Consider the following 57,011-nt stretch of genomic DNA (forward strand, 5'->3'; position numbering starts at 1 on the left):
TTGAAGGATTGCGGGTTGATCACGTGTACCAGAACCTGCGCCATGACCCCGCCGAGCGCAATGCCGGCAACGCCGCCGACCAGCCCGAGCAGCGCGCCTTCGCTTGCCAGCATCGCGACGATCTGGTGCTTTGACACGCCGATATGGCGGAGCATCCCGAACTCTCGGGTGCGGGCGATCGTCTGTGCGGACATGGTCGCGGCTACGCCTGCAAGACCTACCAGGATCGCCACGCCCTCGAGCAGATACGTCACCGCGAAACTCCGATCGAAGAGTTCTAGCGCATAACGGCGGAGCGTAGCCGGCCGGGCAATCGATACGAGGTTGGCGAGCGCGCGGGGCGTTCGGGTGATCAGCGCACGTGCGACGCGGTTCGGGTCCGCGCCCGATGCAAGCGTGATCGCAGCCTCCGTTCGGGTGAGATCGCCCGTCACGCGCGCATAGTCGGTATCGCGGATGACGATCGCGCCCTGCTGACGCGCATAGTCACGCCAGATCCCGGCGACGGCGTAGCGACCGGCGAGCGGGAGCATGACCGGCGTTCCAACCGTCCAGCCGTATAGCCGGGCGGCGGGCTCGGAGATCCATACAGGCGTGGTGCCCGCCGGAAAATCATCAGTCGTGTCGAGCAGCTTCAGGCTCGGATCTACTCCCTTTGCGACCGGACGGGCGATCAGCGTCACTGGCGGACGATCGGGCTTGATCGTGAGCGGGATCTGCCGGCTGAATGCAACGCTCGCAACGCCGGGTGTCGCGCGCAATGTGGCCTGCGCGGCAGGGTCGAACCCTGTGCCGCCGTCGACTCGCAGATACAGGTCGTCCGACAGGATTTGGCCGAGCCAGTCATCGACGGCGCCGCGAAAACTGGTCACCATCACTGCCATTGCGATCATCAGCGCGGTGCTGGCGACGATCCCGCACAACGCGGTCGCCGCCTGACCAGGGGCACCGTGGAGATGGCGGACCGCAAGATCGGTCGCGATACCGCGGCCCGGTCGTCGCGCCAGCGGCGCGAGAAGCGTCCGCGCAAACCACGGCATGCCGGCGATGCCGCCCGAGAGGATGAGCGCCATGCTCGCATAGCCGAACAGCGGCAGGCGACCGATCGGGGGAAGCAGCGCCGCACCGCCACCGAACACGATGAGGATGGCGGCAGCACGCCACGGGACGGGCGTCCGGGGATCGATGACATCGCCAGTATTACGGAGCGCAGCCGCGGGTGCCGCACGGGCGGCGATGCGGGCAGGGAGGACGCTACCCGCGACCGCCGCGAGCAATCCGAGCATGAAGAAACCGATCGCGGCGAGCGGGGCGAAACGCATCCGGACGCTGCCGTCGGCGAAATACCCTGCCCCGAAGTCGCCGCCAAACCTCGTCAACGCGCCATAGGCCAGCGCATAGCCGAGGATCAGCCCGAGCGCGGCACCGATCACGCCGATCATCAGCCCTTCGAGCGCGACCGCGGCGATGATCCCACTTTTCGGCAATCCCAATGTCCGAATTAGCGCGAACGCCCGCAGCCGGCGGGCGACCGACAGCGACTGCGCGGAGAAAACCAGAAAGCCACCGGTCAGCAACGCCACGAGCGCGAGCATGTCGAGGTTGACGCGGTATGCGCGCGACAGAGCATCACTGCGTGTCGCATCGCTGGTGGCGGTACCGATTGAAGCGTCACGGGGCAGGATAGCGGTGAGCGCCGCCGCCGGCACATCGTCTTGCTGCTTGACGTCGATCCGGTCGAGTCGACCGAGCCGGCCGAAACGCCACTGCGCGGTCGCGATGTCGATCACACCGATCATCTCATCCTCGGCGATGCCCGGTAGCGCACCGGCAACCACCAGCGGCACGGTGCGACCGTTTGCCGTGACGGTCAGCATGCTGCCAGGACTGGTGCGCAGCGCCAGCATGGCGGCCGACGAGAGGAACAGTGCTTGGCCGTCGAAGGCAGCGTCGGTCCGGCGGTCGATTCCCACTGGCGTCATCCCGACCAGTGACGGCGTGACCTGCGCCGCACGGAGGACATCGAGCCCCAACAGCGTAACGCGGGTCTTGGCGATCGTGGCACGCAGGACAACCACGGGGCTGGCGTCGGCAACGCCGGGAGCATTTGCGACCTTGGCGTAGAATGCTTCATCGAAGCCGAGTGGACTCGTCGCTGTCACGCGGAGGTCGGCACTGCCGTTGACCGTGCGCAGCGCGCCTTCGAAAGACGACAGCGCCGAGCCGTTGACGAGGTGGACGGCAAAGCCGAGCCCGACCCCGATCGCGATTGCCACGGCGGTAAGCGCGAGGCGGGCAGGGTGCGCACGCCACTCACCAGCGATGAGCCAGCGCAGCGCCAGACGGGCAGCGAGTATCACTCGACGCCCCGGCGTTCGGTCAAGCCGGTCGCGGTCAGCGTCAGGACGACATCGGCGATCGCCGCTGCAGCTTCGGAATGCGTGACGATGATCGCTGCTACGCCGTCTTCGCGGACGGCGTCGGAAAACAGCGCCAAGATCCTGGCGGCTGTGTCCGGATCGAGATTGCCCGTCGGTTCGTCGGCGAGGATAATCGCCGGGCGATGGACCAGGGCGCGGGCGATCGCGACGCGCTGCAATTCGCCGCCCGAGAGATCGCGTGCGTAGCCGTCGCCGCGCTCACCAAGGCCAACGCGGTCGAGCATAATATCGGCACGCGCACCGATCGCGCTACGATCGGCGGACACCAGCGCAAGCGGCAACGCCACGTTCTGGCGCAGCGTCAAATAGGGCAAAACGTGGAAGGCCTGGAACACGAAGCCGATCCGGGTCGCGCGCAAGCGCGTCAGCGCGGGCTCATCGAGCGATCCGAGATCAATGTCCTCGACGGCGACATGCCCGGCGTCGGCACCGTCGAGCCCGGCGAAGATATTGAGAAGTGTTGATTTGCCGACACCGCTTTCGCCTACGATTGCGATAAGCTGGCCGGATCGCGCGACAAGGTCGAGGTCACGGAACAGTTCACGGCCGCCGGGTACCGACTTTGCGAGGCCGGTGACGCGGAGAAGAACATCGTCGATCATGGGTCGTTCATGCCACGCGTGCGGCAGCCGGGACAGCGCAGATGAATTGCGGTAGATTGCTTTGTCGGCGTTATGCGCGGTTGATGATCAGGCAATCCAGATACCAATGTCTATTTTACATAATGTATATTATCGATCTTAATTTACCTGCGAATTTTTTTGGTCTTTCCCCTGAGTGCACATCGATACGGATAACGGAATGAACCTCGCATTCCCGATCACCCCTGCGCTATGGGGACCAGCGACAGGCTAATGACGTGCAGGTGTTTCCGATGATCGAGCGGTTGGTGTCCATCATGGCGCGGTTGCGCGATCCGGTCGACGGCTGTGCGTGGGATAGCGTGCAGACCTGGGCAACGATCGCACCCTACACGATCGAGGAAGCGTATGAGGTCGCGGACGCGATCGCGCGCAACGATCCCACAGATCTCAAGGACGAACTGGGCGACCTACTTCTGCAGGTCGTGTTTCACAGCCGGATTGCCGAGGAATCTGGCGCCTTCACGCTCGAAGACGTCGTCGCGGCGATCAGCGATAAGATGGAGCGTCGTCATCCGCATATCTTTGGCAATGCAGCGTCATCGCCGGGATGGGAAACGATCAAGGCCAGCGAGCGCGCGACAAAATGCGATCGAAGCGCGCTCGCCGGCGTTGCGATCGGCCTGCCCGCCTTGTCGCGCGCCGAGAAACTGCAGAAGCGCGGAGCGCGCGTCGGGTTCGACTGGCCCGACGCAGAGGGCCCTATCGCGAAGATCTTCGAGGAAATTGAAGAGGTTCGTGAGGCGAGTTCAGCTACGGTGGCAGAAGAGATCGGCGATCTCCTGTTTGCCGTCACGAACTGGGCACGGCATCTCGGTGTCGATCCGGAGGCCGCGTTACGCGACGGAAATGCAAAATTCGAGGCCAGGTTCCGGGCGATCGAGGTCAGCGGCGGCGAGGCGTTCGCCGCCATGACGCTCGATCAGAAGGAGGGCCTATGGCAGGAGGTCAAGCGTCGCGGCGGGTGAAGCGATCATAATCGGTTTCGGACAACCGCACATCGTAGGTCGTCTCGAGTTCGTCGTCTTCGCTGTCGAGCACCTCGCCATGCGCATGCAGCCATGCGGCCCCCGCCCCGTCCGTCGCATCGAGCGTGATCCGGTAGCGTCGATGCGCGCCGGTCAGCTTGGCGGCGACCTGAGCGATCAGCATGCCCACCCCTTCCCCGCTCAGCGCCGAGATCGCGACGACGTCGTCGCGATTGGCGGCCTGCGCGGCGATCTCGTCATGCGTCTCGGCATCGAGCAGGTCGAGCTTGTTCCAGACCTCGAACCGCGGCGTGTTCTCGTCGACGCCGATCTCGGACAATACCGATTCTACGTCGGCCCTCTGTGCCTCCGTATCGGGATGCGCAATGTCGCGAATATGGACGAGCAGATCGGCGGATACCACCTCCTCAAGCGTCGCCTTGAACGCAGCGACCAGCTGGGTCGGCAGGTCCGAAACGAAGCCCACCGTGTCCGACAGGATCGCCTTGTCGATACCAGGCAGTTGAATCTGCCGAAGAGTCGGGTCGAGCGTGGCGAACAGCAGATCCTCCGCCATGACGTCGGCACCAGTCAAGCGATTGAATAACGTGGATTTACCCGCGTTCGTATAGCCGACCAGCGCGATCACCGGCCACGGCGCACGCTGCCGCCGCTCGCGGTGCAGACCACGGGTACGGCTGACCTGCTCCAGTTCGCGCTTCAACCGTGCCATCCGATCGCGGATCAGGCGGCGATCCGCCTCGATCTGCGTTTCGCCCGGGCCGCCGAGAAAGCCGAAGCCACCGCGCTGGCGTTCGAGGTGAGTCCAGCTGCGTACGAGTCGGCCAGCTTGATAATCGAGATGCGCGAGCTCGACCTGCAGCCGACCCTCCGCGGTCGCAGCCCGCTCGCCAAAGATTTCGAGAATCAGGCCGGTGCGGTCGATGACCTTGGTGCCGAGCGCCTTCTCCAAATTGCGCTGCTGGATAGGGCTGAGGCTCGCGTCAAATACGACGAGCCCCGCCTCTTCCATCCGCACCTGGGTGGCGAGAAGCTCGACCTGACCGCTGCCGATCAGCGTTGCCGGCTTTAGTTGGCGGACGCGGTAGGCGATTCGTTCGACGACTTCGACGCCGATCGCCGCTGCCAGACCTGCCGTCTCTGCAAGGCGCGCGTCGACATCGCGCGATGCATCGCCTTGGTCCGGCAGCACGACGATCGCGCGCGTGCCCCGGGTGAACTCGTCGCGATCGCGCTCGAAACCACTACTCAATCGTCATCGTCCCCATCATCATCCGTGTCAGTCGGTTCTTCGGCAAGGTTCAGCGGCCGTGCTGGCTGAATCGTCGAGACCGCGTGCTTGTAAACGAGCTGCGCCATGCCTTCGCGCTGGAGCAGCATGCAGAACAGGTCGAAACCCGCGATCTGACCCTGCAGCATGACGCCGTTGATCAGGAACATCGTCACGCTGTCTTCGGACTTCCGCACCGCGTTCAGGAAGATGTCCTGCAGCAACGGATGTTTCTTCTGCGTCTCGCCAACCGTCTCGACGATGCCCGAGATATCCATCGGTCCAGCGGGCATGATTGTCGAGATCGCATGCTTGTAGATCAATTGGGACTGGCCATCGCGGCGCAGCAGGACGGAAAAATTATCGAACCAAGTGACGATACCCTGTAGCTTCACGCCCTTGACGAGAAACATCGTGACAGGTGTCTTGGAGCGGCGAAGTGCGTTCAGGAATACGTCCTGGAGCGAGCCTGCTTTTTCGGCCAATGGGGTAACCCTTTGTTTTTGGCGAGACTTTGCTCGCAAGGCGCCGTTTCCCGGCGTCGGAGATGCGCCCGATTACCGGGCACAGACAGTGATCTATGATCGCCACCCCCCTACGTCCAGAGGGGGACGAAAATGCGGCATGCTATTCGTCGCGCGTTTCGGTGATACCGAGCAGCTTCAATTTGCGGTGCAGCGCCGAGCGCTCCATGCCGATGAAGCTGGCGGTGCGCGAGATATTGCCCGAAAATCGTCGGATCTGGACGCGGAGATATTCGCGCTCGAACGTCTCGCGTGCTTCGCGCAATGGAGATCCCATGATAGCGGTGCCACCAGCCGCGCCCATTTCGCCTTGGTCGCCGAGTACTTCAGCGGGAAGCAGATCGAGATCGATGCGGCCGATCCGGTCGCCGGGCGCGAGGATGATCGTGCGCTCGACGACGTTGCGGAGCTGGCGGACGTTGCCCGGCCAATCATAGGATTGCAGCGCAACCATCGCATCCGGCGCGATCTCCGGAGTCGGCACGCGCCGCTCGGATGCATAATGCGCGATGAAGTGCTGGACGAGCGCCGGTATGTCCTCGCGGCGATCCGACAAGGGCGGGATCGTGACGGGCACGACGTTGAGGCGATAATACAGGTCTTCGCGAAAGCGTCCTTCGGCGATTTCGAAAACGAGGTCGCGGGCCGTCGCCGAGACGACACGGACGTCGACCTTAACGACCCGCGTGCCGCCGACGCGCGTGAAACTCTGGTCGGTCAGCGCACGGAGGATCCGGGCCTGCGTGGTGATCGGCATGTCGGCGATCTCGTCGAGAAACAACGTCCCGCCATGCGCCTGCTCGAACAAACCGGGACGAACGAGATCGCCCGCTTCCTCGACGCCGAACAGTTCCTCGTCAACGCGCTCCGGAGTCATCCGCGCGGCACTGACGATGATGAACGGCGCGTCGGTGCGCAGGCTCCAACCGTGGAGCAGACGCGCGGCGACCTCCTTGCCGACCCCCGCGCCGCCCATGATGAGCACGCGGCTGCCGGTCGCGGCAACCCGTTTCAGCGTGGCGCGGACGCCGTTGATCGATCCCGAGCTGCCCGTCAGATCGGTCTCGCGACCGACCGTCGCGCGGAGCGAAGCGACCTCACGCCGCAGCCGCTCGGTTTCGGTCGCGCGCGCGACCATAAGCAACAGGCGCTCGGCCTCGAACGGCTTTTCGATGAAGTCGGAGGCGCCGCGGCGGATCGCGGCGACCGCGGTGTCGAGATTGCCGTGGCCCGAGATCACCAGCACCGGGATCGACGGATCGCGGCGCTTGATCTCGTCGAGCAATTCGAGCCCGTCGAGCCGCGAGCCCTGCAGCCACACGTCGAGCAAGACCAGCGATGGTCGCCGGGCGGCAATCGCCTCCAGCGCGGAATCGCTGTCGCCAGCGTCGCGCGTGGCATAGCCTTCGTCCTCCAGGACGCCGGCGACCAGTTCGCGAATGTCACGTTCGTCATCCACGACGAGAATATCGAGCGCCATCAAATCATGTCCGGTTGCGAGTCATGGTGGCGAGTTGGCCGTCCCCTGCCCCCTCGGGTAGCGGCCCTCGTGCGTCGAGCCCGCCTTGATCGAGGCCCCCCTGGTCGAGCGCCGTCAGCGCCCTGGTATCGAAAATCATGGTGACGCACGTGCCGCCACCCGGTCGGTCGGAGAATCCGATCGTCCCGCAATGTTCCTCGATGATCTTTTTGACGATAGCAAGCCCGAGGCCCGTGCCACGCGCGCGCGTGGTGACATAGGGCTCCATGATCCGGTCGCGGTCGGCAGGCAGGCCGATCCCCGTGTCCGCCAGCGTTATCGTCACGCTGCGGCCCGGCTCCTGGCTTAACGTCATCGTCACCGCCCCGCCGGGTTCACCCGTCGCTTCAATGGCTTCGACGGCGTTCTTCACGAGGTTCGTCAGCGCCTGCCCGATCTGGCGACGATCGCACACCAGCGTCAGCCCGGGATCGTCGTTGACGAGATGGAAGCCGATTGCGGGATGCGCCACCTCGTGCAGGAAAAGCGCCTGACGGGCCGCATCGACCAGCGATTCGTCGCGGAAGACGGGTTTGGGCATGCGCGCGAACGACGAGAATTCGTCGACCATCCGGCGCAGATCGCCGACCTGGCGGATGATCGTGTCGGTCAGCCGCGAGAACGTGCCGTCCTGCATCTCGGCCTTGGCGCCGTACCGGCGCTGCAGACGTTCGGCGGCAAGCTGGATCGGGGTCAACGGGTTCTTGATCTCGTGCGCGATCCGCCGCGCGACGTCGGACCAAGCCGCGCGACGCTGATCGAGCAGCTGTTGCGTGATATCGTCGAAGGTCAGAATCGGGCCCGTCGCGGCGCGCGCGATCCGTACCGCCAACGTGCGGACGTCGCCGCTCTGGCCGACCTCGACGATCGCCTCGCGGTCGCCGCCATCGAGCATCGCGTCGAGTTCGGGCGCGACATCGACCAGCCGCCGGCCCACTAGGCCACCGGCGCCGGTGCCGAGCAACGTCGTCGCAGAATCGTTCGCGATCGTAATCGTCCGCTCGCGCCCGGTCGCGACGACGCCCGCGGAGACGCCCGCCATCACCGCCTCGATCAGCGCGCGACGGTTTTCGAGCTGACCGTTCGCGGTGACGAGCTCGGTGTTCTGCGCCTCGAGCTGCCCGGTCATCTGGTTGAACGCATTGGCAAGCGTGCCGACCTCGTCACGGCTGCGCGGATCGGGGACGCGGGCGGTCAAATCGCCACTCGCGACCCGGCGCGCGGCGTCGACGAGCTCGCCGACCGGCCGTACGAGACGATCCGCCACGGCCAGCGCGATCCACACCGCAAAACCAACGATGAGCAGCGAGATCAGCAACAGCGCGGCGTTGAACCGCAGTTGCAAGCTGCGCGAGCGGGCGAGCAGCGACCGGTAGCTCTTCAGCACGTCGTTGGCGCGCACGGTCTGGCTTGAGAGCAGCTTGGTGTCCTCGACGCGACCCGCGTACAGAAACAGCTCGTCGGACCCCGGCATCAGCGTGATCGTCTGGATCCGGTCGCCGGTCACCGCGACGACCGATGGCTTGCCGGCACGGAGTTGGGCGATCGATTGCGGCGTGACCTGGCGGGCGAAATCGATCTTGTAGGGATCGACCACCGCAAAGGTCTGGATTTCGTTCTGCGGCGTGACCTTGAACAACGCGGCTTCCGACAGGCTGCGATAATAGACTTGCTGCAGGAAATAGCCCGAGAAATCGGGGCTTTGGAGCGACTTCGCCTCGAGATAGCCGGACATGTCCGCAGCCATCGTCACGGTCGCTTCCTCCCAGCGGCTAAGCTGGCGCGCATAGGAGGATTGCGCGAGCGCGGTCGCATTCTCGAGCATCCCGCGCGCCTGGTCCGAATACCAGAACTGGACACCATATTGGAACAGCAACGACGCAAAGATCGTCACCAGCAGCATCGGCACCGCGGCGACGATCGAAAACAGCGCGACGAGGCGCACGTGGAGCCGTCCGCCCCCACCGACCGGCGAACGCGCCGCACGCCGCATCGCCACGCGCCGCCCGAGCAGCATGAGCAGTGCTATCCCCGGCACGAGATTGGCGACGAGCAGCAGCGCGACGAGCGGTGGCGCGAGCACACGCTGTGGTGCGTCGGATCCGGTGATGACGAAATAGCTGGTCGCCGCGATCGCGATCGCGATCCCGAGCACCAAAGCCTCGACCGCAGGCGTCACCGCGAACCGGGGCGCGGGCTCGTCATTGTCCAATGGTAGCGTCGCGGAAGCGATCATCGTTGCCCCGATACAACGTCAACCGTTGCCGGGAAACCACATAATGACAGAATCAGCGACGTTCTGTTTCCCGGGCACGCTGCGCATCGGCGCCGTTGTCGATGTCGATGCCAAGTGTGTCGAGCCGTTTGCGCAGCGTATTGCGATTGATGCCAAGCGCGCGCGCCGCCCGCAGCTGGTTCTGGCCATGCCGCGCCAGCATCGCCTCGATCAGCGGGCGTTCGACTTCGCCGATCACGCGCTCGTACAGCGTGCCGTCGTCAAGGGAGGCGGGATTTTCGCGCGCGATCCGGTCGATCATCGCGCGCACCGCCTGGCCTATTTCGACATCGACCGTCTCCTCAGGGCCCGCATGCGTACCGATCATCGTCCGGATCGCATCCGCGCCGATCACCTCGTCGCGCGCGAGAACGGCAATACGGCGCATGAGATTTTCAAGCTCGCGGACGTTCCCAGGCCAATGATGCGCGCCGAGTACCGTGATCGCGTCGGTGGCAAGCTGACGCCGCGGCAACCCCTGCACGGCGGCATGATCGAGAAAGTGGCGGGCCAGCAAGGCGATATCCCGCCGACGCTCGCGCAACGCCGGGAGTGCGATGGGTACGACATTGAGACGATAGAACAGGTCCTCCCGGAACTGGCCGTTGGCGACCTGCGCCGACAGGTCGCGGTTCGTGGCGGCGACGATCCGGACGTCGACACGAATCGTGCGGGCCCCGCCGACGCTCGTGAACTCGCCCGACTGGAGTACCCGGAGCAGCCGGGTCTGCGCCTCCATCGGCATATCGCCGATCTCGTCGAGGAACAGCGTGCCCCCCGATGCCTGTTCGAACCGCCCGGCATTGCGCGTTGCCGCGCCCGTGAACGCGCCACGTTCATGCCCGAACAGGTCAGCCTCGATCAGTTCGCGCGGGATCGCCGCCATGTTGATCGCGACGAACGGGGCTGCACAGCGGGGACCCAGATCATGGATCGCACGCGCGACCAGCTCCTTGCCGGTGCCCGATTCGCCCGAGATCAACACGGTCAGGTCGTTCGAGACGACGCGTGCGATGATCCGATAGACGTCCTGCATCGCCGCCGATCGCCCGATCAGCGGCAGCGCGCGGTCCGCGTCGTGGAGCGCGTCCTCCGACACCATCCCGCCACGCGCCAGCGCCCCCGCGACCGCGCGGGTCAGCACGTCGAGGTCGAACGGCTTGGGGAGATATTCATAGACACCGACTTCGGCCGCGCGGACCGCGGTGGTCAGCGTGTTCTGCGCGGAGAGGACGATGATCGGCAGCAAGGGAAAACGCGCGGCGACGCTGCGGACATGCTCGATACCGTCGCCATCGGGGAGGATGACGTCCGTGATGAGGACGTCTGGCACTGACACCGCCAACGCGCGCTCGAGTTGCGCGAGGCTGTCGGCGACCGTGACGTCGTGCCCTGCCCGGCGCAGCGCCTGCGCGACGACGGTCCGGATCGCGGCGTCGTCGTCGACGACCAGAACGGTACTCATGACGCGGCTCTGGGGAGCAACAGGCGGAGCGCGGTCATCTCGGGATTTCCTTCGCGGGCGTATTGGACGATGCCACCCATGTCGCGCGTGAGCTTGTCGACCAGTGCGAGGCCGAGCCCCTGCCCTTCGCGACGGCCCGAGACGAACGGATCGAACAGATGGTCGGCGATGTCGGCGGGTGCGCCCGGGCCGTTGTCGAAAATGCAGATCTCGATCGGCAGCGGCAGCCGGGGCTTGCCCGGCGCCGAACTGACGGTGATCCCGTGGCGGTAGGCGGTGGTCATGACGATGCGCGGTTCGCGTTCGTTGCGAACCGCTTCGCGCGCATTCTTGAGAAGATTTATGACGATCTGGAGCAGCGCGTCGCGGTTGATCTGCGCGGGCGGGAGCGACGGATCGAAACGTTCCTCGATCGCGATACCGCGCGCGAATCCGGCCAGCGCGAGCCGGCGGGCATGGCCGAGCAACGGGTAGATGTTCTCGCTGGCGAGCGGCAGGGGCCGGGTGTCGCTGAAATCCTGCATCCGGTCGATCAATGCGGCGATGCGGTCGACCTCGGTTACGATCAGCGTGGTGAGTTCGCCCGCACCGAGCAATTGCGCCGCACCGCGGATGCCCGACAAGGGGTTCTTGATCTCATGCGCCAGCATCGCCGCGGCGCCGACCGCGGCCCGTGCGCCGGCAGCGCGGTCTGCCGAATGGCCGAGGCGGCGCGAGGTCGCGGCGGAATGCAGCGTGATCGCGCGCCAGCCGGGATAATCGGCGATCTGGGTCTCGGCGAAATCGACGCGGATCTTGACGCCGCGCGCGGTCGCGATCTCCGTATCATAGACGGCCAGGCCATGCCCGTCGCGGTTGCGTGAATCATCGGGTGGCGGGATGATCGCGCCGAGCGGCTGCCCGATCATCAAGCGCTCGGAAAGGTTCAGCAACTGCTCGGCGAGCGCGTTGGCGTGCGCGACGCGGTGATCGGGATCGACGACGACGACCGCTACGGGCAGCGCCGCGAACAGCTCCGCAAAGCCCGGCCGTCCGCGTGGACTGGTGTCACGCTGCGGCAAGATCGCGCCAGGGAGCGTAGAACTCGGCCAGCATCGCCTTGACCTGCCTGGGGTCGGGCACCTGGTTCACCTTGTTGCGGAACTCGGCCGAACCCGGCAGCCCCTTGGTGTACCAGCCGATATGTTTCCGCGCCATGTTGACGCCGGTCTCGATGCCATAATGTTCGAGCATCGCCTCGTAATGCCCGGCGATCGCGTCATATTGTTCCGTGATCGACGGGTCTTCGATGCGGCGGCCAGTGGCGAACCATTCCATCACCTGGCCGAGCACCCACGGGCGGCCATAGCTGCCGCGGCCGATCATCAGGCCGTCGGCGCCCGACTGGTCCATCGCCGCTTCGGCATCCTCGATCGTGCAGATATCGCCGTTGACGATCACGGGCACGCTCACCGCGTCCTTGACCGTGCGGACGAAGCCCCAGTCCGCGCTGCCCTTGTACATCTGGTTGCGCGTGCGACCGTGGACGGTGATCAGCTTGATTCCGAGGTCTTCGGCGATCCGCGCGAGATCCGGGGCGTTGAGGCTGTCGTGGCACCAGCCCATCCGCATTTTCAGCGTCACGGGGACGTCGACCGCCTTGACGGTCGCCTCAATGATGGCGCTGGCGAGCTTGGTGTCGCGCATCAGCGCCGAGCCCGCATCGCCGTTGACGACCTTGCGCACCGGACAGCCCATATTGATGTCGATGATCGCCGCGCCGCGATCCTGACTGAGCTTGGCCGCCTCGCCCATTTCGTACGGCGTGCAGCCGATAAGCTGCATCGACACCGGCTCCTCGAGCCGATCCCACGCGGCCTTCTGCAGCGACTGGCGTGTCTCGCGGATCGCCGCCTGGCTCGCGACCATCTCGGTGACGTTGAGGCCCGAGCCATAGCGTCGCACCAGCGTGCGGAACGGCATGTCGGTGACGCCGGTCATCGGCGCGAGCACGACGGGACTTTCGATCCGGACGGGACCGATCTGGATAGGGGTCAAGTTACGCATGGATGTGCCTGAAAAAGAGGCAACGCCCTACCCTGTCCTGCGGTTTGCCGCAAGACTGGCGAGTATCGGGACGAACCGCTAGGGCGCGGGGATGGCACATGGACAGCGTATCGTCGCGATCATCGTCGCCGCGGGAACCGGCGTGCGCGCCGGGGGCGCGGTTCCCAAGCAATATGCACGCATCGGCGGACGACCGATGATCGCCTATTCGTATGACGCATTCGCCGCGCATCCGGCGATCGTCGAGACGATCGTCGTGGTGGCCGACGGACAGCAGGACATGGCGGTCGACGCACTCGGGGGCGATGCGACGATCGTCGTCGGCGGTGCGACGCGGCGCGAGTCGGTCGCAAACGGCGTCGCAGCGGTCGGCGCGGCGACGCATGTGCTGATCCACGATGCGGCGCGCCCGTTCCTGTCTGCCGCGGTCATCGATTCGCTCGTCGTCGCCCTGAAGACCAGGGATGCGGCCATCCCCGTTCTCCCGGTGACCGATACGCTCGCGCGCGGCAGCGTCCTGCTCGGCGACATCGTGCCGCGCGCGGACCTCAACCGCGTCCAGACTCCCCAGGCTTTCGCGGTCGAGGGGCTGCGCGCCGCCCATGCCGTCTGGCCCGCGGACGAAGAGGCGACCGACGACGCGCAGATGGTGCGACGGCTTGGCGTCGGCGTCGCGTTGGTGCAGGGCTCGGCGATGCTCGAGAAAGTCACCCACCCCGAAGATTTCGCGGCCGCCGAAGCGCGCGTCGCCGCCAAGACCTCGTACGAGACCCGCACCGCGATGGGCTTCGACGTCCACCGGCTCGAAACCGGCGAAGAGCTCTGGCTCGGCGGCGTCCTGATCCCGCACGACAAGGGGCTGTCGGGGCATAGCGATGCGGACGTCGCGCTCCACGCGCTGACCGACGCGCTGCTCGGCACGATCGCGGCGGGCGATATCGGCACGCATTTCCCGCCGAGCGACCCGCAGTGGAAGGGGGCAGACTCCGCGCAGTTCCTCCAGCACGCCGCCAAGCTGATCGCCGACAAGCATGGCCGAATCGATTTCGTCGACCTCACGATCATGTGCGAGGCGCCCAAGATCGGCCCGCACCGCGCGGCGATGACCGCGCGGATCGCCGATCTGCTCGGGCTCACGCTCGACCGTGTCAGCGTCAAGGCGACGACCACCGAGCGGCTCGGCTTCACGGGCCGCGGCGAGGGAATCGCGGCGCAAGCAGTCGCGACCGTCCGCGTTCCCGGTGCGCCCGCATGAAGATCATCGCCGCACTCGTCGCGACAGCGCTTCTCGCGAGCCCGGCGGTGGCGCAACCGCGTTGCCTGACCGGCGCGGAGGCCGAATCGCTGACGCTGGTCGCGATGCCCGACATTCTCCGCGAGACAGGACGCGTCTGTGCGGCGCAGTTACCCGCGGCCAGCCTGATCCGGCGCCAGTCGAGCACGCTGATCGGACGGTACGAGACCGAAGCCGAGCGCGCATGGCCGGCGGCGCGCGCGGCGATCGTCAAGCTGAGCGACCCGGCGGTCGACGCGTTGCTCGATTCGGACTTCGCCCGCCCCCTGCTGACGACGTTGCTTGTGCCGCAGATCGTCGGGCGGATCGCGCTGCGCGATTGCGCGACGATCGACCGTCTCGTCGCGCTGCTCGACCCGCTGCCCCCGCGCAATACCGCCGGCATCGTCGTCGAGACGCTGCGCTACCTCAAATCGCAAAAGACGCGTGGGGGTGCTATCTCGGTCGCTTCGCTGCCCCTGTGCCCGGTGGAGACTCGCTGATGGATACCATCCTTCCCGCCGAACTGGTCGACGCCGCGCGGAAAGTCATCGAACAGAACCGGGCGATCGGGCGCCGCGTCGCGGTTGCCGAAAGCTGCACCGGCGGGCTGGTCGCCGCGGCGCTGACCGAGATCCCCGGCTCGTCGGATGTGTTCGAGGTCGGCTTCGTCACCTATTCGAACGCCGCGAAGCTCGGCGTACTCAAGATCAGCTCGGATGTGCTGGAGACATTCGGCGCAGTGTCGATCGCGGTCGCCTGGAGCATGGCGCAGGCCGCACTCAAGCAATCGGGCGCGGACATCGCCGTCGCGATCACCGGCGTTGCCGGTCCGGGTGGCGGATCGCTCAAGAAGCCGGTCGGTACGGTCGTGTTCGGCCGCGCGGAAAAGGGCGGCGATCCGTCCGACGTCCATGCCGACCGCAAAGACTTTGGCGATCTGGGACGCGGCGGAATCCGGCTTCAGGCGGCGTTGTGGGCGCTCGAACTCTTGCTGCCCGACGCGTCGGCGCCGTAAAGTTCGGCGGCGCGCGTTTCGAACGCGCCGATCATCTTGCGCAGTGCGGCACCAAAGACCTGCCCGGCGATCATCTCGAACATCCGGTTCTTGAACGCGAAGTCGACGGTGAAATCGACCGCGCAGCCCTGCGGCTCGGGCCGGAAATGCCACTCGTTGCGCAGATACTTGAGCGGACCGTCGACATAATCGACGGTGAGTTCGCTCGGCCGGACCTTCTCGACGCGCGAGGTGAACGTCTCGCGCAGGCCCTTGAAGCCGACGATCATATCCGCAAGCGTCTCGGTCTCGCTGTTCGAGCGCACCCGCATCGCGCTGACCCAGGGCAGGAACTCGGCGTAGCGGCCGACATCGGCAACCAGGTCGAACATCTGCTCAGGCGTGTACGGCAAATGACGCGTTTCCGAATGCTTGGGCATCAGATGCGCACAACGCCCAGCTTGGCATCACGGTTGGCACGCAACTGCTCGAAATCATCACCCGCGTGATAGCTCGACCGCGTCAGCGGCGACGATGCGACCAGCAGGAAGCCCTTGGCGCGCGCGATCGAGGCATAGGCGTCGAACGCCTTGGGCGGCACGAACTCGGCAACCTTCGCATGGCGCGGGGTCGGCTGGAGATACTGGCCCATCGTCAGGAAATCGATGTCGGCGCAGCGCATATCGTCCATCACCTGATGGATCTCCAGACGCTCCTCGCCGAGCCCGAGCATCACGCCCGACTTGGTGAAGATCGACGGATCATGGCGCTTCACGCTCTCCAGCAGCCGCAACGACGCATAATAGCGCGCGCCCGGGCGGATCGTCGGATAGAGCCGCGGCACCGTCTCGAGATTGTGGTTGTAGACGTCGGGACGCGCCTCGACGATCGACTCGATCGCCGCCTGCGCCTTGTTGCGAAAATCGGGCGTCAGGATCTCGATCGTCGTGGTCGGGTTCGACGCGCGGATCGCCTGGATAACCTTCACGAACTGCGAGGCGCCGCCATCGGGCAGATCGTCACGATCGACCGAGGTGATGACGATATGGTTCAGGCCCATCTGCGCGGCCGCATCGGCCACGTTCTGCGGCTCCATCGCGTCGACCGCGCGCGGCATGCCCGTCTTCACGTTGCAGAACGCGCACGCCCGCGTGCAGGTGTCGCCGAGGATCATGACGGTCGCATGCTTCTTCGACCAGCATTCGCCGATGTTCGGGCACGCTGCCTCTTCGCACACCGTCGTGAGGCTTTTGGAGCGCATCAGCTCGCGGGTTTTTGCAAAGCCAGCGGAGGTCGGCGCCTTGACGCGGATCCAGTCGGGCTTGCGCGCACGAACCGGCGCAGCCATCGGGGTCATGTCGTTCATGGACGCCAGATAGCCCCGCCCTGCCCTTGAGACAATGGCGGCCGATCGCCTCGGCGGCTTGGAATCACCGTTCGGCGCGGATAAAACCTTCCCCGGGAACCAGTTCCAACATGACAGGTTTGTCATGTTGCAATGCAACCATCGACGAAAGGCTAACCGTGCCCACTCATTTTCCGGAAATGATCGAAGGCTATCATCGCTTCAAGGACGGCCCCTGGGAGGCGCAGCGCGAGCGCTGGAAGGAACTGCAGGAAGGCCAGAGCCCGAAGGTGATGATCATCGCGTGTTCCGACAGCCGCGTCGAACCCGCGCAGATCTTCGACACGCTCCCCGGTGAGGTGTTCGTCGTCCGCAACGTCGCCAATCTGGTCCCGCCCTACGAAACTGGTGGCGGCCATCACGGCGTGTCGGCGGCCATCGAGTTCGCCGTTACGCAGCTGAAGGTCGAAGAGATCGTCGTGATGGGCCATGAGAAGTGCGGCGGCTGCAAGGCCGCGCTGACGCAGGCTTTTGCCGACGCGGACCATGGCGCCGGCGGCTTCGTGTCCGACTGGGTGAGCTTGCTCGACGGCGCGCGTGAGAAGGTCATCGCCAAGTTTGGCGACAGCGACCAGGCGGGCCGTGAGATGGAACTCGAGTCCGTTCGCACCTCGATCGCCAATCTGCGCACCTTCCCGTTCGTCAGAAGGGCCGAGGCCGCCGGCACGCTGGCGCTCCGCGGCGCCTATTTCGGCATCGACAAGGGCCAGATGCTGCTGCTCAACGCGGACGACGAGTTCATCCAGGCCGATGCACCAGAGGCCAAATCCGCGAAAGCGTAACGGGTCAGCGAAGGCCTAACGCCTTCTTCGCCACCTTCTCGACCTTCGGGTCGAGTGGTGGCGGAACCATCGACACACTCGCTTCAAGGCGGTCCGCGATCAGCGTCAGCGCTGCGATTCGGGCCGCCTTCTTGTCGTTACCGTCGATCACCGACCATGGCGCGGTCGCGGTATCGGTGCGCGCGAACATCTCCGCCATCGCCTCCAGATAGTCACCGCGCTTCGACCGGTTGTGATAATCGTCGAGTCCGGTCTTCCAATGCTTCCACGGATCGTCGAGCCGTGCCTTGAGCCGTCGGTCCTGCTCCTTCTGCGTGGTATGGACGAACAGCTTGATCAGCGTCGTGCCGCTCTCGACCTGCTGCGCCTCGAACGCGTTGATCTCGTCATAGCCGTGGTGCCATTCGGCATCGCTCGCAAACCCTTCGACGCGCTCGACGAGCACGCGACCGTACCAGCTGCGATCGAACACCGCGATATGGCCGTTGGCGGGCAACCGGTTCCAGAAGCGCCAGAGGAAATGATGCGCTTTCTCGTCGGCGGTCGGCGCGGCGATCGGCCAGACCTTGTAGTTGCGCGGGTCCCATTCGGCCGACAGCCGCTGGATGATCCCGCCCTTGCCCGCCGCGTCCCAGCCCTCGAACATGACGATCGCGCGCGTACCCCCGACGATGTGCGCGACCTGGATATGCTCGAGACGCTCCTGAAGTTTGGCGAGGTCGCGCTTGTATTTGCCGTCGTAGGCGTCGCCACTTTCGTAATCGGCCAGATGGATCGTCATGCATCTCTCTCCGTCGCTGTGGCAATATGAACGTTCCAGGGGCCACGACGACGCAAGACGAACCAATAATAGGCGATCGAGAGCAGGATTTCGGCCGCGGTCATGATCAGGCCGGGGCGGCCCTCCTCCAGATCGAACCAGCTTGTCCAACAGACATAGCCGAGCGCGAGCAGCGTCACCACGGGCGCAAGCGGGTAGAGCGGCATCTGGTAAGGCGCATGCGCGGTCTTGCCAGAGCGTCTGCCGACCATCGCTGCGACGCAGATTCCCGCATAGATCGCGACGAGGCCGGTGCCGCTGAGCACGAGCAGCAGCGGAAGCGGTAGGAAGCATGCCACGATCCCGAACCCGCCGACCAGCAGCGTGCCGACCCAGGGGGATCCGAAGCGAGGGTGGACCTGCACCAACCACCGGTCGATCGGGCGCCCCCACGATCCGTCACGTGCAGTCCCATAGAAGAACCGTGCGCAGGCCAGAATGCACGCGATCACCGCGTTGACGATCGCGACGACGACGCCGATCGAGATCCAGTCGGCCATCGCCGAGCCGCTACGGAGGACGACGATGAGCCCGAACGGGTCGCTGGCGGAGAGCGTGGCGTGGAGGTCCGGTGCGCCGACGAGAAGCGCGACGATCGGGATACCCTCGAACAGCAGAGTCAACGCGAGCGACGCCATGATCGCGCGCGCGATCAGCCGGGGGGCGTCGAGCATCTCTTCACCGAAATACACCGCCGCGCCATAGCCGTTGAGCGCGAAGATCGCGATCGAGGTGGCGAGTCCGATCGAGGCGGCGGACGCGGGGACGAGCGCGCCGGCTTGCGGCATCACCGGGTGGAGCAAGAGGTCGCCGAACGGGCGCACGGCATCGGCGAATCCGAGCCAGACGACCGCGCCGATCGCGAGCATCTCGACCAGCAGGAAGAGCCCCGTCAGCCAGGCGTTGACGCGGATCTGAAGGATCGCGACCAGCGTCGATCCCGCGACCACCGCGACGGCGATGGGAATTTGCGGCAGGCCTGGGACGAGCGTGCCGAGCACCGCGCTGACCCCCAGCCCGGCGACCGGCGGGAAGAGCAGGTTGTTGAAGACGTTTACGCCGAGCATCGCGAAGCCCGCCATCGGCCCGAGCGTCTGCGCGACCGCGACATACTCGCCGCCTGCGACCGGCCACGCGGACGAGAGTTCGGCATAGACGAAGGCGGTGGCGACGCACACGAGCCCGGCGAGCAGCGTCGCCCAGACCGCGCCGGTGCCCGCGACCTGAAGCATCCCGGGGACGATGACGAACACCGACGAGGCCGGCGTCGCGACGGAGAGCGTGAGGAACAGGACGCCGATGACGCCGAGGCTGCGGACGAGACTGCGGCCGGGGATCGGCGCCGGTGTCATCTGATCGTCGCGCATGCCATCCCCTTATCGTGCACGGGTATTTGCATGGTTAACGGGGTTGGAGGAAGTTCATTTGCTCCCCTCGCCCTTCCGGGGAGAGGGAGGGGCCCGCCCGCACTTGCGGGTGGGAGGGTGAGGGGCGGTTCATTTGCGCCAACCTCCCCTCACCCTCCCGTCGCCAAGAGGCTCCTCCTTCCCTCTCCCCGTAGGGGCGAGGGACGGTCGGATCAGCCGGCGTTCGGCGCGACCACCTTGGCCGGATCCTTCGGACCATCGACCGTCAGGCGGATGTTGAGCTCCTTCAGCTGCTTGGCGCTGACCGGGCTCGGCGCGCCCATCATCAGATCCTCGGCCTTCTGGTTCATCGGGAACAGCACGACCTCGCGGATGTTCGGCTCGCCCGCGAGCAGCATGACCATGCGGTCGATCCCCGGTGCCGAGCCGCCATGCGGCGGCGCGCCGACCTTGAACGCGTTGATCATGCCCGCAAAGTTCGTGTCGACATCGGCCTGCGTGTAGCCGGCGATCTCGAACGCCTTGTACATGATCTCGGGCCGGTGGTTCCGGATCGCGCCCGACGACAGTTCGACGCCGTTGCAGACGATGTCGTACTGGTACGCCAGGATATCGAGCGGATCCTTGTTCTCGAGCGCGTCCATCTCGCCCTGCGGCATCGAGAACGGGTTGTGGCTGAAGTCGACCTTCTTGGCGTCCTCGTCATATTCGAACATCGGGAAGTCGACGATCCAGCAGAATTCGAAGCGGTTCTCGTCGATCAGGCCGAGGTCGGCGCCGATCCGCGCACGCGCGGCGCCGGCGAGTTTGGCGGCGGCGAGCTCCTTGCCGGCGGCGAAGAAGATGCCGTCGTTGGGGCCGAGGCCCATCTCGGCGATCAGTTTCCGGGTTGCTTCCTCGCCGTGGTTCTTGGCGATCGGGCCGCCGAGTTCGCCGTTCTTCTGCGTGATGTAGCCGAGGCCGGCATGACCTTCGGCGCGGGCCCAGTCGTTCATGTCGGTGAAGAACTTGCGGCTCTTCTCGGCCGTGTTTGGCGCGGGGATCGCGCGGACCACGTCACCGCCGGCGACGATGCCCGCGAACAGGCCGAAGCCCGAATCGACGAAGTGATGGCCGACGTCGTGGATGAGGATCGGGTTGCGCAGATCGGGCTTGTCGCTGCCGTATTTCAGCATCGATTCGCGGTAGGGGATGCGCTTGAAGGGAAGTGCGGAGACCTGGCGTCCCTTGCCCTGCCAGTCGGCGAACTCCTCGAACACGCCGTGCAGGACGGGCTCGATCGCGTTGAACACGTCGTCCTGCGTGACGAAGCTCATCTCGAAATCGAGCTGGTAGAACTCACCCGGCGAACGATCGGCGCGCGCGTCTTCGTCGCGGAAGCAGGGGGCGATCTGGAAATAACGGTCGAAGCCCGCCACCATCAGCAGCTGCTTGAACATCTGCGGCGCCTGCGGCAGCGCGTAGAACTTGCCCGGATGCACGCGGCTCGGCACCAGATAGTCGCGCGCGCCCTCTGGCGACGACGCGGTCAGGATCGGCGTCTGGAATTCGGTGAAGCCCTGATCGTTCATCCGGTTGCGCAGCGAGGTGATGACCTTCGAGCGCAGCATGATGTTCGCGTGGAGCCGTTCGCGACGCAGATCGAGATAGCGATAGCGCAGGCGGATATCCTCGGGATACTCGGCCTCGCCCGCGACCGGCATCGGCAGTTCGCCCGCCATCGACTGGACCGTCGCGGCGGTCGCGCGGACTTCGATCCCGCCGGTCGGCAGGTTCGGGTTCACCGCCTCGGGTGCGCGTGCGGTGACCTTGCCGGTGATCGTGACGACGCTCTCGCTCTTCAGGCCTTCGATGACCTTGAAGACGGGGCCGCTGACGTCGGTGACGATCTGCGTGATGCCGTAATGATCGCGCAGATCGATGAAGACGAGGTCGCCATGATCGCGCTTCTTGTGGACCCAGCCCGACACGCGGACCTCCTCGCCGACCTGTTCGGGGCGGAGGGCGGCGCAGTTATGGGTGCGATAGGCGTGCATGATGGGTCTTCTCGGACGATAAACAGGTGTCTCGCGCTTCCCTTCCTCACCCGCCTTTGTCAACCCGGACGACCCTCGCTATGGAAACGCCATGCATATCCACCCGCTTATCTCCGACAGTGCCACGCTCGCCAATCTCTGCGCGCGCATGGCCGACGCCGACTATGTGTGCGTCGACACCGAATTCATGCGCGAAAGCACCTATTACCCGGAGCTCTGCCTGATCCAGATCGCCGACGACAAGGAAGCCGCCGCGATCGACCCGATGGCGCCGGGGATCGACCTGAAGCCGTTGCTCGACCTGCTCGTCGAGAATCACGACGTACTCAAGGTCGTCCATGCCGGCGGGCAGGATATCGAGATCGTCTACAACCTCACGGGCAAGACGCCCTTCCCGCTGTTCGATACGCAGGTCGCGGCGATGGCGCTCGGTCAGGGCGAACAGATCGGTTATTCGAACCTCGTCGACAGCTGGCTCGGCATCGCAGTCGACAAGGGCGCGCGCTTCACCGACTGGGCGCGCCGCCCACTCGACGCGCGGCAGATCGAATATGCGATCGGCGACGTGACGCATCTGTCGAAGATCTTTCCTAAGATGCTCGAACGCCTCCGCAAGACGGGGCGCGGCGTGTGGCTCGACCAGGAGATGGAGCGGCTCGGCGATACCGCCAATTATGCGAACGATCCCGATCTGGCTTGGAAGCGCGTGCGGATTTCGGGGCGCAAGCCTGAGGTGCTCGGGCGACTGAAGGCACTCGCGCGCTGGCGTGAACTGGAGGCGCAGGCGAAGGACCTGCCGCGCGGGCGGATCGTCAAGGACGAGACGCTCGGCGACATGGCAGGCCATCCGCCCAAGAAGCAGGCCGATCTCGCCCGGGTCCGCGGCTTGTCGGCGAGCTGGGCGGGGAACGACATTGGGGGCCGGCTGATGGCGGCGATCGAGGGCGCGCAACCGCTCGGCGAGGACGAACTGCCGCCGCGCGACGATCGCAAGCCGGGGCTCGGCAAGGAGGGGTCACTGGTCGCGGATCTTCTCAAGCTGCTGCTGAAGATCCGCTCGCGAGATATTGATGTCGCGTCGAAATTGCTCGCGCGGACCGATGAGCTGGAGGCGCTTGCCGCTGGCGTGCGCGTCGGGTTGCCGATGCTCGAAGGCTGGCGGTTCGACCAGTTCGGCCGCGACGCGCTCGATCTGGTCGAAGGCCGACTGGCGTTTGCGGTGATCGGCGGTAAGCTCAAGATGACGCGTACGGAGGATGCCGCATGAAGATCGTTCTGGTTGTCGCCCTGCTGGCGTCTGCGGCGTGCACGCCGGTCGAGATGCGTGGCGAGGCGCCCGCTGCGGCCCCCACCCAATCCGCGTGCAATGCAGACTCGCTGGGCGATCTTGTCGGCAAGCGCGCGAGCGATGCGCGGGCGGACGTGATGCAAACGCGGTCGGGCGCACGGACGCTGCGCTGGATCGCGCCGAACACCGCGACGACGAAGGATTTCCGCGTCGACCGGCTGAACGTCTATGTCGATGCCAAGGGCCGGATCGAACGCTTTACCTGCGCTTGAGGGCGCGCTCCTGAATCCTCCCCCGCCAGGGGGGGTGGCGACGGAGGCGACGGAGGGGGAGGCACGCAACGGCCGTTCCTCCTCCCGCCCCCTCCGTCAGGCTGACGCCTGCCACCTCCCCCTGGCGGGGGAGGATTCGCGAGGGCGTCGCTACCCTATCGTCAGCAGCGCCTTGCGGCCGAGCGCGGTGGCCAGCGCGTTGTGGCGACGTTCGACGGCCTCGCCGTACAGCCCCTTGTCCGCGGGACGCAGCTTCAGCGTCAGCGTGACGCCGTCATCGGTAAGCTGCGAGCGCTGGAGCGGACCCGCGAGCCCGCCGCTCATCCGCTGGCCAAGTCTCATCGCAAGTCCCCACGCCGTCGCACTTTTTATCGCCGCGGGCGACGCCAGTCGGCCGACCGGATCGGCCGCTGCGAGATCGCCGCCGAGACTCGCATAGAGCGCTTGGGCCAGCATGCCCCGGCCGGGCGCGTCGATCGCGACCCAGTTCCCGTGCAGTGCGACCTCGACGCCGCGTTCGGCGCGGAACTCCGGATTGGCGCGCCAGCCGACATCGGCGAGCAGGCAGGCGGTGTGCCGTATCCGCGCCATCGCCGCCGGCTCGCCGACGAACAGCGGTGCGATCCAGCGATCGAGCAGATCGCCATGCTCGGGAAACCGGCCGAGCAGCCGCCCCTCTTCGCGCGCAGCGACGATCAGCGGATCTAGCGTGCGGTCTGTGCGGTTCAGATCTTCGTAGAGCAGACCCTCACGCAAGCCGTAGGCGGAGACGATCGTCGTCCGGCTGCCGAGTTGCCGCATCAGCACGCCCAGCAGGGCCGCGGCGTCGGCAAGCGTTGCCGACCGGCCCGATGATAACCCCGGAATGGCCTTCAACCGCGGCTTGGAAAGCTGCGGAATCGTGCGGCTGAGACGCGTGATCGTTGCGGCGGTCATCGAATATTGATGGATGATCGGCAGCGGATAGTCCGACAGCTCCATGTCGAGACGCGCCAGCGCCCGCCACGATCCACCAACGAGATACAGCGGAAGCCCCTGCCCGCGCGCGGCCCAGCCCGCTTCGCGGATCAGGCGGGCGACGAGCCGTTCAAGCACTTTGCCGCGTTTGGCGCGGATCGGACCGATGCGCAGGACTCCGAGCGGAAACGAGACGCGATCCTCGATCCTGCCGTGGCGGACGCGGACGAGTTCCAGGCTGCCGCCGCCGAGATCGCCGACGATGCCGTCCGCATCGGGGATCGCCGAGAGCACACCGTACCCCGCCGCGCTCGCCTCCTGCTCGCCCGACAACGTCTCGACGGTGAGGCCGAGTTGTTCTGCGGCTGCAATGAGTTCGCCGCCGTTCTTCGCATCGCGTACCGCCGCCGTCGCGACCGTACGGAGCGTCGAGCATTCCATCTCGCGCGCTACGGCCGCGAACCGGGCCAGGGCGATCCGCGCTGTCTTTAGCGCGGACTTCTCGATCGATCCGGTCGCAGCCAGTCCTCGACCGAGCCCCGCCAGCACCTTTTCGTTGAACCGGATCGCAGGAAGCCGCGGCGGCCCCTGATACACGACCAGGCGGATCGAGTTCGAGCCGATGTCGATGATCCCCGTGCGCGGGTGATCATCGGTTTCGGCCTTGGGCGGCGCGTTGCCGAACAGGCGGTGTGCGACGCTCATCGTTTCCGACGGAGCGACAGGGTCGGCACGGCATTGCTGGTCGCAAGCGAGGCACCACGGCCGGAGAGCGACGGATTGGTCATGAAATACCGATGCAGGTTGAAGGGGCGGTCGCCGGGATCGACGCGATTATACTCGCCATCGGGTTGCAGTTCCCAGCTCTGCTCGTTGTCGATCAGGTTCGCGACCATCACCTGGTCGAGGATCTGGTCGTGGACGGTCGGGTTGAGGATCGGCAGCATGTATTCGACGCGACGATCGAAGTTGCGCGGCATCCAGTCGGCCGACGAGATGAACAGCTTGGCGCCGTCATTGGGCAGCGCCTTGCCGTTGCCGAACGCCCAGATCCGGCTGTGCTCAAGGAAGCGGCCGATCACCGATTTGACGCGGATCGTCTCGGAGAGGCCGGGCACGCCGGGACGCAGGCAGCAGATGCCGCGGATGATCAGGTCGATCTCGACCCCTGCCCCGCTCGCCTCGTACAGCTTCTCGATCACCGCGGGGTCGACCAGCGAGTTCATCTTGGCCCAGACGCCCGCAGGCTTGCCGGCGCGCGCATTGGCGATCTCGACGTCGATCAGGTTCATCAGGTTCTGGCGCAGGTCGCGCGGCGAGAGGCTGACCCGCGCCATGTCGGTCGGTTCGACATAGCCGGTGATGTAGTTGAACATTTGCGCCGCATCGCGCCCCACCGCCGCGTCGGCGGTGAAGAAGCTGAGGTCGGTATAGATCTTGGCGGTAACGGGGTGATAATTGCCCGTGCCGAAATGGCAGTAGGTGCGGAACGCGGAGCCTTCGCGGCGGACGACCAGCGACACCTTCGCGTGCGTCTTCCAGTCGATGAAGCCGTACACCACCTGCACGCCCGCACGCTCCAGCGCGGAGGCCCAGACCATGTTCTGCTCCTCGTCGAAGCGCGCCTTCAGCTCGACGACCGCGGTGACCGACTTGCCGGCTTCGGCGGCAGTGATGAGTGCGTTGATGACCGCGGGCTGCTTGCCGGCGCGGTAGAGCGTCTGCTTGATCGCGACGACGTCGGGATCGTTCGCCGCCTGTTTCAGGAAGGCGAGCACCACCTCGAACGTCTCGTACGGATGGTGGACGACGATATCCTTGGCCTTGATCGCCGCAAAGCAATCGCCGCCGAACTCGCGGATCCGCTCGGGGAAGCGCGGCGTGAAGGGCGGGAATTTGAGGTCGGGACGATCCTCGTCGACCAGCCCGTCGAGATCGACGATGCCGAGCAGGTTGCCGCTCTCGGTGATGATCGCATCCGCGCCGCCGAGTTCGTCCTTGAGAACGGCCGCGAGCACGTCGGGAATCCCCGTCTCGAGTTCCAGGCGGATCACGCGGCCGCGGCGGCGGCGCTTGATCGCGTTGGCAAAGTAGCGGACGAGGTCTTCGGCCTCCTCCTCGATCTCCATGTCGCTGTCGCGCAGCACGCGGAAGCTCGCCGCGGCGAGGACCTCGTAGCCGGGGAACAGGACTGGCGCGAAGCGCTTGAGCAGCGTCTCGATCGCGATGTAGCGCGCGGGCTCGCCGGGCAGGCGGACGAAGCGCGTCATCGTGTGCGGCAGCATCACCAGTTCGCGCACCGGCTCGTTATCCGAGATCCGGACGAGGTCGAAGATGACCGACAGTCCGCGGTTCGGGATGAACGGGAACGGATGCGCGGGGTCGAGCGCCTGCGGCGTCAGGATCGGAAAAATCTGATCGCGGAAATGTGTTTCGAGCCACTCGTCGGCCTCGCCTTCGATCGCCTCGCGGCGCAGGACGAACAGCCCGGCCTCGTCGAGGAGCACGCGCAGGTCGCCCCATACCGCCTGCTGGCTTGCCATCAGCGCATCGGCCTCGCGGACGATCCCGGTCAGCTGCTGGCCCGCGGTGAGCCCGTCTGCAGAGCGGCGATCGACGTCCTGCGTCTGCTGGCCCTTCAGGCCGGCGACGCGGACCATGAAGAACTCGTCGAGGTTCGAGCCCGAGATCGACAGGAAGCGAAGCCGCTCGAGCAGCGGATGCGCGGGGTTGCACGCCTCCTCCAGCACGCGACGGTTAAACGCCAGCCAGGAGAGCTCGCGATTGAAGAACCGGTCGTTCGGCTCTGCGCCGATGGGATCGTCGTCGTCTTCCGCTTGGCGGACGATATGCGCTGGACGGTTCATCGGTCCTCTTGGGGTCTTATGGTGACGTAAAGAGCGGCAGATCCAGGGCAAGCTGTGGTCGCAGGATCAGCCCGGCCTCGGTGAGTGTGGTTCGTGCCAGAGGAATGGACAAGCGCTTGCGACGTTCCATTGCCTCCTGATCCAGCGCATCGACGGTTCGCGTTACGGTAATATGACTACGCTCAATTCGGGTGGCGAGCCAGTCGATCAGATCGGGCCGCGCATCGAGGCTCCGCCGCTCGAACAGATGCGCGAGCAGCAGCCGCATGAGTTCGTCGTCGGGCGCGCCGATCGCCGCGATCGGGCTTGCCGCCAGACGCGAGCGGAGATCGGGGAGCTTTACCTTCCATTCGGGCGGGGCTGCGTCGGCGACGATCAGCAGCGGCCGGTGCTCCTCCTGCGCGCGATTCCAGGCGTGGAACAGCTGCGCCTCGGGCACGCGCTCGGCATCGTCGATGATCGTGCCGCCGCTCTTCGCCGCGAAGATGCGCGCGAGCAGGCTGCGGCCCGATTTGCGCGGACCGGTGAGGATGGCGGTCATGACGGGCCACGTCGCGGTATGCTCCAGCGTGTGGACGGCCCGCGCGTTGGAGGGGGTAACCAGGAAGGCGTCGTCGCGAGGGTCCGCCGGCCAACCGAGTGGCAGCGCGATTTGAGTCATCTTGGTCGCGCTCACCCTGTCGTCACGGTATCCGCAGGAAGATCCGGCGGAAGAAGTTGGGAAACCCGGCGAATCCGGATCGTCTGGCCAGATCCGAAGACCTGATAGCCGCGCGCTTCGAGTGCGGTCTTGAGCGCCGCCGGATCGCCGTCATAGGCGACGCGCATCAACGACACGCCACCGAGCGCGAGGCTCGTCGTCGCGGCCGAGCGGACGCCGGGGATTGCGCGAAGGGCTGCCTCCGTCGAGGACACCGCGGTCGCGGCCGGCGTGTCGAACTGGACGATGACCGAAATCCCCTCACCGCCGGTCAGTACCGCAGTGTTGGCGTCTGCGGTCTCGTCGGTCGGCAGGTCCTCGATCACCGCCGCCTCGGGGGCCGGTGGTGGCGACAGGCTATAGTCGACGCGCAGCGACCCGTTGCGCCGCGCCTGCTGGTACAGGTCGTCGATCCGCTTCACGCCGGTATCGAGCAGTTGCGCGATGCCATCCGACGTGCCGACACGCAGCGTGAAGCTGCCAATCAGGTCGTTGTCGGGGCCGTGGCGCGCTTCGAACACACCGATCACCGGACCGCCGGGCCATTGGCGATAGAGCTTCACGACCGGCATCAGCACGTCGCTCGCGCCATATTGGTCGAGGATCGTCCGCCACCAGCCGCGCCCGGGGCGCTGCGTCTGGCCGACGTTGAGCAGGAGCGCGTCGGGACCGGAGCCCGACGGGCGGACGTAATCGATGCTGCTGTTGCCGGTGCGATAGCGCGCCCAGGCCTGCTGCCACTGCGTGCTTTGCTCGAACGCCTGGCCGACGCCGCCCGACCACTGGATCGGGATGACCAGCATCGGCTGCGAACGATCGGCATAGGTCGATATGCCGAGGATCGATCCGGCGCGGGTGCGGTCGAACAGCACGCCGAGCTTGGCGATATAGCGGTCCGGGCCGATCTGTTCGTTCTCGACGACGATGCCGGACACGAGCGAATCGAGCGTGCCATCGGAGACGAGGCCACCACCGCCACCCAACCGGTTCGACAATTGCACCCATGCCTTGCGCTGGGCGAGCCGCCATCCGGCATAACGCGCGGCGTCGGCGGTCTTGCCGGCGACGTCGACCGTGACGCCGCTCACCTCATAGGCGCTGCCGCTGTCGACCGGCGCGGCGCCGCGGCTGCCGCCCTCGATCTGCGCAAGCACGGCTCCACCGCTCAACAAGAGGGCGGCGCCAGCAAGCGCTGTGGGAAGGGCACGAATACGGATCACGCGGGCCTTTTGGCGAAGCAGACGTGGAAATCCAAGCGCGATGTGGCTAGCAGCACCGATCATGACCGATACGCCAGACTCCGCCACCCCCGCTTCGGGCCCTTACACCCCCACTTCGGGCCCTTATACTTACGCCCAGGCTGGCGTTTCGATCGCCGCGGGTAACGCGCTGGTGCGCGCGATCGCGCCGCTCGCGCGCTCGACGCGGCGACCGGGGGCGGACGCCGACCTCGGCGGGTTCGGCGGCATGTTCGACCTGAAGGCGGCGGGGTTTGTCGATCCGCTGCTGGTGGCGGCGAACGATGGCGTCGGCACCAAGCTGAAGCTGGCGATCGAATGGGACCGGCATGAAGGCGTCGGCGTCGACCTGGTCGCGATGTGCGTCAACGACCTGATCGTGCAGGGTGCCGAGCCGCTGTTTTTCCTCGATTATTACGCCAGCGGCAAGCTCGATGCGACGGTCGCCGAGCGCGTCGTCGCTTCGATCGCCGAGGGCTGCAAGACCGCCGGCTGCGCGCTGATCGGTGGCGAGACCGCCGAGATGCCGGGCATGTATGCGGACGGCGATTATGATCTGGCGGGCTTCTGCGTCGGCGCGGTCGAGCGGACGAACGTGCTGACCGGGCGTGAGATCGCGGCGGGCGACGTCATGCTCGGGCTCGCCTCGTCGGGGGTGCATTCGAACGGTTTCTCGCTGGTTCGTGGGCTGGCGACGGACCGCGGGTGGAAGCTCGATCGTCCGGCGTTGTTCGATCAGGACCGGTTGCTGATCGATCATTTGATGGCGCCGACTCGCATCTATGTCGCCAGCCTGCTGCCATTGCTGCGCGAGCGGCGGATCAAGGGGCTGGCGCACATCACGGGCGGCGGCCTGCTCGAGAACATTCCGCGCGTGCTGCCCGAGGGCGTGCATGCGGTGGTCGATGCGGATGCGTGGGAGCAGTCGCGGCTGATGGCGTTCCTGCAGGCGCAGGGCGCGATCGAGCCGGAGGAGATGGCGCGCACGTTCAACTGCGGGATCGGCATGGTCGTGATCGTCAGCGCCGACGAGGCCGAGGCGGTGACCGCCGCGCTCGAAGCTGCGAACGAGACGGTGTTCACGATCGGGTCGATCGAAGCCGGCGCGCATGGCTGCACCGTGCGCGGCTCGGCCGGTACGTGGAGCGCACGCGAAAACTGGACCGCTACGCATGGCTGACAAGACGCGCGTCGGCGTGCTCATCTCCGGGCGCGGATCGAACATGATGGCGCTGGTCGAAGCGTCGCGCGCGGCCGACTGCCCCTATGCGATCGCGCTGGTCGCCTCGGACAAACCCGATGCGGCCGGACTCGAATGGGCGAGGGCGCAGGGGCTGGCGACGTTCGCGCTGTCGCCCAATGGGCTCGGCAAGCCCGCCTACGAGGCGGCGATCGATGCGGCGCTGCGCGAGGCTGGCGTCGAGGTGATCGCGCTGGCGGGCTATATGCGGTTGCTGTCCGACGGCTTCGTCGCCGCGTGGCGCGATCGGATCGTCAATATCCATCCGTCGCTGCTCCCCGAGTACAAGGGGCTCGATACGCACGCGCGGGCGATCGCGGCGGGCGATGCGGTAGGCGGCTGCTCGGTGCATGTCGTGACCGAGGAACTGGATGGCGGAGTCGTGCTGGGCCAAGCGGAGGTCCCGATCCTTGCTGGCGACGATGCGGATACGCTTGCGGAGCGCGTGCTGGCGGCCGAACATGCATTGTACCCTAAGATCTTGGCGGAGTTCGTGACGCGATGACCGATATGTCCCCCCTCGACCGCGTCCGCGCGGCTGCGCTCGCGCTGCCCGAGACCGAGGAAACCGTCTCGCACGGCCAGCCGACCTTCTTCGTCGCGGGCAAGCAGTTCGCGCAGTTCCGCGCCGACCATCACGGCGATGGGCTGACTATGGTATGCGTGAAGACCGGTGGCAGCGACGAACAGGCGATGCTGATCGAGGCAAACCCCGCGGTCTATTCGAGCCCCGCCTATCTTGGCGCGTCCGGCTGGGTCGGCATGACGCTCACCGGCGATCCCGACTGGGCGCTGGTCGAGGACCGGATCGCGCGGAGTTGGGAACTGGCGGCCCCTGCCCGCCTGCTCGAAGCCGGCGGACGATGAGCAGCGAGACTCCGACCGAGCGCCGCGAAGCCGCCGCCACGCGCCGGCGCTGGGTGACGCTGGCCGAGGTCGTCGCGGTGGCGGGTGTCTTGATCGCGGCGCTGACGCTGTGGACGAACTGGTCCGAACATCGCGCCGCCGAGGCCGACAAGATCGCGGCACAGTCGAGCGAAGCACGCGAGCGGACGAAGATCGATCTCTCGGCGATCGTGCAGGATGGCGGCGACACTCTGTTGCTGAAGGATGCGCGGCACGATCTTCAGGATGTGACGATCACCTTCCCGCGCGCGCTCGGCGTATCGCCGCAGCGGCCGCCGGCGGAACCGGTCATCGAAAAATCGTGGTTCTTGAAACCGCTTCTGAAGCTAACCGATGGTGGCGCTGACAATCGATCAGGACGCTTGCCGGTTCTCGTCAGCCTCCACTATTTCGATGGCGACACGACCCGCTCGGCGAGCGGGATCTACGACGTGATCTGGAAAACCGAAGCCGGGTCGATACCCTTTGCGGGTCGGTCATTGAAGCTCGAAGGTTTGCGCGTTCGCCAGCGCGGTGGCGATCAGGCCAAGATCGACGCGATCTGGGCGCGGGAGAAGCCGGCGGTTTGATCGATCACCCTCCTGTGGGACCACCCCGGCGAAGGCCGGGGCCCAATAGGGGGACGATGCCAACGGAGTACGGCGCGCCGTCACGACGGCCTTGCCAATTGGCCCCCGGCCTTCGCCGGGGTGGTGGTAGTTGCGCCGGACTGCGTGTCATCTGAGCAGCTCAAACCGAGCGCGCGTAGACCGGGTCTTCGTGGAGCGTGGTGCCGACCGTGAACTGGCGCGCGCCAATCACCGCGAACCCGTGACGGTCGTAGAAGGCGCGAGCGCGCGTGTTGCCTTCCCACACGCCGAGCAGGACTCGGTTGCGGCCGGCGGCAGCGGCAGCCTCCAGCGCCTGCGTCATCAGCGCGGCGCCGAGGCCGGTGCCGTGCGCCTGCTTCATCAGGTAGATGCGGCGGAGTTCGATATCGGCGGGGCCGATCGGAACCGGAAAGTCCGGCGCGGTCAGCACGGTGTAGCCGATCGGCGCGTGGCCGGGCTCCTGCTCCGCGATGGTGACGATCGTCGCGGGATCGTCGAGCCACGCCTCGAACGTGGCGATGTTGTTCTTCGTCGTGCAGTGGGCGACGATGTCGGCCCCGGTCAGCACGGTCGCATAGGTATCGAGAAACGTGGCGGATGCGACGAGCGACAGCGCGGGCGCATCGCCCGGGTTTGCGCGTCGCATCCGCCAGGTCATCAGCCGACGATTTCTTCGGGCTTGAAGAAGTAGGCGATCTCGATTTCGGCATTCTCGTCCGAATCCGACCCATGTACCGAGTTCGCCTCGATCGACTCGGCCAGTTCCTTGCGGATCGTGCCGGGCTCCGCGTTGGCGGGGTTGGTGGCGCCCATGATGTCGCGGTTGCGCTGCATCGCGTTCTCGCCTTCGAGAACCTGGACCACGACCGGGCCCGAGATCATGAACGAGACGAGCTCGCCGAAGAACGGACGCTCCTTGTGGACCGCATAGAAGCCCTCGGCCTGCTCGCGGGTCATCTGGATGCGCTTCGAAGCGACGACGCGCAGGCCGGCTTCCTCGAGCATCTTGGTGACCGCACCGGTCAGGTTGCGGCGGGTTGCGTCGGGCTTGATGATCGAAAAGGTACGGTTCGCGGCCATGATGGTCACGGGCTCCTGTGTTGACGGTAATAGGATGCGCGGCGCTTAGGCGCGGATCGGTCCTAAAGCAACCTATGCGGCCTGTTCCCACTTCCCGGACTCGGACTGCTTCCAGTAGCGGCGCTCGACTCCGTCGCGGTCGGCGAGGGCTTTCCAGGCGAGGCGGGCCTCGCGGATCGCGTCGTCGTCGAAGAAGTGGAACGCGCGGTCGAAGGTTAGGGCATCGTCGCGCCATTGGCCGTCGACGATCGCGACGTTGCGCGCGGCGTTGGCGGGCGTGATGTCGGCGGCGATGAGGATCGGCTGGACGGAGTCGTCGCCAGCACCCGCCTGCGCATGCGGGAGGAAGCTTTCGGGCGCATAGGACCAGAGCAGCCGGTCGAGCGTGGTACGCTGCGCCTCGGGTTCGGCGACGATCAGCAGGCGTCCGCCGCTTGAAACGACGCGCTCGGCAATCCGCGGGAGGACCCGGTCGAGCGGGCTGGTGAGGTGGTAGAAATCGACCTGCATACGCCCCCCCTTAGCATTCCTCCCCCGCCAGGGGGAGGTGGCGCGGTGCAACCGCGACGGAGGGGGAGGATACGCAACGCCTGCTCCGTGTCCTCCCCCTCCGTCAGCCTATGGCTGCCACCTTCCCCTGGCGGGGGAGGATCGGAAGGTCAGCTCTCGAAATTGTCCGCGACGAATTGGTCGAGAAGACGCACGCCGTAGCCGGTCGCGCCCTTGTCGTGGTTCGTGCCCGGCTTGTCCGACCAGACCATGCCGGCGATGTCGAGATGCGCCCACTTCACGCCTTCGTCGACGAAGCGCTTGATGAACTGCGCCGCGGTGATCGAACCGGCGCCGCGCGGGCCGACGTTCTTCATGTCGGCGATTGGCGAGTCGATCAGCTTGTCATAGGCGGGCGACAGCGGAAAGCGCCAGAGCGTGTCGCCGGTGGCCTTGCCCGCCGCGATCAGCTGATCGGCGAGTGCGTCGTCATTGGCGAAGATGCCGCCATTCTCGGTCCCGAGCGCGACGATCATCGCGCCGGTCAGCGTGGCGAGATCGACGATCGTCGTCGGCTTGTGCGCCTGCTGCACCCAGGTGACGCAGTCGCAGAGCACGAGGCGCCCCTCGGCGTCGGTGTTGAGCACCTCGATCGTCTGGCCCGACATCGAGGTGATGACGTCGCTCGGGCGCAGCGCGGCGCCGTCGGGCATGTTCTCGACCAGGCCCATCACGCCGACGACGTTGGCCTTGGCCTTCCGCGAGGCGATCGCCTTCATCGCGCCCGCGACCGCGCCGGCACCGCCCATGTCCCACTTCATGTCTTCCATGCCCGCGCCGGGCTTGATCGAGATGCCGCCCGAATCGAACGTCACGCCCTTGCCGACGAACGCGAGCGTCGGCGCATCGGCGCCTGCCCCGTTCCACTTGAGCGCGAGGATGCGCGCCTCACGCCGCGAACCCTGGCTGACGCCGAGCAGCGAGCCCATGCCGAGCTCGGTCATCTGCGCCTCGTCGAGCACGGTGATCTCGAGCCCGAGCCCCTCGACCTCCTTGGTCACCTTCTCGACGAAGCTCTCGGGATACACGACGTTCGGCGGCGACGTGACGAGCCAGCGCGTCAGGTCGAGACCACCGGTAACCGCGGCCTGCTCGGCCCAGGCGGCATCGGTGCCCTCGGGTGCGCCGACGATGGTGATCTCGGTCAGCGTCGGCTTCGACTTGTCGGCGAGCTTGGTGCGGTACGTATCGTACCGCCATGCACGCTGCACGGCAGCGGCAGCGAGGCGCGCGGCGACTTCTGCGGTCGGCGTAGCGCCGGCAGACAGGTCCACCGTGACGGCGGTCGCCCCCGACGTCAGCAGGCGTGCGGTGATCGCCCCCCCGGCCTTCTCCCAGTCGGCATTCTCCCCGGCGCCCACGCCGACGAGCAGAACCTGGCGAACCGCGCTGTCGACCGGCACGAACAGCTCGACGACCGAGCCCGCTTCGCCTGCGAAGCGCGCCGCACCGGCTGCGCGCGTCGCGATCGCCTCGACATCGCCACCGATCGCGCTCCACGTCACCTGCGATACGCCGTCCTTCGCGACCGGGATGGCGAGGATTGGTGCATTGGTGGGGACGGTGGAGGCGAAGACGATCTGCATGAAGAACCCTCGGGAAGCGTTTGAACGGATATAGCCCTTAAGTTGATGACGCGGGGCCGGCAAAGCAAGGTGGCCCCGGTATATGGTCGGTCAACGCACGGTGATTGCAGCGAAGCCCCGGTGATGCGATAGGCGGGCGATATGGCGGCAAACGGCTGCTCAATGCCAAAGGGGTTGGTTCGGATCGTGTTGCGTATCGACCTTTTGACGGGTTGCGCCTTTTCGCTCGCGCTGGCGACCGGACTGGCTGCGACCCCGGCTCTGGCCCAGGATTTCCAGAACCGCCCAGTCGCGCCACCGGTGCCCGACGCGCCCGTCGCCAACGCACCGACCGCGACTCCCGCCGAGGATCAGGTGCAGTTCAGCGCCAACGGCCTGGAATACGACACCAATACCGAGGTCGTGACCGCCACCGGCGAAGTCCGGATGTTTCGCCAGGGCGATCGCCTGCGCGCCGACAAGGTCGTGTGGAACCGCAAGACCGGCAAGGTGCTCGCGACGGGCAACATCGCGGTCACGAACCCGCAGGGCGACATCGCCTATGGCGACGAGATCAACCTGACCGATTCGCTGAAGGACGGCGTGGTCGACAACATGCTCGTCGTGCTCGAGCAGGGCGGCCGGCTGGCGGCCAAGCAGGGCACGCGCGAAGCCGACGGCACCGTCAATCTGAAGAGCGCCGCCTACACGCCGTGCGGCGTCACGAACGCGGCGGGCTGCCCCAAGGAGCCGACGTGGAAGATCACCGCGGTTCGCGTCACCTACCGCCCCGAACGCAAGCGCATCTATTACTCCGGCGCGCGGCTGCACCTGTTCGGGCTGCCGAGCCTGCCGCTGCCCAAATTCTCCAATCCCGTCGGCGGCGGCAGCGACAGCGGCCTGCTTTCGCCCAACGGCGGGTATAGCCGGGTCAACGGCCTCGAAGTCAGCGTCCCCTATTACTGGAAGCTCGCCCCGAACCAGGGGCTGGTCATCACGCCGCACATCTACAGCAGCGTGCTCCCGATGGCGCAGGTGGATTATTCCGCGCTCAGTTCGAAGGGTGCGTTCAGCGTCCGCGCCTATGCCACCGAAAGCCGTCGCAGCGACGATCTGACCACTGCGGTCCCGACCGACACCAGCATGGCGTTCCGCGGCTATATCGACGGGATGGCGCGCTACCAATTGTCGCCCAACTGGAGCGCGAGCGGTTCGCTCCGCCTGACGACCGACCGCACCTTCCTGCGCCGCTACGACATCTCGCGCGATGACCGGCTGCGCACCACCGCCAGCGTCGAGCGGATCGACGATACCAGCTATCTGGCGATCAGCGGCTGGTATGCGCAGACGTTGCGTGTCAATGACAGCCAGGGCCAGCAGCCGATCGCGCTGCCCGAGATCGACTATCGCAAGCGGTTCGACGACGGCCTCGTCGGCGGCAGATTCCAGGTTCAGCTCAACACGCTCGCGCTCACGCGGACCGACGGGCAGGATACGCAGCGCGCGTTCGCCAGCCTGCAATGGGATCTGCGGCGCCTGACCAACTGGGGGCAGGAAGTCACCTTCACCGGGTTTGCGCGCGGGGACCTGTACAACACCAACGACACGCTCGCGACGACCAACATCAGCTATCGCGGGCTCGAGGGCTTCCACCAGCGGGTCATCGGTGCGGCGGCGGTGGACGTGAAATGGCCGTTCATCGGCACGTTTCTCGGCGGTACGCAGCGGTTCACGCCGCGCGTCCAGCTCGTCGCCGCGCCGAAGGTCGCCAACCTCTCGCTGCCCAACGAGGATTCGCGCGCGGTCGATCTCGACGATACCAACCTGTTCTCGCTGAACCGGTTCGCCGGCTACGACCGGTTCGAGGATTCGTCGCGCGTCACCTATGGCGGTGAATGGGCGCTCGACCTGCCCGGCATCGCCTTCACCACCAATGTCGGCCAGAGCTACCGCGTCGACAAGCGGCCGACGATCCTGCCCGACGGCACCGGCCTCAGCGACCGGTTTTCCGACATCGTCGGCCGCAGCGAACTGCGCTTCCGCGACTTCGTCTCGATCGTCCACCGGTACCGGCTCGACAAGGACGGCTTTGCGATCCGCCGCAACGAACTCGACGCGACGATCGGCTCGCGCGCGACCTATGTGCTGGTCGGCTACCTGAAACTGAACCGCAACATCGATCCGTCGATCGAGGATCTGCGCGATCGCGAGGAAGTGCGCGTCGCGGGCCGCGTGCAGTTTGCGCGGTTCTGGTCGGCGTTCGGCTCGGGCGTGGTCGATCTGACCAATACGGCCGAGGATCCGCTCTCGCGCAGCGACGGCTTCACGCCGATCCGCCATCGCCTCGGCATCCAGTATGAGGATGATTGCCTCCGGCTCGGCGGAACGTGGCGGCGCACGTACAACGACACCGGCGACGCGCGGAAGGGCAACAGCTTCCTGTTGACGCTGGCCTTCACCAATCTCGGCCGCTAAGCCCGCGTTCAGCTACTCTGGGGCAACCCACGCGGTATAGGTGCGGTCGCGGCAACGACGGCATGGATCTGGCGTGTGATGATGGGATACCGACACTTGAAGCATGATGTTCGACTGGCGGCGCGTGGCGGCCGTGTGATCGGGGCGGTTGTCCTAGCCGCACTGACGGCAAGTGCGATCGCGCAAACTGCGCCCCCGCCGCAGAGCCCCGCCCCGCAAGCTGGTCAAAACGGGACCGGTCAGACCGTCCAGGATCAGAGCCTGCCCGACAATACCGGCCTCGATATTCCGACCAATCTCCAGATCTTCGGCAAGCTCGACCCCAACGTCCGCAAGCCGACCGCGATCGTCAACGATACGGTGATCACAGGCACCGACGTCGACCAGCGCGTGGCACTGGTGGCGATGGCGAACGAGGCCAAGCTGTCGGCGGAGGACCGCGAACGGCTGAAGTTGCAGGTACTGCGCCAGCTGATCGACGAGACTCTCCAGATCCAGGAGGCCAAGACCGCTGACATCACGATCACGCCCGCCGAGCTGACGCAGAGCTACGACGCCGTATCGAAGCGTTTCAACCGCACGCCGGTCGCGATGCGCACCTATCTGCGCGAGTCGGGCTCGTCCGAGCGCTCGCTCAAGCGCCAGATCGAGGGCGAACTCGCCTGGCAGCGCTATCTGCGTCGCCGCGTCGAGCCGTTCGTCAATGTCGGCGACGAGGAGGTCAAGTCGATCATCGACCGTCTCCAGGCGGCCAAGGGCACCGACGAGTTCAACCTCAAGGAAATCTACCTCGCGGCGACGCCGGCGAACAGCCAGCAGGTCTATACGAACGCCAAGCAGATCCTGGCGGAGATCCAGAAGGGCGCGCAACCGTTCGAATATTATGCGCACCAGTTCTCCGAAGCGTCGACGCGCGCGGTCGGCGGCGATCTCGGCTGGATCCGCGCGGCGACGTTGCCCGCTCAGCTGGCCGAGGCTGCAACGACGATGCAGGTTGGCCAGGTCGCCGGTCCGATCGAGGTGTCGGGTGGCTACTCGATCCTGTATCTGACCGACAAGCGCCAGGTGCTGACCGCGGACCCGCGCGACGCCAAGCTCAGCCTCAAGCAGCTGACGCTCCGCTTCCCGCCGAATACCAACCAGGCGCAGGCCTCGGCGCGCGCCCAGGCGTTCGCCAAGGCCACGCAGGAGCTGCGCGGCTGCGGCACCGTCGAGAAGGTCGCGGCCGGGATCGGCGCCGACGTGGTCGACAACGACACGGTCCGCATCCGCGACCTGCCGCCGCAGCTCCAGGAAGTGATGCTGAAGCTTCAGGTCGGCGAATCCAGCCCGCCGTTCGGCTCCGCCGAGCAGGGCGTCCGTGCGCTGGTGCTGTGCGGTCGCGACGAAGCCGCTGGCGGCTCGCTGCCGAATTCGGAGCAGATTCAGGGTCAGCTCGAACAGCAGCGCGTCAACCTGCGCGCCCAGCAGAAGCTGCGCGATCTGCGGCGCGACGCCGTCGTCGAATATCGGTGATCCGAGCATGACGCGCGCGCAGCCGCTGGCCGTATCGATGGGCGATCCTGCGGGGATCGGACCCGAGATCATCGCCAAGGCCTGGGATGCGCGCGTCACACATCGTCTGCCGCCGTTCGTGGCGATCGGTGACGCCCGCGCGATCGAACGCGTCTGGCAGGGACCGATCGCGCGGGTCGCGGACATGAGCGCGGCGGGCGCGGCGTTTGCCACCGCGCTGCCGGTGCTGACCGTGGGTGATGCCGGGGCGATCGTCCCCGGCGCGCCCGACGCGGATGGCGCGCGCTGCGCGCTGCACGCGCTGGAGATGGCGGTGGGACTGGTCCGCACCGGCGCCGCGCGCGCGCTGGTGACCGGCCCCGTCTCGAAGTCGCAGCTGTACGCGATCGGCTTCACCCACCCCGGGCAGACCGAGTTCGTCGCGGAACGCTACGGCGTAGCCGGCGACAATGCGGTCATGATGCTCGCCGGGCCGTCGTTGAAGGTGGTGCCGATCACGACGCACGTGCCGCTGAAGGACGTCTCCGCGCTGCTGACGGTCGATCTGATCGTCGCCAAGGCCCGCGCGACCGCACGGGGGCTGCTTCGGAACTTCGGGATCAAAAAGCCGCGGCTCGCCTTTGCGGGGTTCAACCCGCATGCGGGCGAGCAAGGCGCGCTCGGCCGCGAGGAGATCGACGTCATCGCGCCCGCGATCGCGATCCTGCGCGACGAGGGTATCGACGCGACCGGTCCGTTCGCGGCCGACACGATGTTCCATCCCCGCGCGCGCGCGACCTATGACGTCGTCATGTGCTGCTATCACGATCAGGCACTGGTGCCGCTCAAGACGATCCATTTCGACGAGGGCGTCAACATGACGCTCGGGTTGCCGATCGTGCGCACCTCGCCCGATCACGGCACCGCATTCGCAATCGCGGGCAAGAACCTTGCCGAGCCTGGCGCGATGATCGCCGCGATCGCGATGGCGGGCGAAGCCGCCGACCGGCGTGCGCTGGCCGCCGCGCAGGCCTGACAGGACAAGCATGACGGACCTTCCCCCGCTGCGCGAGGTGATCGCGCGCTATGGCCTGAACGCGAGCAAGGCACTCGGGCAGAACTTCCTCTTCGACGGGCAGTTGCTCAAACGCATCGCCGCGGTTCCGGGCGATCTCAAGGATGCCGAGGTGCTCGAAGTCGGCCCCGGCCCCGGTGGCCTGACGCGCGCGCTGCTCGCCGCCGGTGCGCGGGTCACCGCGATCGAACGAGACCGTCGCTGTATCCCGGCACTGGCCGAATTAAGCGAGGCCTATCCGGGACAGCTGCGCGTCATCGAGGGCGACGCGATGGAGATCGACGCGCGCACGCTGTTCGAGGGCAAGCCGCACATCGTGTCGAACCTGCCATACAATATCGGCACGGCGTTGCTGGTCGGCTGGCTGTCGACGCCGTGGCTGCCCTGGTGGCAGTCATGCACGCTGATGTTCCAGAAGGAAGTCGCCGAGCGGATCGTCGCCAGGACGAACGACGATCATTACGGCCGGCTCGCGGTCCTCGCCCAGTGGCGCTCCACGGCGCGGATCGCGATGCCGGTGCACCGGTCTGCGTTCACGCCGCCGCCCAAGGTGATGTCGGCGGTCGTCCACCTGACGCCGGTCGAGGCGCCCGAGGGGGTGAACTTCGCGGTGCTGGAGCGCTTGACGGGTTCGGCGTTCGGCCAGCGGCGCAAGATGCTGCGGCAGAGCCTGAAGGGCGTACCCGGCGCGCTCGACGCGCTCGAGCGGATCGGCGTCGAGGCTACGCGCCGCGCGGAGACGCTGTCGGTCGCGGATTTCACGGCGCTGGCAAAGGCGGTCGGTTCGCCCGCTACGGCCTGACCTAGAACTCAAATCTAAGACTTCAGGGCGCCCCCCCCCGGCGAAGGCCGGGGCCCAATTGGCAAGGTCTCGGTAATCTGACGTCGACCCCAGTTAGCGCCGTTTCCCCATTCTACCACCCCGGCCTCCGCCGGGGTGGTAGAATGGGGACGGGGTTTCGAACCTCAGTCCTTGGCCGCCACCGGCGTCTTCTCGACCTGCGCCGTCGCGACCGGCGGCCCCTTGGCAATCACCGCCGCCAGCTGGGTCGCCTCAGGGCATGCACCCTTGCAGAGCGTGCGGATCTTGACGAGATTGTCCTTCGCGCGGACCACGGCCCCCTTGGCCACGAGCGCCTCGCCCTGCCCCTTCAACGCCGCGACGTCGTTGGGCTCGAGCAGCAGCGCTTCGCGGTAGAGCCGGATCGCCTTGCCGGGCAGGTCGCGCGACTCCGCGACCTGCGCGAGCAGCAGAAACGCACCCCGATTGCGCGGATCGACCGCGACCGAGGTCTCCAGCGCGTCGGTCGCACCGTCGAGATTGCCCGCCGCGACCAGCGACCGCCCCTGCGCCAGAAGCTGCATCGAGCGCGCGTCGATCTGGCTGTCGGGGCGCTGCCCGCTGAGCGAGGTCGATACGCACACGACGGTCAGCGCGGCGGCAACGGCAACGGACGAAAAACGCATGATCGTCTCCAGGCGGGTCATTGATCGGCTGGCTAGCACGCAGCCCGAAGGCGCGCGACAAAAAAGCCGTCGGTACCGTCGCGACCCGGCTCCAGCCGTACGCCGTGGCCATGCTTGGCGCCGGCGGGCAGCGACAACGCTTCCGTGGTCCAGCCGGGATGCGCGTTCAGGAACCAGCTGACCTGATCGGTCCCCTCGGCGTCGAGCAACGAGCAGACGATATAGACGAGCGCACCGCCGGGCTTAACCAAAGTCGCCGCGACCGAGAGGACTTGCTGCTGCGTCGATTGCAGGCGCGACACGCGGTCGGGCGTCAGCCGCCATCGCGCCTCGGGATTGCGCCGCCACGTGCCGGTGCCCGAGCACGGCGCATCGACCAGCACGCCATCGGCGCGCCCGGCCCATTCGCTCAGCGCCTCGATCTCACGGGTGGGATTGAGCAGGCGGCTTTCGACGATCGTCGCGCCCGCGCGGGTCGCGCGCGGGGCGAGACGCGAGAGTCGGTTGCGATCGGTGTCGCAGGCGAGGATCACGCCCTGGTTCTCCATCGTCGCGGCGAGCGCCAGCGTCTTGCCGCCCGCGCCCGCGCAGAGATCGACGATCCGCTCGCCCGGTTTTGCCTGCATCGCGAGGCCGACGATCTGGCTGCCCTCGTCCTGTACCTCGAGCGCGCCTTCGTTGAAGAGCGGGAGCGCCTCGACGTTAGTGCCGGTGGGCAGGCGGATGCCGTCGGGCGCATGCGGGGTGGCTTCGGCCTCGGGCAGCGCGGCGAGTACGGTCGCGCGGTCGGAGGTCAGCGTGTTGACGCGCAGATCGAGCGTGGCGCGGCCGGCGAGATCGGTCAGCGCGGCGCCGTCGAGGCCTGAGGCGCGGAGTGCCTTACTCAGCCACTGCGGGGCAACGCCGGCGCGGGCGCGCGGCTCGTCCTTGGCGATCGGGGCTGGGGCATGGGTGGAGCCATCGAAGGTCGCGGCGACGTCGGGGTCCGCGTCCGCGACGAGGAGCATGGCGGCTCGCCCGGTTTCGGGGCGGTCGCCAGCCTTGCGGATCGCGGCATAGACGAGCTCGCGGACGGCGCGGCGGTCCTTCGAGCCGGCATAGCGGCGGGTCTGGAAATAGCGGGCGATCAGCGTGTCGGCGGCGGCACCGGATTCGCGCGCGGCGGCGATGATCTGGTCGAGCAGTTCGATCGCGGCCTGGGTGCGGGCGGAGGGAGTCACTTGCGGCCTCCCGCGGTCGGGGATGTTTCGGGAAAGGCTTGGTACGGGGAATGCATCATCATCCCCTCCCCTAGCGTCTCTGGCCCGCGGGCGGGGAATAATTTCAGGGGTGCGCTTTGGTGCCCCCTGTTGCCGTCATCCCGGCGAACGCCGGGACCCATGGACACGGCAGACTCGGCGGTTGCGAGCAATCATCACCCGGACCGCAACCATGGGTCCCGGCGTTCGCCGGGATGACGGAGGGATGGAGTGGGTCCGTCCCGCCCGGCCCCTTCCGTCACCCCCGCGTCGGGTAGTTCGGCGCTTCGCGGGTGATCGTCACGTCGTGGACATGGCTCTCCATGAGGCCCGCGCCCGTGATCTGCACGAATTCCGCCCGTGCCTGAAGATCCGGAATCGTTGCCGAGCCGGTATAGCCCATCGCCGCCTTGATCCCGCCGACGAGCTGATGGATCACGTCCTTCGCCGGGCCCTTATACGCGACCTGCCCCTCGATGCCCTCTGGCACGAGCTTAAGTTGGTCCTTGATATCGCCCTGGAAATAGCGATCCGCAGACCCGCGGCCCATCGCGCCGACCGAGCCCATGCCGCGGTACGACTTGTACGCGCGCCCCTGGTACAGGAACGTCTCGCCCGGTGCCTCGTCGGTGCCGGCGAGCAGCGAGCCGATCATCACGGTCGACGCACCCGCCGCGAGCGCCTTGGCCATGTCGCCCGAGGTGCGGATGCCGCCGTCGGCGATCACCGGTACGCCCGCCTTGTGGCCGGCCTCCGCGCAATCCATCACTGCGGTCAGCTGCGGCACGCCGACGCCGGCGACGACGCGCGTGGTGCAGATCGAGCCGGGGCCGATGCCGACCTTGATCCCGTCCGCGCCCGCCCCGATCAATGCGCGCGTCGCCTCGCCGGTAGCGACGTTGCCCGCGACGACCTGGACCGAATTCGACAGCTTCTTCACGCGCTCGACTGCGCGGCCGACGTCGCGGTTATGGCCGTGCGCGGTGTCGATCACGATCAGGTCGCAGCCCGCGTCGACCAGCTGTTCGGTTCGGTCGAAGCCCTTGTCGCCGACCGTCGTCGCCGCGGCCACGCGCAAGCGGCCCGCCTCGTCCTTGGTCGCATCGGGGAACATCACCGCCTTCTCGATGTCCTTGACGGTGATCAGACCGACGCAGCGATACTGCGCGTCGACCACCAGCAGCTTCTCGATACGACGCGCGTGGAGCAGGCGACGCGCCTCCTCCTTGCCGACCTCGGTCGAGACGGTGGCGAGATTCTCGTGCGTCATCAGCTCGCTGACCGGCTGTTGCGGGTTGCCCGCGAAGCGCACGTCGCGGTTGGTCAGGATGCCGACGAGCTTGCCGTCCGCCTCGACCACGGGGATGCCGCTGATCCGGTGGCCGGACATCAACGCCTGCGCCTCGCCGAGGGTCGCGGTCGGCTTGATCGTGATCGGGTTGACCACCATGCCCGACTCGAAGCGCTTGACCTGGCGCACCGCGACCACCTGCTCCTCGATAGTGAGGTTGCGGTGAAGCACGCCGATGCCGCCGAGCTGCGCCATGACGATCGCCATGTCGGCTTCCGTCACGGTGTCCATCGCGGACGAGAGGATCGGGATGTTGAGTGCGATGCCGCGCGTCACCTGAGTCCGGGTATCGGCCTGGCTGGGCAGCACGTCCGATTCCCCCGGATACAGGAGGACGTCGTCGAAGGTGAGGCCGAGGCGGATATCCATTGAAGCTGCCGATCCTGGGTGTGAGGTGGCGCGCCATGTAACCAAAGGCGGCGCATCCGGCTAGGCCCTCTCGCGCACGACGTGCTATAGCGGCGTCATACACGGATGGGGGATTGTTCGATGGGCCTGATCGTTGCCGCGCTCTTATTGGCGCTGGTGCTGCTGTATCTCTTCACGAGCATCAAAATCGTCCACCAAGGCTATCAATACACGATCGAACATTTCGGCCGCTTCACGACGGTCGCGCGGCCCGGCTTCAATTTCTACCCCGCCTTCTTCTATCGTGTCGGCCGCAAGGTGAACATGATGGAGCAGGTGATCGACATCCCCGGCCAGGAGATCATCACCAAGGACAATGCGATGATCTCGACCGATGGGGTCGTGTTCTTCCAGGTGCTCGACTCGGCCAAGGCCGCGTATGAGGTGTCGGACCTGTACCAGGCGCTGCTGCAGCTCACGACGACCAATTTGCGCACGGTCATGGGGTCGATGGACCTCGACGAGACGCTGTCGAAGCGCGACGAGATCAATGCGCGGCTGCTGAACGTGGTCGATCATGCGACGACGCCGTGGGGGGTGAAGATCACGCGAGTCGAGATCAAGGACATCCGCCCACCCGCCGATATCGTCAACGCGATGGGGCGGCAGATGAAGGCCGAGCGCGAGAAGCGTGCGAACATCCTCGACGCGGAGGGATCGCGTGCTTCCGAGATCCTGCGCGCGGAAGGTCAGAAGCAGGCCCGCATCCTTGAGTCGGAGGGGCGCAAGGAATCGGCGTTCCGAGACGCGGAGGCGCGCGAGCGCGCTGCCGTTGCCGAGGCGTCGGCGACGCGCGCGGTGTCGCAGGCGATCGAGGAGGGTGGCGCGCAGGCGATCAACTACTTCATCGCGCAGAAATATGTCGAGGCGATCGGTAAGTTCGCGACCTCGCCCAACGCCAAGACGATCCTGTTCCCGGTCGAGGCGACGCAGCTGATGGGGACGCTGGGCGGGATCGGCGAGCTGGCGAAGGACGCGTTGCGGGATGCGACCGCTTCGCCGCCCCAGGTCCAGCCAACGCCTAAGCCGCGGGGGCCGTTCGAACTGTCGAAGTCGGCCGAGGTTCCGAGCAGCTGATGGACGCGGTGGGCGCGGCCGGTGCGTGGCTGATCGCCGCGCTGGTGCTGGGGATCGCGGAACTGGCGGTGCCGGGGGTGTTCCTGGTGTTCCTCGCAATCGCCGCCGCGGTGACCGGGGTGGCAGTGTTCGTGTTGCCCGATCTGCCCGTCGCGGCGCAACTTGGGGCGTTTGCGGTCTGGAGCGCGGTGACGGTGCTGATCGGGAAACGCTGGTACCGCGACTATCCGGTCGAGGGCGGCGATCCGATGCTGAACGATCGCTCGGCGCGCCTCATCGGTCAGGTGGTGGTGGTCGAGACCGCGCTGGTCGGCGGGCATGGCCGCGTGCTTGTCGGCGACGGGAGCTGGCCTGCGCGCGGGGCGGATGCGGCGGTCGGGACGCGCGTCCGAGTGACCGCCGTGTTCGATGGCGCATTGGTGGTCGAGCTTCTCTGAAACCTTCTCCCTTGGGGAGAGGGAAAGCCGCGGAGCGGCGCGGGTGAGGGCACGCCCAGCAGGACCGTGCCCTCACCTTCCCACCCGGCTGCGCCGTGCGGGCCCCTTCCTCTCCCCCGAGGGGAGAGGAGTTTAGGCTGTCTCGCGGGCTTTTGGTGCGGCCTGGCGGACGCCTTCGTCGACATGGTCGGCGAACTGCGCGAAGTTTTCCACAAACAGATCAACGAGCTTCGCGGCCGTCGCGTCGTACGCGTCCGTATCCGTCCAGGTCGTCCGCGGGTCGAGAATCGCGCTGTCGACGCCCGGCACGCTGACGGGCACCTGGAACCCGAAATTCGGATCGGTCCGGAACTCGGCATCGTTCAGGCTGCCGTCGAGCGCGGCGTTGAGCAACGCCCGCGTCGCCTTGATCGGCATGCGGTTGCCGACGCCGTATTTGCCGCCGGTCCAGCCGGTATTGACCAGCCAGCAATCCACCCCGCCTTTGGCGATCCGCTCCTTGAGCAGATTGCCGTAAACCGACGGATGGCGCGGCATGAACGGCGCGCCGAAACAGGTCGAGAAGGTCGCGTCGGGCTCGGTCACGCCGATCTCCGTGCCGGCGACCCGCGCGGTGTAGCCCGAGAGGAAGTGATACATCGCCTGATCGGGCGTCAGCCTGGCGATCGGCGGCAGCACGCCATACGCGTCCGCAGTGAGCATCACGATATTGCGTGGCACCGGCCCCATATTCTCGGCCGACGCATTGGGAATGAAGTCGATCGGATACGCCCCACGGCTGTTCTCGGCGAGCGTATGGTCGTTGAGATCCAGCCGCCGTGTCTCGGCGTTCATCACGACGTTCTCGAGCACCGTGCCGAACCGCTTGGTGGTCGCGAAGATTTCGGGTTCGGCATCCTCAGACAGACGGATCATCTTGGCATAGCAGCCGCCCTCGAAATTGAAGACCGCGGTGTCTGACCAGCCATGCTCGTCGTCGCCGATCAGCGTCCGGCTGGCGTCGGCACTGAGCGTCGTCTTGCCCGTGCCCGACAGCCCGAAGAACACTGCCGTGTCGCCGTTCGCACCCATGTTCGCCGAGCAATGCATCGGCATCACCCCGGTCGGCGGGAGCAGATAGTTGAGCAGGCCGAACACCGACTTCTTCATCTCGCCGGCATATTTCGTGCCGCCGATCAGGATCAGCTTTTCGGTGAAATTGACCGCGATCACCGTTTCGCTGCGGCACCCGTGGCGCACGGGATCGGCGCGGAAGCTCGGCAGGTCGACGATCGTGTAGTCCGCGACGAAGTCCTTCAGCGCCGCTTCTTCGGGCCGCACCAGCATCGTCCGGATGAACAGATTGTGCCACGCCAGCTCGGTGACGACGCGGACCGTGACGCGGTGATCGGCCTGCGACCCGCCGTACAGGTCCTGCACGAACAGCTCGTCCTTGGCGGCGAGCGCGGCGAAGAAATCGTCCTTCAGCGCGGCGAAGTGCGCAGGCTCCATCGCCTTGTTGCTCTTGCCCCACCAGACCGTCGCCTCGGTCTCGGCATCGCGGACGATGAACTTGTCCTGCGCGGATCGACCGGTATGCGCGCCGGTCTCGACCACCAGCGGGCCGTCGGCGGACAGACGACCTTCGTCGCGCGCCAGCGCCGCCTCGACGAGCTGCGCCGTGACCAGGTTCCAGTGCAGATTGGCGCGGGTCTGGATCCCCTGCGCGTCTAGGCCGACGGCCGGAATACGCTCGTTCGACACGGCATCTCTCTCCTCAGATTTCTCGCATACGTATGTATGTCGTTGTGTCGGGCTGTACGGGGCCCGTTTCCAGCGGTCAAATGCCCTAAACTACAACGCGGTCCCGATACGGTCCTGGTTGAGTGAAGGCCTGGTTTGCCCTACGCCGACACGCCAACGACCAAGGCAAGCGACCCAGAAATGACGGCAACGATCGCGCTGGTCGATGACGACCGTAACATCCTCACCTCCGTGTCGATCGCGCTGCAGACCGAGGGCTTCACCACGCGCCTATATTCGGACGGCGAGACCGCGCTCAAGGCACTGACCGATAATCCGCCCGACCTCGCGGTCTTCGACATCAAGATGCCGCGAATGGACGGACTCGAACTCCTCCGCCGGCTACGCGAGAAAAGCCAGATCCCGGTCATCTTCCTCACCAGCAAGGACGATGAGCTCGACGAGGCGCTAGGTCTTGCGATGGGCGCTGACGACTATATCGCCAAGCCATTCTCGCAACGACTGTTGATCGCCCGTATCCGTGCGATCCTGCGGCGGACCGAGCTCACGCAGTCACCGGGTACCGAGACCGAGGCTGACACGGTCGGGCCGCTCGATCGAGGGCGCCTCAGCATGGATCCGGCACGGCATCGGACGCTATGGGGGGGGGAGCCTGTGACATTGACCGTCACAGAGTTCATGATCCTCGAAACGCTCGCGCAGCGCCCGGGAATCGTCAAGACGCGCAACCAGCTGATGGATGCGGCGTATCAGGACGACATCTATGTCGACGACCGGACGATCGACAGCCACATAAAACGCCTTCGCCGAAAATTCAGGCAGGTCGATCCCGCCTTCGACGCTATCGAGACTTTATATGGTGCCGGGTATCGATTTTCTGAGGAATGAGCTGGGCGTCGACGGGCGTGACCTCACGTTGCGCTGGTCGGGACAGATCTCGCTCACGCGGCGCATCCTCGCGGTCAACATCTTCGCGCTGCTGCTGCTGGCAGGCGGGTTCTTCTATCTCGACTCGTATCGCAGCCGCGTCGTCGACAACCGCGTTGCGCAGACCGCGCGCGAAGCCCGCCTGATCGGGGAAGCGATCGGCGCGGTCGATCCCGCGTGGCGCGATCCGCTGGCGCTGAGACTTGCGCGAGATACGGGGTCGCGTATCCGGCTGTTCGACGGCGCAGGACGGACGATCGTCGACAGCCGTGGCTTAGGCCTGCGCAACTTCGTGCTGATGGACCCGGACAAGGAGGATTGGGACCAGACGGTCGCCCGGTTCCTGGACGCGGCGATCGACGTCATCGTGATGGCACCGCGTCCCCCGCTCTACCGCGAGCGTAGCGGTACGCAGCAATGGCCCGACGTGACCGCAGTCCGCGGACGAAGCATCGTGGCGACCACCGTGTGGCGCGCGCCCGATCGAACACCGGTGATCACTGCCGCGGCGCCGCTACCCGCGGGCGGCGTCGTGATGACCACGGTGAACGCGCGCGACATCACGAAGACGGTTCGGATCGAGCGGTTCCGGCTCAGCATGGTGCTGCTGGTCGTATCGATCGTCTCGGTCCTGCTGTCGCTGTTCCTCGCGCGGACGATCGTGCGGCCTCTGCGCCGGCTGGCCCGTGCGGCGGTCCGCGTGCGGCTTGGGCGCGCGCGCGAAGTGGTGGTCCCCCGCCTCCCGTCACGCCGCGACGAACTTGGCATGCTCGCCCGCGCGCTCTCCGACATGAGCCTTGCGCTTCGGGCGCGGATCGACGCGACCGAGGCGTTCGCGGCCGACGTCACGCACGAGATGAAGAACCCGCTCGCCTCGCTCCGGTCCGCGGTCGAGGGACTGTCGCGCGTCAAGGACCCGGCGCTCCAGGCGCAGTTGCTTGCGATCGTCCGCGACGACGTCCATCGGCTCGACCGACTGCTGTCGGACATCTCCGAAGCCTCGCGGCTCGATGCGCAGCTCAGCCGCGCCAAGTTCGAGCCGGTCGATATCACCGCGATGATCGAAGGACTGGTCGCGCAACGCGACGCGCGCGGTATCGAGCGCGGGATCCGCCTCAAATTCGATCGGAACCCCGATGACCGGACTATCGTGTTGGGCGAAGGCGCGCGACTCGAACGTGTGTTCGAGAATCTGATCGACAACGCCTTGTCCTTCTCACCCGACCGCGGGCTGATCGCGATCTCGGCGATCCCCGACCGAGACGATCTCGTCGTCCGCGTCGAGGACGAAGGCCCGGGCGTTCCCGAGGACGCGCGCGAGGACGTGTTCAAGCGGTTCCACTCGGTCCGTCCGGACAGCGAGACGTTCGGCCAGCATTCAGGGCTGGGCCTGGCGATCGCACGGACCATCGTCGACGGGCATCAGGGGTCCATCTTCGTCGAGTCGCGCGAAGACCGGCTTGGTGGCGCGCGGTTCGTCGTGCGGCTACCGCTCGCCGATCTGCCGTTGTAAGGACCGGACGTGGTTATCCCCTCCTCCGACCGGCTCCACGCCACCACCGTCGCGATCGACGGTATGGCGGTGATGATCGAGGGTGTCTCCGGGTCGGGGAAGTCGGATCTCGCGCTGCGCCTGATCGACCGTGGCGCGTCGCTGGTCAGCGACGACCAGACGCTCGTGGTGCGATCGGGCAAAATCCTGCTCGCGCGGGCGCCAGCGACGATCGCCGGCCGGATCGAAGTCCGCGGGTTGGGTATCCTTGCCATGCCGCACGTCGAGGACGTCCCCGTCGGCCTGCTCGTCCGCGTGGACGCCGCGATCGACCGCATGCCCGAGCGTCGCCTGCGACGCATCGCCGGGATCGACGTTCGCCAGGTCGCGATCGACCCGTTTCACGCCTCCGCACCGATCAAGGTCGAGCTGGCATTACGCAATCCGGAGCCCCTAGCATGACCTGTTTGCCATGATCCGGCCCAAGGACATCCTGCTCGTCACCGGCATGTCGGGGGCAGGCAAGTCGACCGTCCTCAAGACGCTGGAGGATATCGGCTGGGAGGTCGTCGACAATCTCCCGCTGCTGTTGCTCGACCGCCTGCTCGACGCGCCGCTTCCCGAAGGGTCGACCGACGATTCGCAACCGCTGGCAATCGGCATCGGCGCCAGGACGCGCGATTTCGATCCCGAACGCATCGTCCGGCGGATCCGCGACCTGCGCGATCGCCACGGTCTTGAGATCGGCATGCTGTTCCTCGATTGTTCGGGGGCCGAACTCGAACGCCGTTATTCCGAGACGCGCCGTCGCCACCCGCTCGCGCTTGATCGTCCCGCGAACGACGGCATCGGCCGCGAGCGCGAATTGCTCGCGCCGTTGCGCGACTGGGCGAACCGGCTGATCGACACCACCGACATGGCGGCGAACGAACTCGCGCAACAGATCCGCGCGAGCTTTGCCGGCGATGGACTTGGCGAGCCGACGTTGTCGATCCGCTCGTTCGGGTTCGCCCGCGGGCTGCCGCGCAACGCCGACCTGGTGTTCGACATGCGCTTCCTCCGCAACCCGCACTGGGACGCGGCGCTCCGTCCCGGTACCGGGCTCGACGCCGACGTTGCCGCCTACATCATCGACGATCCCGCCTATGAAGCCGCGGTGAGCCGGATCGAGGAGCTGCTGATGCTGTTGCTCCCGCGCTATCGGGCGGAGGGCAAGTCCTACGTCACGGTCGCATTCGGATGTACCGGAGGGAGACACCGGTCGGTCCATGTCGCCGACCGTGTTGCCCGACGGTTGCGCGAGGCCGGATTTTCGCCCACTATCATGCACCGCGACCTCGGGGCCGCACCGCAGGATGCGCTCGAGGGATCGCCAGTCGTCTTATGAGTATGAAACGCTGATATGATCGGCCTTGTTCTGGTAACGCACGGCCGATTGGCCGAGGAATTCGTTCGCGCGATGATTCACGTGGTTGGCCCGCAAGAGCGCGTCGCGACGATCTCGATCGGTCCCGACGACGACATGGAGAGCCGCCGCGCGGACATCGCCGCCGCGATCCAGGAGGTCGATGTCGGCCGCGGCGTGATCGTGCTGACGGACCTGTTTGGCGGCACCCCGTCCAATCTCGCCATCTCGCTGATGGAGCGCGGCCGGATCGAGGTGATCGCGGGGATGAACCTGCCGATGCTGATCCGGCTCGGCTCCGCGCGCAAGGCGATGACCGTCGTTGCAGCCGTGGCGGCGGCGCGCGAGGCGGGTCGCAAATATATCTCGGTCGCGTCCGAGGTTCTTGGCGAGGCGGCCGCGTGAGCGCGGTCTCGCGCACCGTCCAGATCACCAATCGGCGTGGGCTGCACGCGCGTGCCAGCGCCAAGTTCGTCACGCTTGCCTCGTCGCACGCAGTCGAGGTGAGCGTGACGAAGGACGGATCCGACCACGTCACCGGCACGTCGATCATGGGTCTGATGATGCTCGGTGCGGCAATGGGCGACGCCATCACGATCAGCGCGAACGGCGATGGTGCCGAGCATACGGTCGCAGCGCTGGCCGAACTGGTCGAGGCGAAGTTCGGCGAGGAGTGACGATCTTCCCCCTGCCGCTTGCGGGAGGGGTCTGGGGCGGGCATGAGCGACCCCGTGCTTACAAATCCATATGCCACGCGGACGCCGGCCTAGATGCCCCGCGAGATCACCGCCTTTTCCAACCCGCTGATCAAATATGTCCGCGACCTGCGCGACAAGCGACATCGGCGCGCCGCAAGGCAGTTCCTCGCCGAGGGTCTGCGGATCCTCACCGAAGCGCGCGAGACCGGCCGCCTGCCCCGCACGCTGTTCTATGCCGCCGCCAGCGCCAACCACCCGCTCGTCCACGCGCTGTCGATGGACGTCGAGGAGGCCGGCGGCGAGTCGATCCAGACCACGCCGGATATCCTCTCGAAGCTGTCGGGCAAGGACAACCCGCAGGCCGTGGTCGGCGTGTTCGACGAGTTCGACGCCAGACTCGAAGACCTAGACCGGAACAGCGCGGGCATCTGGCTGGTCGCCGAGCGGCTGCGCGATCCGGGTAATCTGGGCACGATCCTGCGGACCGGCGATGCGGTCGGTGCCGGCGGGCTGATCCTGATCGGCGAGTCGGTCGATCCGTTCTCGGTCGAGGCGGTCCGCGCGAGCATGGGCGCGCTGTTCACGATTCCCGTCGTGAAGACCGAATGGGCACCGTTCCAGAACTGGCTGCGCGCCGGCCCGGGCCAGCTGGTCGGGTTGAGCCTCGATACCGATACCGATTACCGCGCCGCCACCTATACCGGCCCGACCTTCCTGCTCACCGGCAACGAAGCCCAGGGCATGCCGCCCGAAATGGCCGAGGCGTGCGACGTGCTGGTCAAGATCCCGATGCTCGGCAAGGCGGACAGCCTGAACGCGGCGGTCGCGACAGCGGTGATGGCCTATGAAGTGCTGGCCCGGCAGGAAAAATCCACAACGTCGGCCTGAACCGTCGAATCACGCCCGATTGGCGATGCTTAGCGACTCCGGTTCAGCTAAGAGAGAGCTGCGGCGTGCGAGAGCGTCGGCGAGTTACTGTAAGACAGGATGAGTATGGCGCGCGGTTTGGACGATGGACGAGTGAAGACCGGCATGATCCGGTCGGCGATCACGGCTGCCGCGACGCCGCTGCTGATGGCAACGCCGCTGTTCGCACAACAGGTTACCCCACCGGCGGTGACGCCGACGGTGCCGATGGCCGTGCCGACGCTTGCGCCGCCAGTCATCACCGTGCCGCCGCTGAGCGACGCGCAGGCAACGCTGCTCGACAAGCTGCTCAACGGCGACATCGTCGCGCAGGGCCTCAAGTCCGCCGCGACCGCATCGACCACCGCGCCGACCAAGCAGGAGCTCGTTCGCGCCGCGCTTGACCATGCGCGCGCCGTCCATGCGGGCCGTCTCAGCGAGGCTGATTTCCAGAAGGATTGGGGCCTGCGCCCACCGACGTATGACCCGACCCCGGCGTTCGCCGATGCGGTCCGGCTCGATCGGATCGCGGCGTGGTTCGCATCGTTGCCGCCCCCCTATGCCGGCTATGATGGCCTACGAAAGGGCCTGCAGAACTACCGCTCGATCGCGGCGGCCGGGGGCTGGTCGCCGCTGGCTTCCGGCCCCGATTTCACGATCGGCGCAAGCGGCGCGCGCGTTCTGGCGCTGCGCAAGCGGCTTGCGGTCGAGGACAAGGACGTCTCGACCAGCGGCGACACGTTCGATGCCGCGCTGCTCGACGCAGTCCGTCGTGCGCAGCGACGCTATGGCCTGAACCCCAGCGGGATCGTCTCGACGCAGACGCTCGCGGCGCTGAACGTATCAGCGACCGATCGCGTACGCCAGATCATGGCGAACATGGAGCGCTGGCGCTGGCTGCCGCAGGACCTGCCGCGCGACCGGATCCAGGTGAACATCGCGGCAGCCGTGCTCACCGTGTTCGACGGTGACACGCCCGTGCAGTCGATGCGCGCGGTCACCGGGCGGCCGGGCGACGAGACGCCGATGCTGTCGTCGACGATCCACAGCATCGTCATCAACCCGCCCTGGAACGTGCCGACCTCGATCGCCACCAAGGAGCTGTGGCCCAAGGAGCGCGCCAACCCAGGCTATTTCAAGCGCAACGGCTTCAAGGTGATTGGCGGCACGCGGTTGCAGCAACAGGCGGGCGACCAAAGCGCGCTCGGCCGGTTCAAGTTCGACTTCCCGAACGACTATTCGGTGTATCTGCATGACACGCCGAGCCGCGCGAAATTCGCCAGCTTCAGCCGGCTTTCGAGCCATGGCTGCGTACGCCTTGAAAAGCCTGCGGAACTAGCCGACCTGCTGCTGAAGGGCGATCCGACCTGGACCCCCGAAATGGTCGATGCCGCGGTTGCTAAGGGCGACACGGTCCGGGCGCAACTGGTCAAGCCGGTGTCGGTCTATCTGCTCTACTGGACCGCGTTCGCCAGCGGCAACGGCCAGATGAACTTCCGCGCCGATCCCTATGACTGGGACGGCATCCTCGCCTCCAAGATCGAGGCGCGCACCGCACGCCAGACGCTCGCTGCTCGCTGAGAGGATACGACATGACGATTTCCACCCGTACCCGCACTGCCATCGCCGGTGCACTGCTCGCCGCAATGGCGCTGGCCGGCTGCTCGCGCTCCGAGCCTGAACAGCCGCCCACGGACGTCAACATGGTCGAGGATACCGGCGTGACCGAGACCGAGGCGGCCCCTGCCCCGGTCGAGGCAGCGCCGGTTGAAGCGGCGCCGGCTGCGCCCGCGGTGGTCGAACCGCCGGTCGAAAAGCCGATTGCGCCGGACGAGCAGATGCTCGACGATGCCGATGCGACGGGCATGACTGCGCGTGTGACGCGGGATGAGGCACCGGCCGAGAACGAGGTCGAAGCCGAGCCGCAACAGTAATTGACCCTAGAATCCTCCCCCGCCAGGGGGAGGTGGCAGGCGCAGCCTGACGGAGGGGGCGGTAAGGGAAACCGCTGTTCCGTATCCTCCCCCTCCGTCACCTTCGGTGCCACCTCCCCCGTGCGGGGGAGGATCGGAAGATTATGCGGTCATCGCTGCCATCACCCGGTCGCGCAGTTCGACCGGGCAGATCAGCAGGTCGGGCATGTAGACATCCCGACAATTATACACGAGCGGCGAGCCATCGATCCGGCTGCAATGCAGGCCGTACGCCGCGGCGACCGCGACCGGGGCGGCCGAGTCCCACTCATATTGGCCGCCCGAGTGGAGGTAGATGTCCGCCTCGCCGCGGATCACCGCCATCGCCTTCGCACCCGCCGACCCCATCGGGATCAGCGTCGCACCCAAGACCTCGGCGACCTTCACCGCCTCGGGCGCCGGGCGCGTGCGGCTGACGACCATCCGCAGCGGATCGCCCGGTGGTGGCACCGGTGCGGGCCGGTCGGAGCGCAGGACCAGACCCAGCCCCGGCAATGCGACCGCGCCGACCGTCGCGACACCGTCGATCGCGAGCGCGACATGCACCGCCCAGTCGTCGCGCGCCTCGCCATATTCGCGCGTGCCGTCGACCGGATCAACGATCCATACGCGCGACATATCGGTCCGCGTGCCGTCGCATTTGCGCTCTTCGGACAACAAACCATCATGTGGCCGCGCATCGCGAAGCGCGTGGACAAGGAACGCGTTGGCCGTCTCGTCGCCAGCCTTGCCCAGCGCCCCCGGCGAAAACACGCCCGACCGCCGTACTTCGAGCAGCAACCGCCCCGCCGTCTCAGCCAGATGCGCGGCGAGTTCGCCGTCCGTCATCGCGCTCATGGGATGAGCATCGCAACGATCGCGTCAGCCGCCTCGTCGGGGGTCATCCCCGTCGTATCGATCCGGATCTCCGGGTTCGCCGGCGCCTCATAGGGGGAGTCGATCCCGGTGAAGTTGGCGAGCTTGCCCGCGCGCGCCTTGGCATACAGCCCCTTAACGTCGCGCCGTTCGGCCTCCGCCAGCGGCGTGTCGATATGCACCTCGATGAACTCACCGGGTGCCATCATCTGCCGCACCATCTCGCGTTCCGCGCGGAACGGCGAGATGAACGCGGTGATCACGATCAGCCCCGCATCGGTCATCAGCTTGGCGACCTCGCCGACACGGCGGATATTCTCCACCCGGTCGGCATCGGTAAAGCCGAGATCGCGGTTGAGACCGTGGCGGACATTATCGCCGTCGAGTAGGAACGTGTGCCGGTTCATCCGGGCGAGCTTCATCTCGACCAGATTGGCGATCGTCGACTTGCCCGCGCCGGACAGACCGGTGAACCACAGCACCGCCGCCTTCTGGTTCTTGAGCCCCGCATGCGCCTCACGACCGATATCGGTCGCCTGCCAGTGCACGTTCTGCGCGCGCCGGAGCGAGAAATGCAGCATCCCCGCCGCGACCGTCGTGTTGGTGATCTTGTCGACGAGGATGAAGCCACCGAGTTGGCGGTTGTCGGCATAGGGCTCGAACACCAGCGGCCGGTCGGTCGAGATGTTGCCGACGCCGATCGCATTCAGTTCGAGCGTCTTGGCAGCAAGCCGCTCCATCGTGTTGACATTAATCTGGTATTTTGGCTGCTGGACGGTCGCCGTCACGGTCTGCGTCGCGAGCTTCAGCCAATAGGGGCGCCCCGGCAGCATGGCGTCATCGGCCATCCAGACGATCGTCGCCTCGAACTGATCGGCCGCCTCGGGC

54 protein-coding genes (2 of these 54 only partly in view) are annotated in these 57,011 nt (G+C 66.6%); 26 read left to right on the forward strand and 28 right to left on the reverse strand.

Annotation, left to right across the window (positions count from 1 at the left end; translation table 11 throughout):
• Both ASF00_RS06395 and ASF00_RS06400 read right to left on the reverse strand, forming a co-directional pair.
• Positions 1-2,360, reverse strand: partial view of an FtsX-like permease family protein gene (locus ASF00_RS06395; RefSeq protein ID WP_055875966.1) — the 5' portion only. 145 nt of this gene lie to the left of the window's left edge; the window shows 2,360 of its 2,505 coding nt (coding positions 1-2,360); its start codon is at positions 2,358-2,360; its stop codon lies beyond the left edge, outside the window.
• Entirely contained in the window at positions 2,357-3,043 is a 687-nt protein-coding gene (locus ASF00_RS06400) for an ABC transporter ATP-binding protein (RefSeq protein ID WP_055875969.1), read from the reverse strand. Before ASF00_RS06400 ends, ASF00_RS06395 begins: the two co-directional genes overlap by 4 nt.
• Positions 3,044-3,315: 272 nt before the next feature.
• On the opposite strand from ASF00_RS06400, the gene mazG reads away from it, so the two are divergent.
• Positions 3,316-4,050 carry a nucleoside triphosphate pyrophosphohydrolase gene (gene mazG, locus ASF00_RS06405; protein WP_055877079.1) on the forward strand — a complete coding sequence of 245 codons (735 nt, stop codon included), beginning with the start codon at positions 3,316-3,318 and terminating at the stop codon, positions 4,048-4,050.
• Here the strand turns inward: mazG and hflX are convergent.
• The 7 genes from hflX to dusB form a co-directional block, all read right to left on the reverse strand.
• A complete protein-coding gene (gene hflX, locus ASF00_RS06410) occupies positions 4,031-5,323 on the reverse strand; it encodes a GTPase HflX (protein WP_055875973.1) in 1,293 nt (430 codons plus the stop codon). The genes mazG and hflX overlap by 20 nt on opposite strands.
• Complete coding sequence (gene hfq, locus ASF00_RS06415) at positions 5,320-5,865, reverse strand: RNA chaperone Hfq (protein WP_082463259.1); 546 nt, start codon at positions 5,863-5,865, stop codon at positions 5,320-5,322. Before hfq ends, hflX begins: the two co-directional genes overlap by 4 nt.
• Positions 5,866-5,968: 103 nt before the next feature.
• Positions 5,969-7,345, reverse strand: coding sequence for a nitrogen assimilation response regulator NtrX (ntrX, locus tag ASF00_RS06420; RefSeq protein WP_055875978.1), 1,377 nt, complete (start codon positions 7,343-7,345; stop codon positions 5,969-5,971).
• Between the two features lie 4 nt (positions 7,346-7,349).
• Positions 7,350-9,620: a sensor histidine kinase gene (locus tag ASF00_RS06425; protein ID WP_055875981.1), complete on the reverse strand. Its 2,271-nt coding sequence runs from the start codon at positions 9,618-9,620 to the stop codon at positions 7,350-7,352.
• 52 nt (positions 9,621-9,672) lie between these two features.
• A complete protein-coding gene (ntrC, locus tag ASF00_RS06430; protein ID WP_055875982.1) occupies positions 9,673-11,124 on the reverse strand; it encodes a nitrogen regulation protein NR(I) in 1,452 nt (483 codons plus the stop codon).
• On the reverse strand, positions 11,121-12,185 hold the full coding sequence (locus ASF00_RS06435; RefSeq protein WP_235525651.1) for a two-component system sensor histidine kinase NtrB: 1,065 nt from the start codon (positions 12,183-12,185) through the stop codon (positions 11,121-11,123). The genes ntrC and ASF00_RS06435 overlap by 4 nt, the downstream gene beginning before the upstream one ends.
• Positions 12,172-13,170 carry a tRNA dihydrouridine synthase DusB gene (gene dusB, locus ASF00_RS06440; RefSeq protein ID WP_055875988.1) on the reverse strand — a complete coding sequence of 333 codons (999 nt, stop codon included), beginning with the start codon at positions 13,168-13,170 and terminating at the stop codon, positions 12,172-12,174. Before dusB ends, ASF00_RS06435 begins: the two co-directional genes overlap by 14 nt.
• Positions 13,171-13,261: 91 nt before the next feature.
• On the opposite strand from dusB, the gene ASF00_RS06445 reads away from it, so the two are divergent.
• From ASF00_RS06445 to ASF00_RS06455, 3 genes are read left to right on the forward strand one after another with little or no spacing between them, the layout of a single operon-like run.
• Positions 13,262-14,425 (forward strand): bifunctional 2-C-methyl-D-erythritol 4-phosphate cytidylyltransferase/2-C-methyl-D-erythritol 2,4-cyclodiphosphate synthase, encoded by a 1,164-nt coding sequence (locus ASF00_RS06445; RefSeq protein WP_055875992.1) that lies wholly within the window; start codon positions 13,262-13,264, stop codon positions 14,423-14,425.
• Complete coding sequence (locus ASF00_RS06450; RefSeq protein WP_055875994.1) at positions 14,422-14,946, forward strand: hypothetical protein; 525 nt, start codon at positions 14,422-14,424, stop codon at positions 14,944-14,946. The genes ASF00_RS06445 and ASF00_RS06450 overlap by 4 nt, the downstream gene beginning before the upstream one ends.
• Positions 14,946-15,461: a CinA family protein gene (locus ASF00_RS06455; protein ID WP_055875997.1), complete on the forward strand. Its 516-nt coding sequence runs from the start codon at positions 14,946-14,948 to the stop codon at positions 15,459-15,461. The genes ASF00_RS06450 and ASF00_RS06455 overlap by 1 nt, the downstream gene beginning before the upstream one ends.
• Here the strand turns inward: ASF00_RS06455 and ASF00_RS06460 are convergent.
• Positions 15,407-15,880 (reverse strand): type II toxin-antitoxin system RatA family toxin, encoded by a 474-nt coding sequence (locus ASF00_RS06460; protein WP_055876000.1) that lies wholly within the window; start codon positions 15,878-15,880, stop codon positions 15,407-15,409. The two genes, ASF00_RS06455 and ASF00_RS06460, sit on opposite strands and share 55 nt — an antisense overlap.
• Positions 15,880-16,806 (reverse strand): lipoyl synthase, encoded by a 927-nt coding sequence (lipA, locus tag ASF00_RS06465; RefSeq protein WP_055876003.1) that lies wholly within the window; start codon positions 16,804-16,806, stop codon positions 15,880-15,882. Before lipA ends, ASF00_RS06460 begins: the two co-directional genes overlap by 1 nt.
• A gap of 179 nt (positions 16,807-16,985) precedes the next feature.
• Here lipA and ASF00_RS06470 point away from each other — a divergent pair, with 179 nt between their 5' ends.
• Positions 16,986-17,627, forward strand: coding sequence for a carbonic anhydrase (locus ASF00_RS06470; RefSeq protein ID WP_235525688.1), 642 nt, complete (start codon positions 16,986-16,988; stop codon positions 17,625-17,627).
• Between the two features lie 4 nt (positions 17,628-17,631).
• Here the strand turns inward: ASF00_RS06470 and ASF00_RS06475 are convergent, their stop codons facing one another.
• The 3 genes from ASF00_RS06475 to aspS form a co-directional block, all read right to left on the reverse strand.
• On the reverse strand, positions 17,632-18,408 hold the full coding sequence (locus tag ASF00_RS06475; RefSeq protein WP_055876009.1) for a polyphosphate kinase 2 family protein: 777 nt from the start codon (positions 18,406-18,408) through the stop codon (positions 17,632-17,634).
• On the reverse strand, positions 18,405-19,814 hold the full coding sequence (locus ASF00_RS06480; RefSeq protein ID WP_235525652.1) for an APC family permease: 1,410 nt from the start codon (positions 19,812-19,814) through the stop codon (positions 18,405-18,407). Before ASF00_RS06480 ends, ASF00_RS06475 begins: the two co-directional genes overlap by 4 nt.
• A gap of 212 nt (positions 19,815-20,026) precedes the next feature.
• The gene (gene aspS, locus ASF00_RS06485; protein WP_200910487.1) at positions 20,027-21,850 is read right to left on the reverse strand and encodes an aspartate--tRNA ligase; all 1,824 of its coding nucleotides are present in this window, start codon (positions 21,848-21,850) and stop codon (positions 20,027-20,029) included.
• Positions 21,851-21,941: 91 nt separating this feature from the next.
• Here aspS and rnd point away from each other — a divergent pair, with 91 nt between their 5' ends.
• Together rnd and ASF00_RS06495 are read left to right on the forward strand one after the other, a co-directional pair.
• A complete protein-coding gene (rnd, locus tag ASF00_RS06490; RefSeq protein WP_055876012.1) occupies positions 21,942-23,117 on the forward strand; it encodes a ribonuclease D in 1,176 nt (391 codons plus the stop codon).
• Positions 23,114-23,410 (forward strand): I78 family peptidase inhibitor, encoded by a 297-nt coding sequence (locus ASF00_RS06495; RefSeq protein WP_055876015.1) that lies wholly within the window; start codon positions 23,114-23,116, stop codon positions 23,408-23,410. The genes rnd and ASF00_RS06495 overlap by 4 nt, the downstream gene beginning before the upstream one ends.
• Positions 23,411-23,560: 150 nt before the next feature.
• Here the strand turns inward: ASF00_RS06495 and ASF00_RS06500 are convergent, their stop codons facing one another.
• From ASF00_RS06500 to ASF00_RS06515, 4 genes are read right to left on the reverse strand one after another with little or no spacing between them, the layout of a single operon-like run.
• Entirely contained in the window at positions 23,561-25,072 is a 1,512-nt protein-coding gene (locus ASF00_RS06500; RefSeq protein ID WP_055876018.1) for a Ppx/GppA family phosphatase, read from the reverse strand.
• Positions 25,069-27,234, reverse strand: a complete 2,166-nt coding sequence (locus tag ASF00_RS06505; RefSeq protein ID WP_055876021.1) for an RNA degradosome polyphosphate kinase — start codon at positions 27,232-27,234, stop codon at positions 25,069-25,071. The genes ASF00_RS06500 and ASF00_RS06505 overlap by 4 nt, the downstream gene beginning before the upstream one ends.
• A gap of 16 nt (positions 27,235-27,250) precedes the next feature.
• Positions 27,251-27,895, reverse strand: a complete 645-nt coding sequence (locus tag ASF00_RS06510; RefSeq protein WP_055877090.1) for an HdaA/DnaA family protein — start codon at positions 27,893-27,895, stop codon at positions 27,251-27,253.
• 11 nt (positions 27,896-27,906) lie between these two features.
• A complete protein-coding gene (locus ASF00_RS06515) occupies positions 27,907-29,151 on the reverse strand; it encodes a heavy-metal-associated domain-containing protein (RefSeq protein WP_055877093.1) in 1,245 nt (414 codons plus the stop codon).
• A gap of 64 nt (positions 29,152-29,215) precedes the next feature.
• Between ASF00_RS06515 and purM the strand changes: the two genes are divergently transcribed.
• Genes purM through ASF00_RS06535 form a run of 4 tightly spaced genes read left to right on the forward strand, consistent with a single transcriptional unit; the run spans position 29,216 to position 31,887 of the window.
• On the forward strand, positions 29,216-30,352 hold the full coding sequence (gene purM / locus ASF00_RS06520) for a phosphoribosylformylglycinamidine cyclo-ligase (RefSeq protein WP_082463260.1): 1,137 nt from the start codon (positions 29,216-29,218) through the stop codon (positions 30,350-30,352).
• Entirely contained in the window at positions 30,345-30,917 is a 573-nt protein-coding gene (purN, locus tag ASF00_RS06525; protein ID WP_055876024.1) for a phosphoribosylglycinamide formyltransferase, read from the forward strand. Before purM ends, purN begins: the two co-directional genes overlap by 8 nt.
• Complete coding sequence (locus tag ASF00_RS06530) at positions 30,914-31,279, forward strand: MmcQ/YjbR family DNA-binding protein (protein WP_235525653.1); 366 nt, start codon at positions 30,914-30,916, stop codon at positions 31,277-31,279. The genes purN and ASF00_RS06530 overlap by 4 nt, the downstream gene beginning before the upstream one ends.
• Positions 31,276-31,887 (forward strand): hypothetical protein, encoded by a 612-nt coding sequence (locus tag ASF00_RS06535; protein WP_055876026.1) that lies wholly within the window; start codon positions 31,276-31,278, stop codon positions 31,885-31,887. Before ASF00_RS06530 ends, ASF00_RS06535 begins: the two co-directional genes overlap by 4 nt.
• Positions 31,888-32,047: 160 nt before the next feature.
• On the opposite strand, the gene ASF00_RS06540 is transcribed toward ASF00_RS06535, so the two are convergent.
• The 4 genes from ASF00_RS06540 to ASF00_RS06555 all read right to left on the reverse strand — a co-directional run bounded on the left by ASF00_RS06540 (position 32,048) and on the right by ASF00_RS06555 (position 35,123).
• A complete protein-coding gene (locus ASF00_RS06540) occupies positions 32,048-32,566 on the reverse strand; it encodes a GNAT family N-acetyltransferase (RefSeq protein ID WP_055876028.1) in 519 nt (172 codons plus the stop codon).
• Positions 32,566-32,988, reverse strand: coding sequence for a nucleoside-diphosphate kinase (gene ndk / locus ASF00_RS06545; protein ID WP_031393391.1), 423 nt, complete (start codon positions 32,986-32,988; stop codon positions 32,566-32,568). The genes ASF00_RS06540 and ndk overlap by 1 nt, the downstream gene beginning before the upstream one ends.
• A gap of 72 nt (positions 32,989-33,060) precedes the next feature.
• Positions 33,061-33,498 (reverse strand): DNA polymerase III subunit chi, encoded by a 438-nt coding sequence (locus tag ASF00_RS06550; RefSeq protein ID WP_055876030.1) that lies wholly within the window; start codon positions 33,496-33,498, stop codon positions 33,061-33,063.
• 149 nt (positions 33,499-33,647) lie between these two features.
• Positions 33,648-35,123 (reverse strand): leucyl aminopeptidase, encoded by a 1,476-nt coding sequence (locus ASF00_RS06555; RefSeq protein WP_055876033.1) that lies wholly within the window; start codon positions 35,121-35,123, stop codon positions 33,648-33,650.
• Positions 35,124-35,309: 186 nt separating this feature from the next.
• On the opposite strand from ASF00_RS06555, the gene ASF00_RS06560 reads away from it, so the two are divergent.
• The 4 genes from ASF00_RS06560 (at position 35,310) to rsmA (ending at position 40,948) form a co-directional block, all read left to right on the forward strand.
• Complete coding sequence (locus ASF00_RS06560; RefSeq protein WP_055877104.1) at positions 35,310-37,577, forward strand: LPS-assembly protein LptD; 2,268 nt, start codon at positions 35,310-35,312, stop codon at positions 37,575-37,577.
• A gap of 96 nt (positions 37,578-37,673) precedes the next feature.
• The gene (locus ASF00_RS06565) at positions 37,674-39,092 is read left to right on the forward strand and encodes a peptidylprolyl isomerase (protein WP_055876036.1); all 1,419 of its coding nucleotides are present in this window, start codon (positions 37,674-37,676) and stop codon (positions 39,090-39,092) included.
• A 7-nt stretch (positions 39,093-39,099) separates the two neighbouring features.
• A complete protein-coding gene (gene pdxA, locus ASF00_RS06570; protein ID WP_082463261.1) occupies positions 39,100-40,107 on the forward strand; it encodes a 4-hydroxythreonine-4-phosphate dehydrogenase PdxA in 1,008 nt (335 codons plus the stop codon).
• Positions 40,108-40,117: 10 nt separating this feature from the next.
• Entirely contained in the window at positions 40,118-40,948 is an 831-nt protein-coding gene (rsmA, locus tag ASF00_RS06575; protein ID WP_055877109.1) for a 16S rRNA (adenine(1518)-N(6)/adenine(1519)-N(6))-dimethyltransferase RsmA, read from the forward strand.
• Positions 40,949-41,112: 164 nt separating this feature from the next.
• On the opposite strand, the gene ASF00_RS06580 is transcribed toward rsmA, so the two are convergent.
• The 3 genes from ASF00_RS06580 to guaB all read right to left on the reverse strand — a co-directional run bounded on the left by ASF00_RS06580 (position 41,113) and on the right by guaB (position 44,571).
• Positions 41,113-41,613, reverse strand: coding sequence for a tetratricopeptide repeat protein (locus ASF00_RS06580; RefSeq protein WP_082463321.1), 501 nt, complete (start codon positions 41,611-41,613; stop codon positions 41,113-41,115).
• 32 nt (positions 41,614-41,645) lie between these two features.
• On the reverse strand, positions 41,646-42,833 hold the full coding sequence (locus tag ASF00_RS06585; protein ID WP_055876044.1) for an RsmB/NOP family class I SAM-dependent RNA methyltransferase: 1,188 nt from the start codon (positions 42,831-42,833) through the stop codon (positions 41,646-41,648).
• Positions 42,834-43,110: 277 nt separating this feature from the next.
• Positions 43,111-44,571, reverse strand: coding sequence for an IMP dehydrogenase (gene guaB / locus ASF00_RS06590; RefSeq protein WP_055876046.1), 1,461 nt, complete (start codon positions 44,569-44,571; stop codon positions 43,111-43,113).
• Between the two features lie 120 nt (positions 44,572-44,691).
• Here guaB and ASF00_RS06595 point away from each other — a divergent pair, with 120 nt between their 5' ends.
• Entirely contained in the window at positions 44,692-45,687 is a 996-nt protein-coding gene (locus tag ASF00_RS06595) for an SPFH domain-containing protein (protein ID WP_055876049.1), read from the forward strand.
• On the forward strand, positions 45,687-46,124 hold the full coding sequence (locus tag ASF00_RS06600; RefSeq protein ID WP_055876052.1) for an NfeD family protein: 438 nt from the start codon (positions 45,687-45,689) through the stop codon (positions 46,122-46,124). Before ASF00_RS06595 ends, ASF00_RS06600 begins: the two co-directional genes overlap by 1 nt.
• A gap of 132 nt (positions 46,125-46,256) precedes the next feature.
• Here the strand turns inward: ASF00_RS06600 and ASF00_RS06605 are convergent, their stop codons facing one another.
• Positions 46,257-47,867 (reverse strand): phosphoenolpyruvate carboxykinase, encoded by a 1,611-nt coding sequence (locus ASF00_RS06605; RefSeq protein WP_055876055.1) that lies wholly within the window; start codon positions 47,865-47,867, stop codon positions 46,257-46,259.
• Positions 47,868-48,047: 180 nt separating this feature from the next.
• Here ASF00_RS06605 and ASF00_RS06610 point away from each other — a divergent pair, with 180 nt between their 5' ends.
• From ASF00_RS06610 to ASF00_RS06650, 9 genes are all read left to right on the forward strand, one after another.
• Positions 48,048-48,755 carry a response regulator transcription factor gene (locus tag ASF00_RS06610; RefSeq protein ID WP_055877112.1) on the forward strand — a complete coding sequence of 236 codons (708 nt, stop codon included), beginning with the start codon at positions 48,048-48,050 and terminating at the stop codon, positions 48,753-48,755.
• On the forward strand, positions 48,724-50,307 hold the full coding sequence (locus tag ASF00_RS06615) for a sensor histidine kinase (protein ID WP_055876057.1): 1,584 nt from the start codon (positions 48,724-48,726) through the stop codon (positions 50,305-50,307). The genes ASF00_RS06610 and ASF00_RS06615 overlap by 32 nt, the downstream gene beginning before the upstream one ends.
• A 9-nt stretch (positions 50,308-50,316) precedes the next feature.
• Positions 50,317-50,748, forward strand: a complete 432-nt coding sequence (locus tag ASF00_RS06620) for an HPr kinase/phosphorylase (protein ID WP_156348208.1) — start codon at positions 50,317-50,319, stop codon at positions 50,746-50,748.
• A 10-nt stretch (positions 50,749-50,758) separates the two neighbouring features.
• Positions 50,759-51,673 (forward strand): RNase adapter RapZ, encoded by a 915-nt coding sequence (gene rapZ, locus ASF00_RS06625; RefSeq protein WP_055876059.1) that lies wholly within the window; start codon positions 50,759-50,761, stop codon positions 51,671-51,673.
• A gap of 15 nt (positions 51,674-51,688) precedes the next feature.
• Positions 51,689-52,096 (forward strand): PTS sugar transporter subunit IIA, encoded by a 408-nt coding sequence (locus ASF00_RS06630; protein WP_055876062.1) that lies wholly within the window; start codon positions 51,689-51,691, stop codon positions 52,094-52,096.
• On the forward strand, positions 52,093-52,368 hold the full coding sequence (locus ASF00_RS06635) for an HPr family phosphocarrier protein (protein WP_055876065.1): 276 nt from the start codon (positions 52,093-52,095) through the stop codon (positions 52,366-52,368). Before ASF00_RS06630 ends, ASF00_RS06635 begins: the two co-directional genes overlap by 4 nt.
• A gap of 93 nt (positions 52,369-52,461) precedes the next feature.
• Positions 52,462-53,277 carry a TrmH family RNA methyltransferase gene (locus ASF00_RS06640; protein ID WP_055876068.1) on the forward strand — a complete coding sequence of 272 codons (816 nt, stop codon included), beginning with the start codon at positions 52,462-52,464 and terminating at the stop codon, positions 53,275-53,277.
• A gap of 144 nt (positions 53,278-53,421) precedes the next feature.
• Complete coding sequence (locus tag ASF00_RS06645; RefSeq protein WP_055877117.1) at positions 53,422-54,876, forward strand: L,D-transpeptidase family protein; 1,455 nt, start codon at positions 53,422-53,424, stop codon at positions 54,874-54,876.
• An 11-nt stretch (positions 54,877-54,887) separates the two neighbouring features.
• On the forward strand, positions 54,888-55,229 hold the full coding sequence (locus ASF00_RS06650; RefSeq protein WP_055876071.1) for a hypothetical protein: 342 nt from the start codon (positions 54,888-54,890) through the stop codon (positions 55,227-55,229).
• 141 nt (positions 55,230-55,370) lie between these two features.
• Here ASF00_RS06650 and ASF00_RS06655 read toward each other — a convergent pair whose 3' ends face one another.
• Entirely contained in the window at positions 55,371-56,096 is a 726-nt protein-coding gene (locus ASF00_RS06655) for a 3'(2'),5'-bisphosphate nucleotidase CysQ (RefSeq protein ID WP_443024391.1), read from the reverse strand.
• Between the two features lie 5 nt (positions 56,097-56,101).
• Positions 56,102-57,011, reverse strand: the 3' end of a protein-coding gene (gene cysN / locus ASF00_RS06660; protein WP_055876075.1) for a sulfate adenylyltransferase subunit CysN. 1,004 nt of this gene lie beyond the right edge of the window; the window shows 910 of its 1,914 coding nt (coding positions 1,005-1,914); the start codon falls outside the window, past its right edge; it ends in the stop codon at positions 56,102-56,104.

Source organism: Sphingomonas sp. Leaf34, from assembly GCF_001421805.1.
Lineage (GTDB): Bacteria > Pseudomonadota > Alphaproteobacteria > Sphingomonadales > Sphingomonadaceae > Sphingomonas.

Bases quoted from the DNA above. Each gene is read 5' to 3' on its own strand.
- ASF00_RS06400 (WP_055875969.1), bottom strand. From the start codon at position 3,043: ATGATCGACGATGTTCTTCTCCGCGTCACCGGCCTCGCAAAGTCGGTA.
- mazG (WP_055877079.1), top strand. From the start codon at position 3,316: ATGATCGAGCGGTTGGTGTCCATCATGGCGCGGTTGCGCGATCCGGTC.
- ntrX (WP_055875978.1), bottom strand. From the start codon at position 7,345: ATGGCGCTCGATATTCTCGTCGTGGATGACGAACGTGACATTCGCGAA.
- ASF00_RS06425 (WP_055875981.1), bottom strand. From the start codon at position 9,620: ATGATCGCTTCCGCGACGCTACCATTGGACAATGACGAGCCCGCGCCC.
- ntrC (WP_055875982.1), bottom strand. From the start codon at position 11,124: ATGAGTACCGTTCTGGTCGTCGACGACGACGCCGCGATCCGGACCGTC.
- dusB (WP_055875988.1), bottom strand. From the start codon at position 13,170: ATGCGTAACTTGACCCCTATCCAGATCGGTCCCGTCCGGATCGAAAGT.
- ASF00_RS06445 (WP_055875992.1), top strand. From the start codon at position 13,262: ATGGCACATGGACAGCGTATCGTCGCGATCATCGTCGCCGCGGGAACC.
- ASF00_RS06450 (WP_055875994.1), top strand. From the start codon at position 14,422: ATGAAGATCATCGCCGCACTCGTCGCGACAGCGCTTCTCGCGAGCCCG.
- ASF00_RS06455 (WP_055875997.1), top strand. From the start codon at position 14,946: ATGGATACCATCCTTCCCGCCGAACTGGTCGACGCCGCGCGGAAAGTC.
- ASF00_RS06460 (WP_055876000.1), bottom strand. From the start codon at position 15,880: ATGCCCAAGCATTCGGAAACGCGTCATTTGCCGTACACGCCTGAGCAG.
- lipA (WP_055876003.1), bottom strand. From the start codon at position 16,806: ATGAACGACATGACCCCGATGGCTGCGCCGGTTCGTGCGCGCAAGCCC.
- ASF00_RS06470 (WP_235525688.1), top strand. From the start codon at position 16,986: ATGATCGAAGGCTATCATCGCTTCAAGGACGGCCCCTGGGAGGCGCAG.
- ASF00_RS06475 (WP_055876009.1), bottom strand. From the start codon at position 18,408: ATGACGATCCATCTGGCCGATTACGAAAGTGGCGACGCCTACGACGGC.
- ASF00_RS06480 (WP_235525652.1), bottom strand. From the start codon at position 19,814: ATGCGCGACGATCAGATGACACCGGCGCCGATCCCCGGCCGCAGTCTC.
- aspS (WP_200910487.1), bottom strand. From the start codon at position 21,850: ATGCACGCCTATCGCACCCATAACTGCGCCGCCCTCCGCCCCGAACAG.
- rnd (WP_055876012.1), top strand. From the start codon at position 21,942: ATGCATATCCACCCGCTTATCTCCGACAGTGCCACGCTCGCCAATCTC.
- ASF00_RS06495 (WP_055876015.1), top strand. From the start codon at position 23,114: ATGAAGATCGTTCTGGTTGTCGCCCTGCTGGCGTCTGCGGCGTGCACG.
- ASF00_RS06500 (WP_055876018.1), bottom strand. From the start codon at position 25,072: ATGAGCGTCGCACACCGCCTGTTCGGCAACGCGCCGCCCAAGGCCGAA.
- ASF00_RS06505 (WP_055876021.1), bottom strand. From the start codon at position 27,234: ATGAACCGTCCAGCGCATATCGTCCGCCAAGCGGAAGACGACGACGAT.
- ASF00_RS06510 (WP_055877090.1), bottom strand. From the start codon at position 27,895: ATGACTCAAATCGCGCTGCCACTCGGTTGGCCGGCGGACCCTCGCGAC.
- purM (WP_082463260.1), top strand. From the start codon at position 29,216: ATGACCGATACGCCAGACTCCGCCACCCCCGCTTCGGGCCCTTACACC.
- purN (WP_055876024.1), top strand. From the start codon at position 30,345: ATGGCTGACAAGACGCGCGTCGGCGTGCTCATCTCCGGGCGCGGATCG.
- ASF00_RS06530 (WP_235525653.1), top strand. From the start codon at position 30,914: ATGACCGATATGTCCCCCCTCGACCGCGTCCGCGCGGCTGCGCTCGCG.
- ASF00_RS06535 (WP_055876026.1), top strand. From the start codon at position 31,276: ATGAGCAGCGAGACTCCGACCGAGCGCCGCGAAGCCGCCGCCACGCGC.
- ASF00_RS06540 (WP_055876028.1), bottom strand. From the start codon at position 32,566: ATGACCTGGCGGATGCGACGCGCAAACCCGGGCGATGCGCCCGCGCTG.
- ndk (WP_031393391.1), bottom strand. From the start codon at position 32,988: ATGGCCGCGAACCGTACCTTTTCGATCATCAAGCCCGACGCAACCCGC.
- ASF00_RS06550 (WP_055876030.1), bottom strand. From the start codon at position 33,498: ATGCAGGTCGATTTCTACCACCTCACCAGCCCGCTCGACCGGGTCCTC.
- ASF00_RS06555 (WP_055876033.1), bottom strand. From the start codon at position 35,123: ATGCAGATCGTCTTCGCCTCCACCGTCCCCACCAATGCACCAATCCTC.
- pdxA (WP_082463261.1), top strand. From the start codon at position 39,100: ATGACGCGCGCGCAGCCGCTGGCCGTATCGATGGGCGATCCTGCGGGG.
- rsmA (WP_055877109.1), top strand. From the start codon at position 40,118: ATGACGGACCTTCCCCCGCTGCGCGAGGTGATCGCGCGCTATGGCCTG.
- ASF00_RS06580 (WP_082463321.1), bottom strand. From the start codon at position 41,613: ATGCGTTTTTCGTCCGTTGCCGTTGCCGCCGCGCTGACCGTCGTGTGC.
- guaB (WP_055876046.1), bottom strand. From the start codon at position 44,571: ATGGATATCCGCCTCGGCCTCACCTTCGACGACGTCCTCCTGTATCCG.
- ASF00_RS06595 (WP_055876049.1), top strand. From the start codon at position 44,692: ATGGGCCTGATCGTTGCCGCGCTCTTATTGGCGCTGGTGCTGCTGTAT.
- ASF00_RS06600 (WP_055876052.1), top strand. From the start codon at position 45,687: ATGGACGCGGTGGGCGCGGCCGGTGCGTGGCTGATCGCCGCGCTGGTG.
- ASF00_RS06610 (WP_055877112.1), top strand. From the start codon at position 48,048: ATGACGGCAACGATCGCGCTGGTCGATGACGACCGTAACATCCTCACC.
- ASF00_RS06615 (WP_055876057.1), top strand. From the start codon at position 48,724: ATGGTGCCGGGTATCGATTTTCTGAGGAATGAGCTGGGCGTCGACGGG.
- rapZ (WP_055876059.1), top strand. From the start codon at position 50,759: ATGATCCGGCCCAAGGACATCCTGCTCGTCACCGGCATGTCGGGGGCA.
- ASF00_RS06630 (WP_055876062.1), top strand. From the start codon at position 51,689: ATGATCGGCCTTGTTCTGGTAACGCACGGCCGATTGGCCGAGGAATTC.
- ASF00_RS06640 (WP_055876068.1), top strand. From the start codon at position 52,462: ATGCCCCGCGAGATCACCGCCTTTTCCAACCCGCTGATCAAATATGTC.
- ASF00_RS06645 (WP_055877117.1), top strand. From the start codon at position 53,422: ATGATCCGGTCGGCGATCACGGCTGCCGCGACGCCGCTGCTGATGGCA.
- ASF00_RS06650 (WP_055876071.1), top strand. From the start codon at position 54,888: ATGACGATTTCCACCCGTACCCGCACTGCCATCGCCGGTGCACTGCTC.
- ASF00_RS06655 (WP_443024391.1), bottom strand. From the start codon at position 56,096: ATGACGGACGGCGAACTCGCCGCGCATCTGGCTGAGACGGCGGGGCGG.